A 57671-nucleotide genomic window follows, 5' to 3' on the forward strand; every position below is an offset into this window, starting at 1 on the left:
GCATCCCGCCAGCCGCAGCAGGCTCAGCAGCCGGGCCATCAGCAGGCACCGGCACAACGTGCTCCACAGCCAGCACCAGCATCCCGCCAGCCAGAACAGTCCCAGTATCAGGACTACCAGCAGGATCCGGCCCAGAGCACTACGTACCAGGACCAGTGGCAGGATCCTCATCAGTTCCAGCCTGAACCGCAGAGCCAACCGCAACCGCAACCGCAACCGCCGTCAGCCACTGGCGGGGATTATTCAGTGAAACGGGCTGGTGATCTGGTATTAGTCCAGTTGCCCAATATTGACTTGGATCTTGAAACCTCTTCGGTTCAAACGATACAGCGGGCGCTTCCAGATGTTGAAATTCAGCTAAGGGACGACGTTTTTGCTTGTCCAGTGAACCGCGCTGCCGAAGTACTCAACATGCTGGAGGATGCAGTCAGTACCTTGCGCCAGGCAATCCCAGAACAATACGGCAACGCCAACATGGTGTTGGATCATCACGTCCAAAAATTACTTGCCAATCATGGTAGTGCGACCAACAACGATATCGATTCTTGGAATCTCGAAAGCCTCGCGGCTGACTTGAGCCAAAGCCACGGAAACGCACCAAACCTGAACCGATAACGCTCAGCCATGGAGGTCGCTTTCTCCTTAGAGGAGAAAGCGACTTAAGCGACTTCTGATAAGGATTGCAGTATGAATAGCAAGGTAACCCCATCTCGTCTGTGGCTGGACTTCAGCAAGCATCAAGACGTAACAAACTCTAAGATCTCCGCCAAGCTGGTTCTAACCAATCAAGCTCCTACAATCCACCTGGATGGCGATATTGGTTCGCATGAAGCCTCGGTATTGGTCTCGCTGGGTTTTCAAAGAGATACGTCCGGACACTCGCGTGTAGTATCTGGGCTCGACTTAGGCCACCTAAGGCTAGCATTTCCTTTAGTAAACATAACTGAGCAATCAGTAGATTCGTTTCTGGTAGACCGAAGAGAAGCTGCCAAGCCAGCTCCTCCGACCTCTTCTGCCACCGAACGCACCAAGTCAGTCGATGAATTTATGCATGGTGCGCTGAACTATTTGTATGAACAGGCAACAGAAGCAAATATCGATGGCCACCGAGTGTTTCACGGCATAGTCCCGCCTGCTTATAGGATGTTGCCCTCTTGGCTGGAAGAAAACGCGCCCCCTTTTGGTGGTGCAAGCGCTAGCAACCCGGAGAGGTTGTACTTTCATGACAACCAATGGGTAAAAGTGGTTGTCGGTGCCAATAACATTGTAACGATGGACTTCTTTACCAACGCTTTCATGGAATCACGCCAGGAGGCACTGAATAACGAAATCGAAGGCTTTACCGACAAAGAATTCGACGTTCCGTTTGAGTATGAATCGCTGGTGGTCGTTCGCCTGCAGAACGGAAAGTTTGCTGCGTGCCAAAAGGGCTCCACCCCTGAGCAGATCATTAACAACCTATCCAGCATTGCTGATTCCCCTGCAGGTGTGCTGCGCGCGACTATTCGACACCCTGATCTATCGCCATTACTGCTAACTCCCGCTGAATGGGCTGATGCGATCGCTTTGCATGAAAAAATACAGATCGAATCAGAGACAGACGCTGAAGCGGTCGTTGAAAAGGCTCCGGTACCAAGCTCAAGCAAGCCAGTAAAAGAAGATGATGTAAGCAAGGCAGCTCCATCCACCGACGATATAACCGAGAGCAAGGCGGATACTCAAGATATTGCCCCCGCTTCTCCGACCGAGAATGACCTGGTCCCAATCACAGAAATCGTTGGTGACATCTACAGCTGGCGTGCAGCGGTTGGCCAAGCCCTGGATATTATTAGGGACTTAGCTGACGACCCTCGTGTTTCGCTGATGAAAGTTCAGCCTCATACGTCAGACGCTAGCCTTGCAGATTATCTGGCAGCTAATTATCAACTGACTATCGAAGAAGCACAGCGCTACATCGAGCCTTCCAAATCTGTTCCACCACCAGCATCCCCTGAAAAAACATACGAACGCTTTGTCGGCCAACCATGGGCCGATGAGGCAATGCGTCTGCAGGCGGAGCTGATCGAGCAGGAAATCGAAGCTGACTCGGATATATCGAATGGTGCAGATGAGCCTCTACCAGCGGAGCCTGCAACGACAGACACAGCAATCAGTACCGCCCCAGAGCACCGCTCCAACCAAAGAAAGCCCTTAGATGAGACCCGAACGTTTGACTATACCGCCGCTAATGTAAATGACGCCAAGGGATTTGATCCGGTTGATGAAAGCCTGGTGCCGATCACCATGGACGTTGACGCGTTCAGGGAAATCACTGATGAGTGGGCCAGCTTGTTTCAGGATCCCCCTGAAAGGGTAAGCCTTGAAAAGAGCGCCAAGGCGGAAGGGTTTCTCTCTGAGTCCGAAGCGCAAGCCCGAGTTGATAGCTGGAAAGAAAACGTAAGAAAACAGTTTCGAGAGAACAGATCCGAGAACTCTAACCGTACCATTCTCAGTTTCTTCGACCTTTCTGGCGAATGGAGCCGTCCATACGAAGAAGCCGGCTATAACGTTATCCGGTTCGACATTCAGTCCGGCCAGGATGTAATGGAATTCAGTGCCGACTACTTTATCGAGAACTGGGATTTTGGCGAAGTATGGGGAATTCTGGCTGCATGTCCTTGCACTGACTTTGCATCGTCCGGAGCCCGCTGGTTTGCTGAAAAAGATGCCGATGGACGCACTGAAGCAAGTAAAGAGCTGGTCTTTCAGACCCTCAGAACCATCGAGTATTTTCGTCCAAAGGGCTTCTGGGCCTTGGAAAACCCGGTTGGCCGTATTGAACGACTAACAGGGCTTCCGAAAGCAAGATTGATCTTCCAGCCCCATCATTTTGGAGAAGACTACACCAAAAAAACCATACTGTGGGGACAGTTCAACGAAGACTTACCGATAGCGAACACTGAACCCACTGCGGGTAGTAAAATGCACTCGCAATATGGTGGAAAAAGCCTGGCAACAAAAAATGCCCGCTCGGCCACTCCTGAAGGGTTTGCATACAGCTTTTTTCAGGCAAACAACTATGTCGATATGTCGCCAGAGCGTCGACTGCTGTCCAACTATCCGGAAGCGTCTGGCGCTATAAAGGTAGCCTTGTCAGAAGGCATTTCTGAAGCGCGTATTGCAGAGTTGATGTATGAGACATACGAATACTACGAGTATGAAGCCGCTCGCAATGCGCTCATTCAGGAAATAGCCGCGATCACCAATAACAGTGACGCTTCAGAAGACATTGAAACTGCAGAGTTTGAAGAGATAGTTGAAGAGCCTAAAACCGAGAAGTTAGACCTGGCATCCTCCCCGTTACCTGCAGAACCGAAAGCTACCACTATGGATACTGCAGTTGATGAGAGAAAATCGGCTGAAGCACCGAACGTTATTGAAGTAGCTAACACCACAGCCTCAGAGCCTGAACACAGCAGCGCACCAAGCAAATCGAATAATGTCCTGAGCTTCACAGACAGTAAACGCCTGAGAACCGCTCAGGATACCTTTGAAGCCGATCAAACCTCCAAGTCAATCGAAGAGACCCTGAAAGACATTGGCACTGACTACCCGTCTCTTATCGGCTTGATTACTGAATATGTGGAACTATCACAGGATAAGGAAGTTCCCTCCCTGCAGGATGCGCGACGAATCGCTCAGCTAGATACCGAGATATCAGAACTGATCTCTCAGGCTCGTCAGGCTGGTTATGAAGTGGATCTGGCCAATCTGATCAGCTTTACCCAGTCATCCTTGGACGCTGACAATCACACAAAGCAGGTTATCGAAGAGACTGGCTACAACTTCCTCAAGATCGAGACATCGACTCTCAAGGGGCTTCATGAGCATCGTATAGCTGAACTGGTTGCAACCATACTTCACCAGAACGGAACATCCAGCAATCTACCGCTGCATAGCCAGCTGCAGGCGTACACCACCATCGCGCGGTACTGGGGATCCGCGAAGGATGCCAGCTTTGCAGAGACGTTCATGGGAGAACAGATCTCATCCATTCAGGGTCTCAAAGACTATCTCGCCAATGAGATGGATCAGAGTTACAAAAAAGTACTCCTCCGCTATCAGATTGCGCAATTGCAGGTCTTCATTGACGGTTACAACCAACTGTCTCCGATCCCCCGAACCAACGCCCAAAACGAACAGCGCGAGCTACGCAAGGAACTCGCTAATGTGTCATACGCTCCGGATCTTATAGAGATCACAGATGAGCATATAGAGAGCTATCGATTAACCGGCTCATACTCGGAGTTTGTCGAGATACTGGAGGATCAGCACAAGCTATCATTTGAGGCTGCACAGATTCTCGCAGAGAGAATCCAGAACGAATTTTACAATCGAAACAACAACGCATATCGAGCGCGCCCAGCGTACCAAGCCCTTCGCAGTCTGGATTCAAAGTTACAAGACTGGAAGCTGACTGATGACCCCCAACAGCCTCGGCAAAGCCAGCTTGTCTGTTCTTCAGGTCCGATGGAGCTTACGATCTCAGTAGTCGAAAACGAGAACTCAGAGCAGTCAGGCTTCACCTGGCATTTCAGCGCAGACTACTACAAGCCATACTCAAAAGAGCTATCTGCAGAGGCGAAGCACTTTAATGTCGATGGCGACCGTAGCGAAAGCATCGATGACATTATCGACATGGCTAACGAGTTTCGGAAGCTATACAAGACTCAGGTCGATTGCTCTAACCTCCCGAGTTATGGCGAGGAATACGCCAAAGAAAGCATTTATGATCTGACGGCCATCAATAAGCATTTGCGAGAGCGTGTGAAGCAGGATAAGGCTGCTGGAATCCTGCCCAAAGATGTGAAGGCAACCTTTAAGAAACATGGATACGGTTCACTAAAGATTACCATCAAGGATGCGCCAAGGTCTCTCTATCCGCTGATCAATCCTGACTGGAATAGCTTCAAGGCTGCAAATCCACATACGTCCTATAGTGAATACCCATCGAAGTATACCGCTGAGGGCGCGGCGCTCATTCGCTACTTTGAAGCCATTGCCAATGCATACAATTACCACGATTCGGATCCTTACGCCGACTACAGGAACTTCAACTTTGTTCTCGACGTGAATCTCTCCGAAGAGCTTCTTGAAAATGATAAGGCGGCTAGTGCTGCCAAAGAGATATCAGCCAATACTCTATCGAAAGCCAAATTCAGTTACATCGCGCCAGACCATCAGCAGGATTCCCCGATCATGGGACAGCTCGCGAAGCTAATGGATGACACTGCTCTAAGCAAACTGTTGGCCAGCGAGGGACCGTACTTTGAAGAGCTGTTAATTCACTATCCTGGCGTTATGGAATTGGCCGTCCGGGCACTCCCATCAAACATATCAAACCGGCTCGAACTGGTGTTCAACCACCGCCTGGATCCCAGCTATTCAAGTGAACAGCTCGATAGTGAGTTGACGGTGACCCTCGATGCTAGGGGCCAGCTAGAACTCTACTCTGTCGTACTTACCAATCCCGATAATGGTGACGTAGTGCATGGCATAGGCGAAGAGGCTCTTGAGATAACTGATGGGCTTATTTCGCACTACACTAAGTTTGCACATAGCTATAATATATTAACCGACCATGCACAGGAGACTCTTAGTGATGAACAACTTGGGACAGATAGCCCAGCGCCTGCAGGCGAGCTTGACAAACCAGCATCCGGAAATCGTGGCGCAGATGAAACAGGAATCGCTGCTGGAAAACTGGTTGATCCAAACAGAGCAACAGATCGAGAACCAGGAGCACGAAATGACGGAGCCATTGATCCGATCCGCACAGCAGATCCGGGATCACGCGCAACGGGAACAGGCACTCCTCAACGTGCGCCGGAAAAAGCTGGATCTGGAAAACGACTTGATTCACGTGGCGATCGCAACCCTGTTGAGCTCGACCATGACAATCAACTAGTCATTGAACGAGACGAGTCACTATTCTTTTCGCCCGAGAAGCAACTTAATGCTATCTACAAAGCGGAACGTGCCGACTATGAGTTGATCGCCAATACCGCCGCATGTATCGAGCTTTACTGCGACATAGTGAAAGCTGGTGGGCATAAAACTCTTTCGCAAGATCAAATGACTATGCTGGCCGAATATACCGGTGCAGGTCATAAAGCTATCCGCAAAGAACTGGAACGTTACCAGGCCTATTCTCAGGATCTCCGGCGCGCGCTAGCACGACTAAAAGAGGTAGACTCCTCTGCCTATCGAGCGCTAAAAGCCAGCACCCTTACAGCATATTTCACACCCAAACCTGTAGTCGATTTCATGTGGTCAGCGCTTGACCGCCTGGGGATTTCAAACGCTACACATTCACTATCAATCACTGAACCTGCTTGCGGTACCGGCCACTTTATCGGATTGGCCCCAAACAGTGTGCGACGTAGCGCTGAGATCACAGCTGTAGATCTCGACGCAATGAGCGCCACAATCACCGGCCACCTCTATCCGGAAGCCAAGGTAATCAATAAAGGCTTTGAAAAGATCCTTATGCCAGAAGGCTCGCAGGATATCGTCACCGGAAACGTACCTTTCGGTGACTTCGTTATATACGACCGCAAAACTGGTAAAAGCCCCTTAGTACACGACTACTTTTTGCTGCAATCAGTACGGCTAGCCAAGCCTGGTGGCTTGGTATCGTTCGTCACCAGTACAGGCACCCTCGATAAAGCGAACCCGGCTATCCGTAAGGCGCTGTATAGAGACGCGGATCTGGTCCATGCCATTCGCTTGCCCTCCGATACATTCCAATCGTCTGGAACAGAAGTCGTATCCGATATGGTCTTCTTCCGTAAGCGAAAACCAGGAGAGGCGCGCGGGGACGACCGCTGGGTGAACTCTGTCGAAGCGCCCAAAGCGCTACAACCAAGCCAAGAGGATCCGGAATCAAAACCGGCATTCATCAACCAGTACTTTCTTGATCACCCTGGCCATGTGCATGGCACGCTTACCGGAAAGATTGGCCAGTACGGTGCTGAAATCGGTGTTGAGTGGACGGACTCGGCGGTTAATAGCCTTGATGCTCTATCAGAGCGCTTAGCTGACATCAAAGAAAACGTATTCGATGCGGAACCGGTACAACACCGCAAAGCCCCTAAGGTATTCGAAAGCTCAGAACATCAATCCGCTGCGATTAAACGCGGTTCCTACGCACTTGTAGACGGTGCGATCAGCATCTACCTGGGAGACAGTGTTTATCAGGAGGTGAAGCTGAATAAACGGGAACGATCAGGCATTGCTGACTATATTCCGCTGCGAGATGCCGCGACAACCCTATATGAAGCTGAACGTTCCTATCAGCCAGATGATGTAACAGAGCCTCTTAGAGAGAGCCTGAATCGCATCTACGACAATTTTGTGACCAGCCATGGTCCTTTGTCTGAATGCAAGTTCCTAAAGAAACTGAAACGGGATCCGGATTGTTTCTCTGTACTGGCCCTTGAGCTGTATGACCTAGCCTCCCGGACTTACATAAAGTCATCCATCTTCGAAGAGCGTGCGGTCGCGCTTTCATCAAAGCCTGAAATTACCGACATCCGGGATGCGATCGCCGTAGCGATGGATGAGTCAGCAATGATTAACGCTGATCGAGTGGCGAACTTGCTGCAGATAGAGTTGGATGATGCAATCGAACAACTTAAGGCGACTTGCTTCCTGGATCCCGACATCGGAGCCTGGATTCCAGCCCCTCTTTACCTGGCTGGCGATATGTACCGTAAGCTGGAAGATGCAGAAGCCGCGGCTGAAGTGAATCCCGCCTTTAAGGCAAATGTCGAAGCACTTAAAGAGAACTTACCCAAGCCCGTTCCAATCGAAGATATCAGCGTAAAACTGGGTTCATTCTGGATCCCAGACCACATGATCTCTCAGTTTATAAGAGAGACGTTGGATCTGAACAAAGCCGGGTATTCTGATCGCGTTGACGTTAAGTACAACTCCACCACAGCTGAATGGAAGGTCAAAGTAACAGGGGCTGCGCTTGCTGCATGCGATAAGCTAAATACAACAGTGCACGGCATCCCAGAATGCAGTTTCGTTGAGCTTGTAAAATGCGCCCTTGAACTGAAACAGCCAACTGTTAAAAAGCGGTTTAACGATGAACTGATCGTTGATCATGAGAACACAAGCTTAGCCCGCGCCAAGCTAAAAGAAATTCAGGCAAATTTCGAATCCTTTATCAAATACAGCACTTCGTATCCGGAACGTGCCGATGAAGTTGAGGCGTTATACAACCAGACATTCAACCGCTTTAAGGAAGCAGGATACGACGGAAGCTATCTCTCATTCCCTGGGCAGGCCAAGACCCTCAAAGGCTCGCCGCTGCAGTTTAGATCGCACCAGTATCAAGGTGTCGAGCGGGCACTGACAACACCTCACGGAGATCTGCTCGCCCATGAAGCAGGCGCTGGCAAGACGATTGAGCAGATCACGATTGCCTACGAACATAAGCGGTTAGGGTTCGCGAAAAAGCCTGTGTTGGTGGTACCGAACCATATGCTGGAGCAATTCACCTTCGAAGCGTATGAGCTGTACCCATCAGCAAAGATATACACGGCCAATAAGGAACTTCTAGCTTCTGCAGACGGCCGATCGCAGACAGCTGCACGTATTGCCGCTGAAGACTGGGATCTGGTAATCATCACTCATGGCATGTGGGACGCAATCGCTCTGCCTGAGGAGTACATCCGCTCCTCGATGGAAAGTGAATTAGATGGATACGAGAGCCTATTGAGGGAAGCCCAATTTGAAGGCGATAAGTGGTCAGAGAGACGCATACAGCGCTCCATCAAGAACCTCGAAGCCAAGATTGATCGTATGGTCGACAGGGTTACCAGAAAGAAAGATGCCATTCAGTTCGATCAGCTGGGCATTGATTTTGTATCATACGATGAAGCCCACTACCTGAAGAACATCGCATTCCCAACTAAGTTGGGGCAGATCGCCGGGGTTAATACCACAACCTCCATTCGCGGTCTCGATAGCATGATGAAGTTCGACTATATCAGGGAGCAACGGGGGGATGAAAAAGGCGTACTGCTGGCCACCGCCACTCCAATCACCAACTCCCTATCAGAACTCTATGTAATGGCTCGGTTGGCTGCGCCCCAGCTACTTAGGGATATGGATCTGCAACACTTCGACCACTTCCTCAGTAACTTCGCAGAAGTCGTCGAGCATGTAGAAATTAAACCGGAAGGCGGTGGTTACCAGGTAAAGCAGCGACTTTCGAAGTTCAACAATGTGCCTGAGCTAATTCGGCTGTTCAGAACCTTCGCAGACATCAAGACAGCCGAAGACCTTGACCTCCCTACACCAAATTGCGAAGAGATCCGGCATGTCGCAGCGGCCAGTGACCAAATAAAGCTGTTCATGAATTGGCTTGGCCATCGGGCTCAATCCGTACGGAATGGATCCGTGGACGCTTCTGAAGATAATCTATTGAGGATATCTACCCACGGCAGGTTAGCAGCGATCGATATGCGGTTGCTTAATCCAAAGTTACCCGACGACCCTCAATCCAAGCTAAACCTATGTGTCAAAGAAGTTTTCGAAAAGTGGGCAGAGCATAAAACCGATGCCCGTACACAACTTGTATTCTGCGACTCCGGAACACCAGGCCCCAATAAAACGTTCGACCTGTACAACGACATGAAGGCCAAATGGATCGCTATGGGGATTCCAGCCGAAGAAATCGCCTTCATTCATGATGCCAAGACTGATGCTGATAAAGAGCGCCTATTCTCAAAAGTTCGGTCCGGTGAAATCCGTATATTGCTTGGCAGCTCTGACAAAATGGGGGTTGGAACCAACGTACAAACACGCGGCAGTGACCTGCACATGCTGGATGTTCCTTGGCGCCCTATCGACGTCCACCAGCGGCGAAAGCGTTTCGATCGCCAGGGCAACCTGTTCGATGGCGTGAACATCCACTTTTACTCAACCGAAGACAGTTTTGATCTGTTCATGTTCGAGGCACTGATCAGAAAGCTGAAGTTCATCACCCAAGGTATGGCTTCCCCTGAGAAATGCGCACGTTCGATGGAAGAAGACTGCGATCCTGGGTTTGCCGAAATCATGGCAATCACAACCGGCAATACACTCATCCGCGACAAGATTGAAGTGGATTCGCGGTTGGATGAGTTGTACATGTTGAGTCTCGGTCACGATCGATCAAAAAGACTGGCCATTCGCGATATCTACCAGACAGAAACTAGTTTAATACCAGATGTAGAGCGCCGGCTTGCAGAGCTGACTTCACTAAGAGATACCATCGAACAGAATCGTAACCCGGACTTCGCTGGTGGCCTGGATATCGTCGTGGAAGGACAACGTTTCGATAAACATGGCCTTGCGGGTGCTGCAATCATTGCGGCCCTAAAGCGCAATCCAGTGTTTGGGAAAGGGTTTCAGTGCGGCCACATTATGGGTATCCCATTCAGCTGCTTTAACAAGGGCAACAGCTATGCTGTGAAGCTGGATACGGCACTCCCAATTGAAGTAGATATCACTAAGCGGCCTGAACAGTTTGTTTCAATGCTGGAGCGCGCGCTGCAAAACATCCCAACTCGCATTGCATACACTGAAAGTCAGATTGAAAACTATCGTAGTCAGCTCGTTGAGCTTACCAGTCAAGCCGAAAGCGAGTTTCCTCACGCAGCAGAACTACAGGATCTGGATAAACGCAGCAGAGAACTGGATGTTGAGCTGCGGGAAATGGCTGAGCAGGAAGATCCAAGCCAATTCATAACAACTGAAGGTCTGCACGAATTCGAGTTACTACTGGAGTCTGTTGGTGGCCTAGTCGGCACCAAAAAGCAGGCGGCTAAGCCCTCTCTCACTGATGATGAGCTAATCACTGTGGCTGATATTGTCGCAGCTCAATCGGTCCCAAGCCAGGCACCCACTCCCCTCCATTAATCATCCACACGTCAGCCGGGTAGTCGATACCCGGCTCCTCTATGGAGCACAATACATTGAAACTTTTTCTTTGCGAAAAACCTTCTGCTGCAGCCACATACGTTGAGGCCCTGGGTGGCGATACCAAAAGAGATAAGAAGAAAGGCTATTACCAAGGCGACAACTGGATCGTCTGCTACTTGGCCGGCCACGTATACGAGCTGCTGGAGCCAGGCCAGTACAAAGATGAGTGGAAGCGCTGGAATCTTGAAAGCCTACCCATTCGGCCTGAGCAATTTCGGTATCAAAAAATGAAAGACAAGGAAGACCTGATTCAAACCATTTGTGGACTGTTGAAAAAGGCTGACGAGGTTGTGATCGCTACTGATGCAGGCCAGGAAGGTCAGTTGATGGGGGAGATCTTCCTTAAAGAAACCGGTTGGAAAGGCAGAACGTGGCGTGTCTGGTCGTCTGAAATGGAAATCAACGGGCTCCGCAAGGCCATTCGGGAAATGCGGCCTAACTCCGAGTACGCAGGAATCGCAGCTTCTGGAGATTCACGTGAAAAGGGAGACTGGTTACTCGGAATCAACTTTTCACGCTGCTTCACGCTACTCGCTCAGGAACGCGGATATGATTTTCTGGTGCCCGCCGGTCGCGTGCAATCACCCATCCTTCACATCGTCGCCAACAGAAAACGTGAAATCGATCAGTTCAAGGCGGGAAAGTACTATGAGCTTTCTGCGAATTTAGTGATGCCTGATGGCACGAAAGTCGAAGGCAAGGTCAATCTTCCAGACCATCTGCTAAAGAATGGTCACTGTACTGATAAAGACGCCATTAATCAGATTATGCGGGGCATACAGAACGCAGAATGCTTGGTGTCAGCGATATCGAAGAACCACAGTAGAAAAGCCGCTCCCCTCCCCTTCACCCAAACCGATCTTCAGATCCATGCGGACAAACAATGGCAATTCCCACCCGCAAAAACACTGGAAACATGCCAGAGCCTTTACGAGACCTACAAGCTTCTTTCATATCCCCGAACGGGCTCAGACCACTATGAAACAGACGAGCTTGCCAAAGCGCCAAAAACCATTGCAATGCTGGGCAAAGTACCTGGAATTGAGTCAGCTGCTGCAGGAGCTGATATTTCCAACCCCTCATCAGCGTTCGACACCTCCAAAGTAGTTGAGCACGCGGCCCTGGGACCGACCGGAAAGTTGCCTGACTGGGGGCGGCTAAGCGAGGCGGAACGCAGTATTTTTAAGATAGTTTGCTTGCGTTATCTCGCTCAGTTTTACCCTGATGTTTCAGTTGAAACGACCAGCGCCACCCTGTCGGTAGGCTCCTACACAATTTCTCTCAGAGGACAGACGGTGCTTGAGCTTGGCTGGAGTGCGATTATTTCTGAGGAAAAAGAAGATGTGCCTTACATTCCAGAGCTACAGCAAGGGCAAACTATTTCGATCGATTCTTTTTCGGTATCAGAAAAAAGTACACGCCCACCGAAAAGGTACTCGCGTGGTGATCTACTGGCCATCATGAAAAACGCGAAACGGTTCTGTAGTCCTCAGCTACAAACACGCATTAAGACAGCCAGCCTTGGCACTGATGCAACTCGGGCCAGCATACTGGAAGGGCTTGAGCTCCGGGACCTTCTGGTAGCCAAAGGAAATATTATCGACATCTCCAAACGCGGTCTAATGGCCGACGAAATCATCTCGCAGTTGGCTTCATCGCTTACCACACCAGACCTCACCGCGATGTGGGAAATCGCATTCCGAAACATCAAGTCCGACCCGACAAAGGCGGTTCAGTTTAAGCAGAATGTGAACGACTACATAGGAAGACAGCTTGCCACTTCCAATACGGTAACAATTCGAAACAACCCGTTGGCCTTCACTCATGACTGCGGAGGTGTATTGACACGACGCACTCCTGATAAGGGTAATCCGTATTGGCAGTGCCGCTCCTGCAGGGAATATGTCGATGACGATAAAGGACGTCCAGTGAAGCCAATTGAGGGGCACGGAAGCAAATGTCCGAAATGCGCCTCAAAAATGATTACCAAGATGCAGAGAAATACTAAATCATCTAAGCCAGCTTCACCCTACCTTTCCTGCAGCAACAGAAACTGCCCAGGGCGAAATTCAAACAAGGGTTTGCAAGGTTAGTTTTTAGATATTTGTTCCTAAACTGTTTGGAATATGTAGAATACGATCGCCACTAATTAGTTAAACATTGTCATATTGGCTGACAATACGATAATATAGCTAATATATATGGCGACTAGTTCCAACGCAGCATACGGAGTACGGATAGATATGCTAATTCAGGAAGTCCCCTGCGCGCACTGTGGCACGTGGTTAGAGGAAATACGGACCGGTGGTAAACATACATGCCCGAACTGCGGTAACTCTGCGTCCGCAGTTCAAGTTCAGGAAATTACACTGCTCTCAGAAAGCTTGATCGAGCTTGCCCGCCAGGAGGGTGTAACAATGATTGAGTTTGAAGGGATCCCCATGGCGGTTGAGGATGCACTAAGCCCTGCTGGGCTTCTGCCACAAATCGTGGTGGGTATGATCTCTTCCCATGCAGAGACAGGCTCAACGGATAAATTCCGATTTTCAATCAATGAATCAGGCGCAGAGGCGACCGACAATCTGAGCCATATGATCATCGTTGCACCGGAGCCTGATGAAAACACTATGCCTTTTGGTACGGCGCTGGTGCATGCAACGCACACACTTCGACAGGTTCTTAATCAATATAGGGCGTATAACGGTACCGACATCTCTGTCATACCCGATACAGCCCTCTTTTCGATCCTTCCTGAGCTTCCTGAACAAACAGTAGCCTAGCCCTACCCGGATTAGACATGTCATTGCTGCAACAGTTTGAACAGCCAGCGGCTTCACCAACTCGAAGCGCGCTGCACCAGCTAAAGGTGTTTAACCAACTGCAAGTTGCAGCAGCCAGGTCAAGTTATCAGTGCGACCTGAATCAAGTGAGTGAAGATTTTTACAATGCTGCGCATTCGGTTGCTGTATCTCTCGGAGTAGATACAGCATTTGAACCCAACATGGCGTGGATCAGAAACGCGATTCTTCCGCTGGCCTGCTCCTCGCTTGAACGGACGGGGCGTATTGAAGTAGATGTATGTGATGAAGCTATTCAATTCATGCAGGCCGGGCCTATTTCGCCTCCGACATACTCCGATAACCTCGTTGTAGCCAGCGTAATCACCTTACAGAAACTAAGTTCACTACACGCGAACTTCAGCTATCTGAGGCCTCAAAGCAAGCTGACAAATAAGGCATTTTCAGTGATCGACAATTACGCTTCGGCGGCTGCTGAGCGGGTTGGTGATGACAATGAAGTCAGATCCGCACTGATCACTCAGCTCACCGAACTTTACGTGGCGATATTTGATCAAGACGCGGAGAAGTACCGCCTAATGCTGGAGTCCGAATCACCGGCAAACATTGTTCGCCAGTATGGGCTGGGATTTCCGACTGATGATCTGTTTAACAAGTTTGATGATGCTGCAAGTAACCTCATTGAGCAATTGGGACTAAGACATAGCATGGAGATGCAACGATGAGTGCCGAAAGAGATTCAAAACCCAGTAAGGGTAAAAAGGTACTTAAGACCTCCGGTTTCATAGCTAAAGAAGCATTTGGATTTAATGTCTTGGGCTCTTCATTCAGAAGAAACCATCGAAACCTAGCGGAGACAAAAGGTGTACTCGAAACTTTATTTAAGGGTTTGTTTACGCCAGCGAGTTCGAATGAATCTGCTGCCACTAGCTACCAGCTAGAAGAAGTTGATCATCGTGATAGAGAGTTCTGGATGATCAATGCCATAAGAGCAACCGGATCAAATATTACTTGGTTCATTGTCTTAATCTATGCATTTACGTTCTATATTTATCAGAGCTTTATTTTTAAAGGTTCGTTTATTGACCTTCTGATATCAGGGTCGTCGATAGTCGTAGCGATATCCCTATCTATATACCTGATTTTTCGCGCCTATATATCCTGGACAGATGTACTCAAATTAAGATCGTGTACTAGCAATAGCTCTGTAACTCTTCATATATCGAATAAGTATTGGAGATCTTATTTCTCCACACTTGCGATTGTTGCTCTCACTTGTTTATTCAAGTACGCACCTATAACTGAGATAGTGACATTAGTAATTGTATCGGTCTCCTTTATGGTGGCTGTGTCCTATATAGCGTTTCTACAGGTGGTATTGGCTGGGGTAAAAAACTGGACTATTCCCGAATCGGATCTCGATACTAAACCGGTCATAGCATCAGTCCTATGGAGCGTTCTTCCATTACTAGCGCTAACAGCCTGGACACTCGTATGGGACCGTTTATCTCTCTCTGCCCTGGTATCCAGTATTGCCCTAAGCATCGCTGTTTCTAGCACCTTATCACTGGCCATCCTACGCGAGTTTCACAAGAGGTAAGCTTTGGATCTTCCAGCCCCACCCGATTACGTTACACACCTGACACCGACCTGTATGGAGGTTGTCAGTGAAAAAACAGGGGTCAGCATGATGGACCTCTTTTTGATTTACAAAGTCGAAGGTGGCAGCAACGGCATCCACGTTCGCAACAAGTCAAATGGCACTTACGATTACGGCTTCTTTCAGATTAACACTGTCAATCTAAAGTATCTTAAGGACACGTTTAATTTATCTCACGATGAGATTAGGTATAACGCTTGCTTAAATACATTGGCAGCGGCGCTGTTGATAGATCGCAGAAAGCGTGAGTACAAAAACAGTGATCTCGACTACTTCGGTGTTCTTGCAACCTATCACTCAAAAACTCCAAAGTATCGCAATAGATACAGAAACAAGCTAATACAGAAATACAAGACTTACTTCGGGGATAAAAAAAATGGCGCAGGAAAGAAATGAAGAGCCTATAGAAAACTTGTGGACTGTCGTAATTCTGTTATGCCTAACCTCCTTTCTGCTTTATCTTGGCTGGCTAAAATGGAAGTATGAGCTCACGGTGTATGCGGCCTGGTTGGGTCAATACACAAGAATTCCACAAATTCCCCTCGCATATATTCCAATATTTCCTCTTTCATATCGAGATTCAATCTTTAACTATGATGCATACCTAAACCACATTACGCCGGACAAAGTTACTTTCTCGGTATTTATCGCTTTTGCCTCAGTAACTTTCAAGTCCATCATATTGTTTCTGGCACCGATCCTATTGTTTCGCGGGCGTTACTTAATAAAGCATGCGGCCAAGCTTGATTTCACCCGTAAGTTCACTAAAGAGTCGCTGCTAAGAGACCATTTCATGCATCTCTATCCGCGGGTCAAACCTGCAGCTCGAAAGGTACTTGAGAACGAAGATCCGAGATTCGGCCCCTGGGCGACTCAACACAATCCGGTAGCGTATTGCCTGAATTTGAACCTATTTACGACCGAAGTTGATAGCGCCCATATTCAGGATCTGAAACTTGCCCCTATTGAATCGCTGTCGCTTAAAGAACGCCACGATATGCACGATCACTATCACGGGCATCTTCGACTCAACACCACCAAGTTAAGGGATGCCATTAGCTCTCAGCTGGGGGATAAGTGTGCCTACACGGATGATGGAATGATTGACCACAATCAGCTCCCCGACCTTGAGCGCGCATTATGGATTCTCTTCTTAGGTTGCATTTCCCAACGAGATGACGCCCGAACGTTGATAAATGAACTGCTTGACCAAATTGCAGATACCTTCATCGAAGGGGACGACACCAGCTCGGGAGAACATCAGGCCGACCTGGATGGTATTGACGCTCTGTACGACCTTATCAAGAGCGACCTTAAGGTTATAAAGGCGTTGAACACAGCAAGGCGGACACATGCTTATTGGAGCACAGCATTTACATCGCTCTATAGCACGGCAAAGGACAACTACAAAACGATCCAGAGCCGTGACTTCATCTGGTTGAAGCCCGTAAACCGTACTTTGTACTTCGCAATCAATCAAATCGGGCTGGAAAGAGCTAGGACTGAAACCTGTGGTATTAGGACGCACTACAGGGCTGAGATCCGGCACAAGCGCCCACTAGTCAAGCCACATGTTAGAAGTGCTTGGATCGATCTCATGCTGCAACTACAGCAGTCAGACTGGCTATATGAAGACGTACTAGTCGAACATGAAGACGGGAGCCGACCAACGCTGATTTCCGAAGCTAAACAACGAATCGAGGCAATCTCATGAAAAAGCAAACTCTGCGAATCATCTGCAAACGACACACGGTTTACTTGCAGAATACTGACATTTCGACATCGGCCCCAATTAGTAGCCGCTTTGTATTTAGCGAAGGGAAAATCAGTTGGAGTTATGTCGAGGCTGACTCTATTCCAGCCACACCTGAAGACTTTAAGGTACTTCAAAAAGTCATCCGAAAGCATAACCCAAACACTGCGAAGCGGGGAATCCTTTGGCCTTTGAGCCTTATCGCGTCTGTCGTGATCTGCTGCGCAACCGCAGTGACCTTAGTGGTGCCACCACCCACATCCCAGAACCAGGCTTCAGCGGTGACAGAGCAAGCCGAAGAGACAAACTACCCTTTCTCTAGCCAGGGCTAATTTACGGAACGAGTAGCGATGACATATACGCTTAAGCGACAAGAGGTCATTATTGACCCAAGATCTCCATTAACGAAGTACATCGACTGGTCAGAAAGTTCCTCAGCAAGAGGGGCCATTTACATTCTCTCGTCGACACTGATGCTGATCGGCTTCTTCTTGCCAGATAGCATTTCATTATCTTTGTTCGCTTTTGCGTCTCTAATTGTATTACCCACCGTATTCAGAAGTCGTCAGCCAGATCTGCCTGGACGACTCCCCGAGAATTCTGGCCTAGCGGACCCGACTGAAGGGAAAGATGACAAAGGAAGGACCAAGCCAGCCAAAGGCTCGATGCTATTGGGCAACGACTCCAAAACAGGTAAGGAGTTTTGGCTAAGCTGGGGAGACAGTAAAGTTCATGCCTATATCATGGGAGCGACCGGAGCGGGTAAATCCGAAGCGCTGTTAACCTGGTCGATGAACTTCATTTTTTCCGGATCCGGCATTCTCGCAGGGGATGGCAAGGGAACACAGATGTTTCCCAAGCAATACTACACGTTGACCCGCATGGTAGGGGCTGAAGATGACTTCTTCGGTATTAACTACATTACTGGCGATAAAACCAGAATAGGCAGACGAAAAACCAAGGGATCAAATAGTATAAATCCGTTTGCCAGCTCTTCAGCCGCAACCAGTAAGGAAACGATGGCGTCACTCATGTCCGCCAGTAACGAGGGCGGTGGAGACAACCAGGTCTTTGTCGACCAAGCTGTAACGTTGCTTGAGTACCTGATGCCCATCCTTCACGAACTCAAAGTGATGGGGCTACTAGAGCTGGATATACGCGAGATCGGTCGGCATATGCCGCTCGATGAGCTTTACAAGCTCACCAAACACCCTGAACTATCAAGAGAAACTCGCGCCTATGCCAAGTCCTATCTTTCTGGTCTTAGTTACAATTTCGAGAAGCCGGCAAATCAACAACCAGATAACGTAACAAAGATGCATGGTTACGCCCTGAACTACTTTCAGAAAATTATCGCTTCCTTCACCACCAACTACAGCTCTATTTATCTGACCGATCAGGGCGAAGTGAATATCAACGATACCGTCGATAACAGACGATTTCTGGTGTTTACGATCCCGGCTCTTGAAAAGTCTGGTAACGAGTTAACGGGGCTGGGTAAAGTGCTTCTCACCTTGGCACGTGCGGCCTCAGCACGAGGCTTGGGGGACGAATACGAAGGCACAAGGGAGGAGACCACCAGCAACCTGCCAAAGGCCTGGAAAACACCCTACTCCTACCAGTTTGACGAATTTGCGTTCTATATCATCGAAGATTTCAGTCTGCTGCCCGCTCAGATTCGCGGCATCAATATTTCTGGGCTCATGGGCGCACAGGACTATATCGGTACTGAGCGTGGCGGTCAGATCGATGCAGAATCCATATTTTCCAACGCACGATTAAAGTTAATAGGTGCTATGGAGGACTCAGGTAAGACCTGGGACAAAGTTTCCGGTTTGCTAGGTGAGGTCGACGTGATTGTGCGTTCAGGATACGAACATGTTAGTGGTTGGGTAGGACGCTATATGCCCAATAGCACTCCGTCTGTAGTAAGACGGAAACCGGTCGATATCCAAGACCTTCAGGAATTGGATGCCGGTAGATTTGCTACTATATGGCGTGGCAAATACTCCATGATTGATTTCGTGTACACCGATATCAATGAACACGCCATCACAGAGAACATCAGATATCACCGCCTGGTTCGTAGTTACTTCCCGACTGATGCCGAATACGCAGCCACTGAGACAGAACTTAATCTGCTGGATTTTCTTTGCCAAGACAGAAAAAGAGTCTCCAAATTGCCTGCCTCATTGAAAAAGATTGCCAGGCTTGCAGGCACCGCTTCCGGCAGCGGTAAAGATATCGGTTGCGAGATCCTGGCTGGGTTCCATAAAGAACTCTCTCTGACGGTTACCCCAACCCGACGATCAAATTCTCCTCTAGCGGACCCACAACACCAGCCTGATATCACCTCGACTGGTCACCTCGAAGCTGCTCCGTCGGATATAGATAGCAGCGAGGGCCTGGCTGAATTTGGAGATTCGTCGCTATATGCTGATTTCGATGAAGGCGAGGAAACAAGAGATGAAACAGATGATGACTCGACAGAACACTGCTTACATCACACCCTGGATAGTGCAGTCGCTCAACAGGTCGAAGTCCCGGATCCTGAAAAAACACTGAATTCAGAAGATCTCCTACCAGAAACTAGCAAACAAGCCGAGTGTCTGACACAGCACTCAGAAGGCAATGAATACGTATCACTTGATGCTGAAACCCAAGACAGACTTCTTAGGGAATTTGCCTCAATAAACGAAATACTAGGTATGTCTAGTGAAGACGCCGTTCAAACAGCCAAGGGCAGTGTTAGCTCTCTCGCAGCCGGTGTATCTTACATGATACCGCCTAAACCCGTACGAAATGCCGAATCACTTGCTGAAAATGTACGCAAGATCATGGAAGGTGGTAAACCGCATTAGTGGTCACAAAAATAAAATCACTATACAATTCACGGATTTACAGCATTAATAGTACTATATTGGCTTTATGTGATTTATGTGGCCAACTTACTGAGACTGGATGAAAGGCAAGGGTGTATAACGTGCGAGCTGCGAAACGAGTAACAGGTCATGATTATATCGAGCTTAAGGATTCCTACTTCGATACCCTGGAGCTCCAGTATTTACTAGGATTGTTCGCGCCTAAGCTGTCCAAAATTTCGTCTAAGAAAAACGTCGACAACGTTATCTCAGACACTAACACCTGCTTGTTGATACGCTACTTCAGTAAAATATCACGTCGGCCTTTGCTAGCAGATGATATTTCTTTTTCAGACATCGTCAGTTTGGTGCAAAGAAAGGCTCGCTACATCCCTTTTCCTGCCAGCTATGAGTACTTCGGAATCCTGCTTGGCAAGCAGGAAAGTAGTATTCGGCGCTATGAGCAGGGAGCAACGCTCATCCCTGCAGTTCGGCGCGCTCAAACGATTATTGCAGCGCTGCTGACCGAGAAAGGCACCATTGAAACCTGGATCACGTGCCTGGAGCAGGAAGCGGCTTGTCGTGGACTAAAGATGGATGACCTTATCGATAAGAGAGGGTGGCCGACGCCCGTTTCAGACCATAACCGTATTACTGGCCAGCACATACTGAATCTTAGAGACTCAGAACTCTATGATTACCTGGACCTGCAGTTCCTTCTGGGCCTATACATGCCCAAGATCAGACAATTTACTTCCGTTCCAACAGAACCGATCAATGATGTCCTGACATGTCTGTTGATTCGCTACCTGCTAATCACCATGGATGAAGAACAACGATCGGTCCCACCAGCGGAAAGAAGAACAATCTCCCAGTTGCCAGACCCGCTGGAATACCGTGACTTCGAAGCCTCTTATGTGAGCAGAGCAGCTACATTGCCTCGTTACCTTCACGAAGGAGTCCTGCTGGGCCGGGCCTATACGACCGTTATTCGCCTTCGCAGGGGCAAGAAGATAGTTCCAGCGATCCAGCGTACGATTCAGTTGCTCAATACAATGAGCAAAAAAGAATTCAGTATTTGGATAAGCTGTATTGAGGAAGAGGCAGCATCCAGAAACATCTCATTGGAGAAGCTTGCTGAAGCCAAAGGCTGGCCAGATACAGAGTGAGGCTTTCTAGTAAGCCTCACCCATCAGTAACCGAAAGCCCGTAATGATCTCCATATACTCACTATGGTTTGGGTAATAGTGACGCTTTAACTGGCGTCTGTTGCTCGCTGCAAATGCGACACTATTACCTTCGATGCCAAGCTGTGAAAGTATCCACCCTGTAGCGCCCTCAAAGCTTCTTGTAAACAGCGCTTCATTTCGATATCCCGCCCACTCATTAGACGCCTCACACGCCTTGGCGGTGTCCACCAGCCAGTCATTCAAGCGGTAATGCGAAGCTGAGGTAAACTCGACTAGTTTCCGTGCTTCAAGAAGTAGCGGTAGCGTCTCATCTGAGTAGCTTAAACTCTCAACAGTAGCTAGATCCCCTCCAAGCTCCTGTAACGCATCCGTAATCGCTCTGGACCAACTGCAGTAGTTACGCGGATAAAACGGCACAGGCAGGCACCGCAGCCGTTGAAAAGCCGGTTTCAGAGCATCGTTATCGGTATTCAAACCAAATCGGTCAGATCCTGCATCAATCCACCGAAATAGTAACCTTGCCCACACATAAGCAATCTCACCACGGGAAAACTTAACCGGCTCACCGATTAACCAGGAGGCGCTGACATAATCCACGCTGCCACTTGCTTCGACAGTTAATGAGCGGTTGAAGGTCAGCTGATCAGCATCGAGTCCCCATGCATGGCCAAGGATGGCCATCATATACAGAAACGAATCAGAGGCCCTTTCTAAACCCGGGTAATCACGTTCCATCGGCAAAATACCGATTGCAGTATGGTCATTTGCTACTTGGCCCTGAGGAGTGGGCTTTCGTCGTGGGCTGGAACTAGAAAGTAGATGGGTAAGCGCTGTATCCGCGCTTGGACTGTTCATCCAATCTAAGGCCTTCTCCCTCGATTCAAATCCAGTTTCCAGCAGATAAAAGTAGTCAGTTCCATCACCGACGTTAAGCCGAACCTCCCAGTCGGCTTGATCCCGTGATTGCCGGACAGCCCTAAGGTTTTTACGACAGACAGCCTCCCATACCTTCAATGATAGCTGGGGCTTGTTGCTGGCTGAAACTGAGCCATTGCCGGAGACCAACGTCCATGAACAGGATCCGGCAGCATCATTTTGAAAAACACCACCAAGAAACCACCAGGAACCATGCTCATGGATTGTTGAGTTAAACCCTGGAAACGTCAGGAACCGAAGTAACTTGGCTACCTTGCGATTCGAATCATCCGGCACAGCAAACAGGTTGGACAGCCACGCCTGGCCTTCAGCAGTTAAACTATCCGCGGTAGCGGGCATCTGAGAGAAAAAGCCTGATTCTTCAATATTCTCCAATGGCTTGTCCTGCGAAAGCGGTGCCAGCTGGAGCAACTGCTTTAACGCGATCCAATAATCGAGTGTGGGGTTGGCTGGACCTGGCACCAAGCCTAGCAATTCCTCGCGAAAAGCTTGTTGGTACTCAGCGCCATCCACATCTTCGAGAAGTGCCAAGAGCTTTCGTCGTACCAGGAGTTGGTCATATCCTTTTGTTAGATTTTCCAAATCCTGATCCAAAGCATTTTTTAGCTGCTCCCCCGATTGATCAAAAGTGCTACCACTATCGTCCCAATTCAACAGAGTAAGATCATCAGGAGGATCAACTTCACCACCCTCAGCATTGAGGGCCGGCTCTTCTGTAGAAGCTACAAGTGATCCAGCTTGAGCCTGAATGTCTTGAGACACACTTTGGAAGTATGAATGCCGCTTCAGGTGGGCACACAAGGCTTCAGCATCGATAAACGACTCTGAATAGCTTGCTCCCGCCCCTACATCAATGTGCATCACGCTAAGACCAAATGGATCAATGGAGACAACATGACGACCACTGCTATTTTTCGACAGGTATTTAGGCAGTAGCTGCAATAGCTTAGGATCCCTCCCCTCATCCAATATACCACCCACTACTTTTTCTGGAGATACGGGTAACGAGTTCTCTATGCCTGCCGCAAGGCAGATCTCATGAAGATAGCGAACGAGATCACCATCATCAGGGGCTTCCAGCAAGAAGCATTCAGTCAGGGCTAAAACAATCTCCGCCAAACCATCTGCGAGAATCCCCCTTGAAAGTAGCGTCCTTAGCCTGCGAGGATGGATACCGTTTAGCGCGAGGATTTCGTTAGCTTGGGCGGTCAGGAGGTCATCAGAGATCAGCTGGAGTCGTTCGGTAAACTCAGCTGGTGGAGCAATCGTTTTTCCGATTGCACTGGTTTCAACCTGTTTTTCAGACTGCTTCAACACAACTTCACAGTCATCAATCAACTGGAGCCAATCATCCAATAGAAGTGTCTTTCGCGAATAAAATGTACCAGAGGCCTCGGAAAAATGACCTGACTCACGCAGCTTTAGCGCAATGCCTTCAGATAGTTCACTGAGTATGACTGTTATCTGCTGATTGATTGTGAAGACTTGGCAATGCCCCTGGCTATCAGCCCTGATCAGCGGAGCAATGGCATATTCGTCTACAGCGTTCACTACAGTTAAATCAGATGTCGGGAGCACTGAGAGCCAGTCATCCATGCTCAATTGGCTAGTGGCTAGCAGGCATTCACCAACGGCAAGAAACAACCCTGTATCCAGTAAAAGATGCTTCTTTTCTCGATCAACGTTATCTATAGCTACGGTGGCTACGCGATCAGGCAGCTCAATGAAGATCGCCCGGGCTTCAATCCCTTGGTCAGCCGGACAGATGACGAATTCGCCTTGAGGATCTACTACGTCGAAAGCAATACCTGGAAATATGCTTTTCCAAGCGTCCGTTGTTAGAAACGTAGTTGGATAGAAATTATCGCCAATACCGACGAAACAGCCGCTGCCAATAAGCAATGATCTGGCTTTGTCAGAACACTGACTAACCTCAACGGAAACCTGACCATTAAGAACGATAACCTTTGTATCTGCACCATATCCTGAGAGATTTGGGCACAGACCGAATCTAAACGTACTATCCATAGTTCTGTACTGCAGAGTAGGTCAAAGAAATACTGAAGAAATATGAGCCCTGTGGCGGGCTCACAGATTGATAGGTAGCGTCTTCCGACACTACATACCCGGGGAAAGTGATGTTGTGGGTGATCTATTAGTGAATTTCAAAATCAGATCATTAATGAGCGATTTTATATTGTCTATTACGTTCGCCAGGCCAGAGACTGCCTCTTTGAGGCTCAGCCCAGCATCTGATCCTGGTTCAGCGTCGTCCAGTACATTGCTGATTTCCTTCAACTCAGGGGCAACCTGCTCAAGCTGCTCTGCAACGGCTTCAAACGGATCAATGATACGTTCTTCTATCTGTTCATCGCTCCACCCCATAATTCTAGCTTGTGCTGTGACTCGATCAACGACCATATCCAGTGCAGTGAAACTGTGCGAACTCTCATTGACGAGATCAACTAACGTATTGTAAGCCTCGGATGCTGCCCACTTTTTCACCTGTTTCTTAGCCAGAATCGCTGCCGGATCGTTGTTGGAAGCCATTTTGGCCAACTCTGAAATAGAAATTCCCAGATCACCGCTATCTTGCAGAAACTCATTAATCTCAGACACCTGGGCGAAAGTACTGCCAATCAAGTTCAGCTTTGACTGCAGCTTCTTCTCCTGGAAGGATGCTACCTGTTCGCGAACAGCTTCGCTGGACATCCCTTTACGTTGATCACGCCAACGACTAAAGCTTTCACGCGCATTCTGGGCAGAGTTATATATCTCGGTGCCGAAGTTAGTGCCGAAATGTGTAAGCGAGGTAGTCATCCCTACAACAGCTCGCCCTAACATCTGCCCAAGCATCCCACCAGCTCTGCCCTCATAGTGAGGCATATGAGGAGCATCTGTAGTTTGTGACACTACGCGGCCATGGGACTTGGAGCGGTCAGTACCACCCGTTTCTGCAGACGCAGTTTCAGGCTGCTTTGCACTATGCTGTGCGGAACGATGAACATCGCCATCGTCGCCTGATAGATCCTCGGCACGCTCTGGCTCGCTGGGATAATCAATGTCTCCCCAGTCCAAAGCCTGGCTGGTAGTCGTTTTAGGCTCGGTAGAGGGCTCAACCAACGATTGGCTAGCGTCATGGTCAACGGTGTTCCGCTGTTCCGTGTCGTCACTGTAGATATCCTGAACGCCTACATGCTCAAGCTCTTCGGCTAAGTTAAACGCTGTATAGGTACTGCTTGAAGCGTCTGTACCGATATCATTTTCTAACGGCTCGGGCTCGACATCACTCCAGTCGAGATCCGGGATCTGATCGCCAGCGGTCGCAGGATCGCTAAAAGAAGCGGTAGCTGCTTCACTTACATCACGTTCGAAGTACTCAGAGTCATTACTGTAGCCAACCTGCTCTAACTCTTCGGCCAAATTAAATGCAGCACCAGTAGTATCGGCAACTACTTCGTAGCCTACGTCATCCTCGATAGGACTATAAACAGTTTCTGGTTGCGAGTCTCCAAAGCTATCGATGAACTCTTGCTTGGAAACTGGAACACTCTCATCTACGAAAGTCTCTGACGGTTCGACTTCTGCGTGGTCTGGAGCGGGTATTTCCCCAGTGTTTATTTCCAGATCCGAACTAACCAGCTGAACCCCTATATATCGTTCGAACTGTTCACGAATAATCAGGTCAGCCAGCCCTTTATCTAGTGACTGCTGTATATAGTCAACGAGTTCCTGATCAGAAATGTCCGAAAGGCCATCGGTAATAAAACGATCCCAAGAACTCGCTATATCCGGATGGCTTTCTATGTACTTCTCTAAATGATTAGCACTCATTTGTCGCCTCCTGAACAAATTCGACCTCGTCGTGGTGAGCTGATGAAGGTGTAACCGGAACAGCTTGACCCAAAGGGTATATCACTTCTATATGGCCACCTGCTTCAACTTCCGCCAAAAATGAAATCTCATCCGCTAAAGAGATTCCTTTCTCATTTTCTGTATTCATCATTTTGACCTCGATATAACCACAAAATGTACTTTTTGACTTAGAACTATCGCCACATATTTGTGGTTTAATTCGCTGAATTCATGTTTACAACTGCTATCTTGGCTTGATTGGCACTCGCCGCTGCTCCAGCTAAAACCCGGTTAATATTTTCATCAATTTGAAAATGAAGGAAATCGATTAGCTGGCTTTTTCTTCTCTCTATTTCTAGCAGCTTTAGAAGTTCAGGCTCTCCACCTGATATATCCAAAACACCATCTTTTGTGTGAGGGTTTTCAACCTGATTACGCAGATACTCCATCAAAGATGTCTGACTTTCCCCAATAGTAATTTCAGACTCCCAAGCCAACTTACGGGCAAAAATTTCCATAGGGTCTTTCATTAGTTCGTAACTCACGTTGGAATGCGATACTGGGTTTTGGTCAACCCCAAAAAACAAGGCGACATACTTTTCTCTACCGGCAGATAGCTTATCCGCGTGTGAGCTTTCTTCGTCATCGTCTGTCAGGGCTACTATCAAGTCTTTTTCTGCCGTGACCCTATTCTCCGGATCTAGCCACCACTGAATGCTTTCATTCACCTGAGCTTCCACTAAATAAAAAATCTCTGACGCCTCAGGAGCTGCATAGGCATACTTCAGACCTTCTGGGATCTCCGCATCTTCATCAGCTTGTAACTTGCCCTTCACAACATAAAGCTGTTGTTCTCGGCTCTCCCGGCTTAGCGCCTGGGCTTCCATCAGTCGTTGAGTCGCGGAGGTGCTTCGCTTTATTTCAGACTGAACTTGTCCTCCCAGCGCAGCCACCGCATTTTCTAGTGTGACCTGCTGTCGGTTAAGGGCTTGGTCAGTAGAGTTAAATCCGGCATCAATCTCTTGGCCCAGCCCCTCAAATGCAGCTTGATAGGTAGCCCACAAACTCGCCAATTGAGCTTTGGCACTTGCCACAGTGGGCAGCACACACGCAGTATCACATCCGCAGTCAGGGCAAACGGCGTAGCTATTTGATGCATAAAGTGAGACAGCGAATATGGTCGCTCGAAGGGATTTTCGCATATCAGCCCTCGAAGCCTTGGTTCCGGACAAACGCAGCCTGGTGCTGAATCATCGGCAGCGCCAGTAGCATAGCGCTGTTTAACTTAACCTTGAGTGATTCGAACTTGGTCCAGTTCTCCATTTGCTGCCCCCTCACAAGGGATCGCAAAGTCGCTGCCGGAGAGCTTGCCGCAAGCTCTTCGAGGCGCTCTTTATCGAAAGCATCGGCAGCAGAGCCTGCCATAAACGACAGCACCGAATACTCGCCATCCGGTGTTGATATAGCAGGGGCTTTCAAGGCAATGCTATTGTCGAAAGCTTCATTCACTGGTTTCATGTGCTCTTCATAGAGCAATACTTCGGTTGTAGTCCTAACCTGCTGAGGTGTGGCAACACCTGAGAGTACTTTTAGATCGCCATTTTCATCACGGATTGACACCGGCGGTTCTGGCTCAGTTACCAATGATGCCCATTCAATAGCCTTCTGCGTTTCCTCAGTTGTTAGCGACAGCTTTGACAGGTCACTTTCGGCAGAAACTTCTTGCAACCTGGTTACCAGATACTTTTCTCTCAGAACTGAGGTATGGCCCTCCCGGGCCGCATCAAACAGAACACGTTTAGCCTCGCGGTTCTCTTGTATCAGCTGTTTTAGAGGCTTGATTTGATTCAATGCTTCAATCAATTCATCCGAGTGAGCAAAGGCCTCGCAAGCTTCAGCAGGCATGTTTTCCGCCCCATAGGTACGATCAGCCTTCTGCTTATGCTCTTGCACAAACGCCGCCTGCATTCGTGCATTTTCACTCGCATCCATAGCTTCCATTAAGCGGCTGTTTGCTTCGGTAGATCTTTTAACCTCCTGGCTTATAGTCGCTGAACTAGCCTGAACTGTGTTCGCCAGCATTTCCGTTCCCAAAACAACGGAACTAACGATCGACGTAAACCCCTGGGCAACTTGAGACGCCAAGTTACCAATCGCTTGAGTGGAACTCTGGACTTCAGCCGCTTCTTCTTGGCCAAATATTCTGGTTTGCTGGCAGCCACTGCAGGCATGACTAATTGATGGGGTCACAAACACGGCACTAAGCGCGATTCTATAAACCAACTTACTTCGCTTGAATTTGATACACATTTACTCGACCCCCAATACAGCTTTCCAATTGTCACGAATACCCTGCTCTAACGTGTTGAAACTACCGGAAGTGCCTTTAGAACTCGTTGATTGAACTTGAGCCCCAGTACTAACAGTTGCTCCACTCGATACAGTCCGGACATCAGAAGATGATGATCCGACCTGGCCGGAATAGTTGAAATCGAACGCATTCCCGGCCCCCAAGCAGTTCTGCAGTTCCGGTGAATTAGGGTTTGGCAACCCAGCGCTTACATCCACATCCACACTGGCAGTACAAGTCAGGAAGCTATTGACCTGACTTTGCAGATCATCGGAGTAATCGCAAACTGTGTTGCTAATTTCATCCTGTACTTGAGAGGCCAACGAACTTACAAGACTCGATATAGACGGAATACCTTGGAAAAAATTGAAATTCACGCCCATCAGGTTGTCCATACATGACATTGTGCCTAAGTCTTCACCACCTCCCTGAATCGCGCTCGCCTCGGCAACGGCCTTGGCCTTTTCGTGTTGGCGCTTTTTCTCTGCAGCTTCCACAAGACCAACACACCGTTCAGGATCGGCTATCGCCGACAGTGCAGGAGCAGAGGCAAACAAAGCACTCACTACCGATAGGGCTACCAGACATTTTTTCACGCTGCCCCCCCCACTCTTTGCATTCTTTTTGTCGCAACAGCCAACGCCATTTTTGCGGCTGCGAAGTTCTCCGGACTGAAGACCTCGCTCAGCACTCGGTGACGATGCAACGTGATAAGCCGGCCCTGCATCACTTTCGCGTATGCCAGCAGAGGCGGATTATCGTTGACTATTCGCAACATTGAGTCGAAGAGATTTATATCCTTCTCATATAAATTCATCATATGAATCAGCGCCCTGTCCGCAGGCAAGAACGCTAATAGCGCCATCGCCGTTATCATCTGATCATCATCGAGCGTATCAAGCATACCGTTGCTGGAAGCTAAGAATACTCTGATAGCCTCAGCAATCTGCTCTGTATCATCGCCCTTTGTCCAGTCTTCGAACTCTGTCATGCGGCGAACCAGCGCTGATGTCTCAGCCCCAAATTGTTGCCAGTAATCGTCTGTATGACCGCGAGGGTTTTGCATAAAGAACCTCGTTCTTGTGGATATTGAGCCACAGTATTTTTAATATAATAATACTTTTTTAACCCAACAAGCAGCATTTAGGACATGAATATATACAGAATAAGTCGTCTAGCGGCCGTTATTTTCCTACTCTGCTCTAGCTTTGCGTACGCAAATCCGATTGAAGAGATGAACCAAGTGTGGAAAGACGGAGCTTTGGAAGAAAGCCGAAGCATCCAGATTCTTAGAGCGGTTCTCGGAGGTATCGTCCATGATGCTGCTGGGCAAACCGCTTCAGCAGATGGTGCTTCCGGGATGCTGGGTGCGATGATGGCGGTCTACAACATCGGCGTTATGACCATTCTCGGTGCGATGCTGTTTATCCTATTCGTCTCACGAGGCATTGATGCCGGCACAGAAGGATCACTACTCAGTAAACGTTACAACAGCACTTGGGTACCAATCCGAACGGGTGGATCGATCATTGGACTCATGCCCGCCGTAGGTGGCTGGTCACTCGCGCAAAAGCTGGTAATGACATTTGTCGTTTACACAACCCATATAGCAGATATGACCGCCATGGCGGGTAACGCCTATACGATCGCAAACGGAGGGATTCAAGAATTCACGCCAAACAGAAATAGCCTTATCCCCCTCGCCCGACAGCTCTACAAAATGGAGATCTGCAGATATGTCCAGAACCAGGAGCATACTGGAGGGCCGATCGATACGAGCAACGAGCTAATTGACGGGGTAACCAGCACAAGTTCCGACTACTTCTTCGAGGTTCGCTATGACAGAAGGGTGCCTTATTCTACTGGCCAACCCGCGTGCGGAAGCGTACGACTTGATCTCTCAGGTATTGCGAATGACGCTCACGACTACTCAAGCGACTCTGCTACATCTTGGATCACTGAATCACACGATCAAATGAATGCGGTAAAAAGAGAGTCCGCTAAGAAAGCCGTTATTGCCTATCACTCTGCAGTAGTTGAAGTGCTTCGAAGCTTGGAGGCAAATAGCTCCCCAAGCCTTAAAATCTCCCCCTCATCTCACAAGTTCAAAAGCCCTGTAATCAGCTACGACAAAGTACTATTGCAGGAAATTGTGTACACCTTAGAAAACGCCATTCGCAGCACATACAACAGCGAGGTTACCAAACATCTCAACAAAATTATCTCAGGTGAAGCTCCCTTAGATTCAGAGCAATACCGCCCTGGCTGGATCATGCAAGGGTTCTACCTACCGGCTCAGATTCGCGCCATGCAGTTCATGGCAAGCCTGTCGAAAATCGCGCCAACCTACCACGAACCTCAGGCTATTCGAGTAGTTGAAGAAGAGAACAACTCAACTGAGAATCCATCCCAAGAACTTAAGGAAGGATTGATCGACTTAGGTGCGTTCTTTATTGAAGAACCGGCCGACAGTTTGTCGATTATAGGCATTAAAGCAAGAGAACAGTTGCTTGTACTGCATAACGAGGACCAGGATGCACTGACCAATATACAAAACCTTGGTCATAACCTGATCATCTTCTCCAGCACAGCCTTGCTATCCATACAAACAGCTTTGGCCATGGAGAGAGCCACCGACGAAGCTGCCGAAGCTGCTGCCGATGCTGCAGCAAGAGCTGCTTCAGGCATTCCACTTTTTGGAGGCGCTGCGGCTGCAGTTATTAAAGGCGCTCAAACCGCTGCTGATGTGATTTCAGGCGCTCTACTCAATGATCAGATGATCGGCCTACTATATAAGTGGATTGCAGGCTCTCTTATCGCTTTGCTGATCCTGGGGCTGCTGATGGCATACTGGATACCTTTGCAGCCAGCCATCATTTGGCTTCTATCGATTATCACCTGGATCGGTCAAGTGGTAATGATCATGTTCGGAACGGCGCTTTGGGCGGCTGCACACGCCATGCCGGAGGGTGACGGTATTTCAGGCACTACAGGTCGGGCGGGCTATGCCGTGCTGATTTCGGTTGTTACCAGACCTATCATTCTGATCCTGACCTACCCAACGGCACTGCTCATACTAAATGGCATGACTCCGATCATAGGAATGATCTGGATGTATTTTGATGGCATGAACCAAGGCTATGTTGCTTTGCTGGGCAATCTATTTGCCGTCGGGATGCTATATGTCGTTCTGCAGGTGATTGTATCGCGGGTATTCAATCTGCTGCATGAAATCCCTGACGAAATCCCTAAGCTCATCCAAGCTCCTATCAGCGGCGGTGGCGAAGGCATCTACCAAGCTGGTGATAGCAAGATGGGTGGTGTTACTCAACATATTAAAGAAGTCAGCAGATCAACACCTGGGCCAAGCGGACAGGCGACTGATGGCATTAGCGCCTCTTCAGGTATGCCGGATATCAGCGATGATCAACGGATGGATCGCCATTTCTAAAAGAAGGAGAAATTCTGGACATGAAAAAGCCGCCCGAAGGCGGCTTTTTTGATTTGAGATATGATTCAGAGGTCCAGCGACACCACCTTACTTTTCGGTGCTTTTGTACCGACTATTGATTCATAAACACCATTTTTAAAACTCTCAAAGTCTTCATTCTTTTTTCGAGCTTCCAAGTAAACAGTATACAAATCCCGCATAGTGTCTGAGTAATTTTTATACTCTCCCTCCTCCTCCTTGAATCTGCGAATTCCGTTTACATAACTCCCAACTACAATATCCCGCTTCAGGTATTCAGGAACAGTCACAACGGGCTTTACACCAGCCATCGCGCTACCATCAAGCTTCAGCTCGATACCAGCCTGGCTAAACCCCATATAGAGGCCACACAGCCAAACAGATAATGCTACGGCTGTAACTGATTTTTTATTGAGCAAAGCACGAACAACAGATAACGCTATATATAGATAGGCCGAACCCAAAGCCCCGTTCAAGATCCAATACCACACGATCTCGTGCGCACCAACTATTTCCATCGGTGCATGTGAGGCTGGCCTATTATCTGAAAAAAGAATCATCCAGAAGAAACTGGCAAACAGGTACCCAATAACAGCCCAGACCCGCCAAGCAGCTTTCAAGCCAAATAAATTAAAGCACTTCTTTTCTGAAACACTCATTTCAACCTCCTTAAGGCATAAAACTCCCTTTTTATAATATTCGCACAAGCGCTATTTTATAGCAAGCTTTTAACCACTAGTTGCCATATTTAATACAAATACCTTCCACCTATTTGGCAAATAGATGCCAAACACTGTCACGACCTTAACTGCGTGATGCCACTGCATGGTTAATAACAGGCAAAAAAAAGCCTAGTTATTACTAGGCCAAAATGTTTAATAAAAATAAACCGCTTTATCGTGATGAGAACCCACCGTCGCCATCCCAGTTGGATTTAATATCCTTCCTTATTTTCATTGCCTTGCCGTTGATAATCAGGATACCTTCAGCACCCTCAGGTATCTCCATCCCATTCTCTAATGTAACGTTGACCAGCTCCTGCTTAACATCAGGCTTAAAGTTATCGACCAATACCTCTCGCTGGTGGATGGCTACCAGGCGCTTCTTCCAATCGACTTCTGCATAAAGCTCATGGGAAACCGCAATGCTATACAGAGCCTCAATCCAAGTCTGATCACGAATATTCCACTCTGTTCTCTTACGAATATTAACCTTGGTCTTGTCCGCAAAAACTTGCCAGCCTTCCGGGACAATCATCTCCAACGCGGACCAAAGTGGCAGATCGACACCAAATAATGTCACCGGCGGTAAGATCGGGGGAATCTCCCCATAGTGCTGGATAATCCGGTCCTTATTGTTAGCAACCATGGCCATGTGATCTCCCAACTCAATTGTAGGTTGAGGCTCAGGCGGTGGGACTTGCAGGCCTGGCATCTCAACCATAACTGGCTCGGGCATAACGACCCCCAATCGCTCGGATTTGGGAACAGGTGCAGAATTCTCGCCATAGATAATCTGAACCCCTGCCTGTGTCTCCATCGCAGCAATTGTTGCAACTACTAGTAAACATCTCTGAAAAATAAGTCGCATACATCACCCCATCGTGACGCTAAAGCCAGCAAGTGGCTTAAACTGTTTCACTGTCTCAGGCGGAACCGCTTGATCTTCATGTTGCGCTTGGATGGGATCCGCTTCGCGCTCCAGTTCAGCACTATCTAAAGTAGTTCCCGCTGCAGGTAATCGAACGTCTTCAGCAATGCTTGGAGGGGCCGGCACCTGAGCTGGTGAAGCCGTCTGCGGAGCGCGTGCTTCAACCTGTCTTGGTACTGATGGAGACACCATCTCTGGTTCAGCGACTTCATCTGACAAGCTGCGTAGCAGCCGTACAACATCATCGCGAGATGCTGCGCGGCCTTTTACCGCATTCTCATTTGCCAAAAATAGGAAAAGATCCAGCAACCCAGCCTCTTTGACAACCAACCCTGCCATCGCCATTTCAGTGAATACGCGCGGTTTATCACGACTGTTCTGTGCAAAGCCTCCAGCGTAATCCATCAGCCGTGTGCTACCTGGCTTCCCCTCTAGCTCAGAAAGCGTGAGCCGTGTGGTTTTCTTACCGGAATTCATGCCTCCTACCTCTCAGCTTTCACGACTGCGTAAACCTTATCCAATTGGGTAAAGATCAACAGCTTCAAGAAGCCATCAGCATTGCCGTACTCCGGCTTTTCTACACAGCTCACACTCTGATAGTTTTTCTCCACTTCCTCTTTGAGCAACGCAAATCCCCCACCGATACCAATATATTTACGTAACGATGGAAAACTCTTCTTAAAGTCATTCGCCGTTTCAATGATTTCACGAAGAATTATGTTGCATGCGGTGGACACCTCATCACTTACATCCTCCGGAGCACCACCAAAAGCTGATACTTGCCGGTGTTTAAGCGCATCATCCAGAATCGTATAATCAGGTCTCACACGAAGTCTCGGCTCCAAGAGATCGGCCAATAGATCACGGATGTGGCTGACCCCTTTCATAATGGTCTTTTTAGCTGCAATGCTAAAATCAGGGTTCACGATGGCCATATCTGTGGTGTTGCCACCAATATCAATCGCCATGCAAACGCCACCCTCAGGCACAACGGGGTTGTTGAGATCGACTAAATAATCAAAAGCCCCCCCCCATTGCTTCGGCAAAACAGCCGTGAAAAACAATATCAGCGGACGGCTCGCCTCTGATGCCGATATTTACAGGATGCTTGATATTGGCTGTCTTTCTATCAATGTATACCTGGTTAATACCATCGCTGCCTTTCAGAAACTGCTCCAACGGAAGACCGGTAACAATGCCAACTTTCTGACCATTGGTGATACCAATCTTGTTCAACAGCGCATGTACCAGCATCCGATTGATCGGCCTTACCCCATAGTCATCATGGCGCGTATCTTCGACCTTTGAAGCGTCCAGATAGGCGCTCACCGTATACTCAGCATCGTCGCTACAATATAAAGATGGTACACCGCTTCCTATGGAATTGAGGCAACGGCCTCTGCCAGCCATAGACACAATCGAGTCGTTCATTAGCGTTAGCTTTCCATCCTCAACTGCCAACCAGGACGCTTTAATTCCTGCATACCCATCATCGATCGCAATCAGCGGGAAGCCAATTTCCATAAAAAGCGATTGCCCAGAAACTTCAGCCAATGAAGCCAGGTACTGGTGAATATCCAACCCTGAGAAAAAACCAACCTCTTGTGTCGATTGAATTTGTAGCATGTTGATCTCCTATTAAAACTACAGATATCCATTGATGCGGCGGATAGCAGCACGGGCAAACCCGATGGGACGACGATTTCCAAAAATCCAACGCCTGAAACGCGGGATAATAGTGGTGAAGCTGACACCAAGAAGTTTCATCAGGATCGCAACTCCCCACAGCTTGAGTACCGTCATAGCCATGCCAAAGGTTGGCCATACCATCCATAGGATGCCGCAAAACATCAACTCCCCTTGCAAACCAAATACCGTCAGCGGTAGGGCCGTTCGATGCCACTGCATCGGTTGTTCTTTATTAACTTCTGGATTCATTGATGATCTCTCCACTCTCCGAATTCCAGTTGCTGTTCAGCAAACTGTTGCTCACTGATAAATCCTTGATCAAATCGCTGCTTAGCGGCCTGGGTGAAGCTCATTGCACGTATTCCCTGGCCGACTCGTTCCCTTATTGCCCCTTCAGCTGCGATCAAACCGCCCTTCATGAAAGCTACTTTCAGCTGCTCTCTATCTTCAGGCGCGAAGAGCACATATTCAGTGATAGCGCATCGCCCACCACCCAGCTTTGGCAACAGACGTTGGCAGGTAATGACGCGCAGCGAGCTGATGAGGCTTGCTGCCATATTTGTTTGTTCAGACTCGGGAAAATTCATTGTTACTCGCGCCAGCGCCGAAGAGGCATCTGTCACATGCACCGTTGAGTAGACAGCATGGCCAGTCAGTGAAGCTTCCAGAGATAAGCGAATAGTTTCCGGATCGCGCATTTCACCCACGAGAATGACGTCTGGGTTGTCGCGTAATAGGCCTTTTAGCGCAACCGAGAAACCAGCCACGTTTGTTATGTACTCTTCTTGACCGATCACCCCCGTCCGTATCGATTCAAGGTCTTCTGGCAAGTTGTTCAGATCAAATTCAATTGGATCTTCAATAGTCGCCAGATGCTCGCCTGGACCATATACCAGACGATGCAAGATTACTGAAAACAGGCACGTTGTTTTACCGCTTCCGGTCGGACCGGTAACCAAGGCGATTCCGTTTTCATGAACAAGCGCGGATTTCAACTCTTCGGGTAAGTCGAGTTCATTGAAGTTTGGAGGGAGCGCCGAAATCGGACGACAAACTAATCTGAAGCCGGTGCTGGTCGATGAATCGGCGATTGACGCTGCTGATAGCCTAAAACGCCCCGTCCGCTCAGCAGATTCACGGACTCGATATGCCCAAGAACTTGGGGTACCAGTTGCTATTGAGTTGGCATAGCCCTCGCCTTTGTCTCGCGCAATATGCTCGCGAATGATTTTTGCATCGATTTCATCTTCAGTGACACGGGTCATACGGCCATCCAGCCTGGCCCAAATGCAGTCATCGGATTTGAAGAAGATGTCGGAACATCCCCGATCCCGAAGGCGAACAAGTAGCTGATTAAACTCACTGACCCCGAATTGTGCGGTAATCGGTTCTGGGTGGCCGAATACATATTTAGTCATTGCGGAACCACCAGCCAATCTTCGCTCTTTGTAAATGCAGGATTGACATCCAGTTTTAGCACCACGTCTCCGATATAGAGCGTCTTGCCGTCTTTGGACCGGGTCACCCCAAGATCCTCAGTAGATGTTCTGGGTAAAGAAAGTACGTTCTTATCTGCAAGCTCCAGATAACGCTGCATACCCACAAAATCTCGCTGCAGCCGATTAGCATTAGCGTCAAACTGCATGTTTGCCTGGCGAACACCAATTGCCCATCCCTCGCGCACCCACTGATTCCATAGCTCTTGCTCCTCTGGGTTTCCGGGGCGAGGCAAAGCAGCTCTCTGGGGTGTTTCAGGTTTCTGGAACTCTCGATAGAGATAGTTCAGGTAGGTTGGAGGACTGGTCACCACCACTGGATCCGTCTCAAGCTGGTACGTGCGCTGGATACGCCGTGCCATTCGACCGCCGTCTGCGACCTCTTTGATTTCGTCGGTCTCAGTGACTACCGGAGGCAGAATATTTCCCGGCAGCAGCAGATTGCTGAAATCAAAAATCACTGAGAATCGATCGTGGTATGCCTTTAACCAACGATTGATCTCGCGTGATCGATCATAAAGACCAGCCTGCACACCAGTGGAGATAGCAACGTCACGCATACCCGAGTACCGGGAGCCTTCTGTAATTGGCTGTGCCAACGCATTCGAATCAACATCGATCCATTCATCTAATACGCTGGTGTTTGCTTTATTACTATTAGTTGCACAGCCACTGGCACTAATGAGGATGACCGTCATTGTCAGAGCTTTGTACACAATAGCCCCCTATTTATATACCAGCTGAATCGTCTTCAGCTGGTCATCCAGAATGACGTCGGCACGGTGGCCTGCCATATAACCAGCATGAGTGATGTACTCGCCTAGCGTCATGATCTTGTCGGGGAAGTTAACAATGATGGGCGTGATCGGCTTGACGCCCATGGTCTCTAGGAAGTCATAGCCAGTTAGTTCTGACATTTTGAGTATGAATGGCTCAATCTCAATTTCTATGCCGCCTGGGAAGCTCATGACGCGACGTAAGGACGGAGATAGCTTGGATACTTCGAGACGAGGAGCATCTTTTACACCGTACCGGGCTGAGGCCAATCGGTCATTGGCAGCATACTGGGCCATGATGGTTTCGCTAATCGAGACCAGCCTTTTAACTGCTGGGTCATGGTGCCCCAACCCCTCACCTTGTTGCGGGGAATTTGATGAACAGCCAGTACCGGCCAGCACCCCACAGCACAGAGCAATGATTCCAAACGTCTTCATTTATCTCCCCTAGATTCACGGCATTATTTCAATATCGCTTAATTATATTACAGAGAATATCAATTGACACCCCTCTAGCAGCCTACTGCCACCGATGTGGCATATAGATGCCAGCAGCAGCACATCGCCATTACATAAATACCGAACAATCCACTAGCAGCCTCTAACTGGCATACAGATGGCATGGAGATGCCATATAAGCCCCTCGCTCAGGCATTTTCTCTCAGCTTTGTGTCAAAGTGACATCAAGTGGCAGCCAAAATCACTAAAACCCATGGGTAAAAGGCAGCTGGATGCCAGTGATACGCCCTGGACCGGCAACTGCCGGGCGCAATACCACCAGTCACGCCACCTTGGCAGGGCTGCGTTCGTATAGCACAGAGCCCATGCGGCAGCATCAAGCCGTATAACGGCGTATATATGGCAGGCGTAGGCCAAACCGACACCATATAATGCAATCTAGCTACCCTAACCATTTCCATTTCACTTATTTATAATGAAACATATTACAAACACCCCCAGTAGCACGCAGAATGAAACGCTCTCCATACGCTTGTAGCAACACCGCCAAAACAGTTGCTGAAACATGGGGAGCTATATCAAAAGGGGAAGCCGATAAATTGTCAGCATTGCAACGGAATTCGACATGACGAGAGAAAACCACAGTAAAAATGAACCCCAAAAAAAATGGGACACTGTTTTTACAAGGGAAAGCGCTACAGAAATGGATTACCAAGAGCGCGTCTCTAAGCTTCTTGAGAACTACAGTCAAAAATCCGCGGTGGATTGGGACCTGGATAAGGACGGCCTTATTAAATGGCTAACCACATATAGGGACACCCTTAGTAAGGCATCCTGGAGACGCCAGAGAGCGGCTCTGGTTTGGTTTATGAGGGAGATTGAGATGGATCCTGCCCTGTCTGAACGTATCAAGGAAATCAGTACAGAGGGATGCCTTGAAAAAGGCACTCGTACATCAGCTTCTAAGGCGAAAAACATCTCGGAAAAAGACTTTAATGTCCTGGCCAATGAACTATTGGAGCAGGCCGAAAAAGACAGCATTAAAAATCAGGCCCCCATTTATGAAAGTCTTGCCATGAAAACACTGGCCTTCCTTTGGGCGGGAGTGATTACCGGACTCAGACCATCAGAGTGGGAGAGCCACGAGCTGAATATTGACGAAAGAAAGCTGATCGTACAGAATGGAAAAGCTTCTAATGGTCGATCGAATGGAGAATCTCGAACGATATTTCTCACGGAAGCGACCGAAGAAGAATGGGAGGTGGTAAAACTCCATTCAGGGTTTGTTAAAAACGTAGCATCAGAACTTCCCCAAGGCATTCCTTCAGACAAGGCTCCCAATCGATACAGGGATATCCTTGAAGAAGAATCCCCTTTCTCTCGATATCAAAAATCTTGCAAAAACCGGATCTACGCCGCTACAAAAAAACTGTGGCCACGGCGTAAAAAGCGGCCTTCTCTCTATACGGGACGCCATCAATTCTCAGCTAACCTTAAATCGTCTAGGGCAGATCTTAGAGCCATTGCAGCCCTTATGGGGCATGGCACGGATCGAACCGCCACGGAGCACTACGGAAAGGGGCGCTACGGATCCGGGCGATCACCGGCACGGGCCGATGATGCGGAGGCCTCCCGAGTGAGGCAGGTCTTTAGCTCTAGGCCATCTGGCACCCAACACACCGGTCCATCTCGATAGTACGTCCAAACGAAAAAGTGGTGCAGCCTGCACCACTTTTACGATCCACCAGCACCATCGTAGTCTGTATCTAAGGAAAGCCTTGTTGCAGGATTGCCTTAAATTTCAAGGGCCTTCCTTAACCTGGCTCCATCGAGTATCTGGCATAAAAAAGCCGCACTAGAGTGCGGCTTTTTTATTGATCACAGATGCTTAGGTCGGGATCTTCATACGATTTTTCATGAACTCAGCCCACTCCGGGCTCCCGGCCCTGTACTGATGCTGGCAGGACGAACAGATAATCACCTCCCGAGAGTCAGCCGTGCCCGGTGGAAAGTAGGCTAGCGTCATCTTCTGGCATGCGGGGCAAACCTGATTAACGTGTTAAAAAGCCTGGCTGTTACTCATAAAGAAATCCTATTTAATGATCGCCTTTGCTGGTGGACGTCCCGCCAGACGGTTGCAGTTTAACAAGCACTGTATAAATATACAGATCATGTTGCTTTTTATAATCCGTAGGAACTATCGAAAAATACGGCTCGATGAGTCGGTCATGGAGACCGTTGGCGTTCGTCGGCGTGACGGGAGCACCCGGTATATTAGGTTCAGGGGATATGTCGACTATGATGACTTTCAACGCCTGCGAGCCTCAGGGGAAGCCACCGCGATATTAATGGATATCTGGGAATACCAAGAAAATGGCGATATCGTCATGCCCCGTATACGGGTACCAGCGGGATCCTGGGTGGCCGGCTGTCTGATCAATCGATCGGCCTACGGGATCAGTGATAATGGCCGACCTATTTTGATTGAAAGGCCGACCTAAATATCAAAGGTCGTCGGTGCTCCAGACATCTTCGTAACCTGTGTTTTTACAGAATTGAGCATATGTCGGGAGGCTGTTTACAACAACATGCCTCCAAATGTCTCCCGTAGCTGCAATGACCTCGCTTAGCGCACTGGCCTTAGCTTCCTCGCTCAACTCACGGCCAAGCTGATCCACCAGCGTGGCCCCATGCAGCTCACAAATACAGAAGCCCTCTTCCGTATCCATTGTCAGCCCATCGATATTCTCTTCACTGTACCCATGTGCGGCTCGCATAGAGTCACCACAGGCTACCGCTATCCAGCTGAAGTCCACTATCAGGCCGCACGTAGTCTTCAGCTCTATATCACCGGCAGTCTGTCCAATATAGATTGTCTGATCTTCTCCAAGGGAATCATTCGACGTACCGCGCACAGTGAGGTTACCAGCGGTCATTACATCCACCAGCTCTAATAGCTGAAGACCTGTGATTGTTCTTTCTGTCGATTCAACCATGATCAGGCTCCTGTGGATCAGCGGTAAAGCTTGTGAAAACCTCGTTGAAGAGTTTTCCCCTCGCATGGCACCGTCTTGATATAGCGGCATGAATAATCAGGAGGCGTACCTTTTTCAAAGCAGGCCGGTAAACAGCTACATTAGATACGGCGTCATCAAGCAGCGTCTTAGGCTCGGCCGCAATTCTCAGTGGCGTATTAGTAGCATCCTTTTTCATGCCAGGTAGCTGCTGGAACGGAAGCAACGCACTGATAAATAGATCAGCGTCTTCGTCGTTGGCACTACTCCAGTCAGCATCCAGATAGCTTGCAGATGACAGGAAATCAACGATGGCTTCAACGATCCATTCACTGCGGCGATCCGAATCGTGGTAGACCATTCTCTTCTCAAGGTCGTCCAGCAACCTTACGTTAATCTGCGTAGTGCGGCTGGTGGATCGCTTTGCAGCTACAGCAACATCCTTTTTGGGCGAGATCAGTGCCACATTATTCCCCTACAACATTCTCTATCTGTGAGAGAACTTCGATCAGCTCCCTCACTGCTTCCTTCGCATTACCCGGTTGGCCAGGCAGCAGTTCAATTCCGTTCGAGCCCAGTATATTTGAGAGCTGATCGATACACTGATTGCTAACCATTTCGATTTCGGCCTGGTCCTCGGCAGGAAGCAGGTTATATACGATAGGATCCTGTAACCCTGCTTCACCTGCACCTGCAGGGGCTGTATTAGTAACAGCTTCATGCTGGCGTAGGGTGGGTACCTCAACCCCCTGAGCTGCTCCATTCAGTTCTGCAGGGGCTGGGGTTTCATAGCCGTTTGATCCAGCTCCAGTATCTGACCCAGCTCCTGTATCCACTGACGCGGCAACCGACTGCTGGACGCCACTCACGTACGTATCTTTCGACGGCTGTTCCTGCGTCAACTGAATGTTGCCAACTCCAGAATCACTCGATGCAGCCAGTTGCGGTTGCGGCGGGGCTGGTGGCTGGTCAAGCGTGGTTTCAGGCTTGATACCAGCGATGATATCCGCCTGCGCGGAAGGATGCTTCGCTAAGAAGTCATAGAGCCAGCGCGGGTGCTTGATCCCCTTCTCTTCAATGTGATCAAGCACAGCCTTGTAGGGCTTCTTCTTGTATATAGAGAGGTAAAGCTTAGCGTTGGTCCGATCCAACCCTGTCAACGCGCGTAACGCTGCGTTTGTTGGTTCTTTGCCATTCTCCTCTTTATACAGCTCAATCAAGCGCGCCAGGCTTTCGAACTTCTCTTTCAGTGTGAGCCCATCGTGATTATTGTTCTCACGAAAGCTGAATGCACAGCTGGTTAGATCCATTCCTTCAGCGCTGGTACGCAGGGCTTTGGAAATCTGGGCGGGGTAACTCTCCAGCCCAATCAAGTGCGATGCCAACGTCCGTCGGTTGCCAGCATGGATAGTATGCATCTGACCATCATCAGCCGGGCTCACTTGAATAACAGGCAACGGCAGTTCTTTCAGAGATTGGATATTCAGGCTGATAGCCAAACTGATTAGCGCCTCATACCAGGACTCGTTTTGCTCTTTGCTGGCCCAAGAGATCTCGGCAGGAAGCTCACCAAAAGCGGGAGCAATAACATCTCCTTCCTTTACTCTGACTAAAGGCTTCACATCCGCCAGAATCTGATCAGGGCTCACACCACCAAACTTACGATCGTTATCAGGGTTAAAGAGCAAACGATCCAGCGGGATCGACTGAATCCGGGCCTGGTTACCCTGGGCAATCATGTCTTGGATACCAGTACTCACCCGGCTGGTCACAGCAGGCTTTTGATCCTTCGATCCTGAACTCTTCGAAATTAGCGGCATAAGCCTACCCTTTGCAGCACATTGACCGACATCTTTTCCCATTCCTTCCGGCAATCGTGAGAAGGCTTCAGGCCATACGGGGTTTCTGGAGCAGCATCAAGCAAATCCATGGTCTTAATGCTTGGTCGTTCTTTGATGAGATCCTCGACCAGCAGGTCATCGCCCACCAGCTCACGGGATTCAGCGATAATCTTGCGGTGAACAGCCAGTCGCGTATCAACCTTGGTAGGCAACACTCCGATCAGGCTGCCTTGGTTTTCTTGATTCACCATATCCAGCATCCCGTATAGACCCTCTAACGATTTCTGCTCTGGGATAATCGGAATCAGCACATCAGTTGCTGCACGGACTGCCGCGCGTGAACAGATGCCCTTGGCTGGTGGCGTATCGATGATAATGAGGTCAAAGAGTTCAGCGAGTTCGGGGTGCTGGAGGTATTCAGCGAACTGTTCGATTGCGCTCGCTGGCAGGCCCTCTAAATACGTGTTTTCCGCCTTGCACGGTAACAGGCTCACGTTCTCAAGCTTTGTTGGATACACGTCAATGTCGCCATTCTCGAACAAAGCAGACGAGTCATAGCGAACACCATCAAGTTCAGGCGGGATCGCTGCGGCTCCTCCGTCCATCGTGATCAGCATTGATGACAAGTTGCACTGCGGATCCAGATCAATCAACAGCACCCGCAATCCTTGAAGGCCAGCAAATGCGCCAAGAAACACAGCCTCCGTGGTCTTGCCTACACCGCCTTTGTTGTTGGCGATTGCAAGCTTTACTAGTCCGTTAGGACTCCTAGACATCTCCATACTGCTCACTCCCTATATCCCTTTTGCTCTTGCAGCAAAAAACAAATCAGACAAAAACATATCAAACAATAAGCTAAAAACATAGCAAAAAATTATAAAAAACCAATCAAAACCATAGACGAAAAAACAAAGCACAAAGGCTTGATAAAAAACATAACAATTACTAGGATAAAAACAAATCAGGACAACATAGATAAACTATCTTAAGGATTTAGGCTATGATCAGATCCCGCGTATCGGTACAGACTCCAAATGGCGTAGTGCGTGCAGTTATCGTCGTGGCTCCAAGGACCAAGCGAATAGATGTTTTTGATTCGAATGGCAATATTATTACGTCAATTTCTCACTGGGATCAGTATGACTACCTTTTAGCGAGCACTAACGGCGAATAGGAGCTAATCCGCTATGAACGCGATACCTCTCTTCTACGTCGGTGCTGGAGGCTCTGTAAGACCGCTGAGCACATTGCCTGGCCAAGTCCGCCAGGCGCTTATACGGGTAGTTCGGGACTGGTTGAAGGATGCCACGACGGAACATCAAGTACTTATCTCAGCTTCCGGGGCTATTACCGAACGCAAAGGGGCTGTTTGTTTTGGTGCTGAACAGCGAGGGGAGTTCTCATTCACCCTAATATTCAGCAATAACGTTCCGACAATTTGCCAACGGCATTGCCAGCACGTCCAAAGCGCAGTTATGCATGAGTTGCTTAAACGAAAAGGCATTTCGCATGATCAGATTGTCACACGCTTCTCCGGTGTACCGGATAGCGACTGATGACGGCAACAGTTACATCACCGCATGCAATTTGTGGCATGCAGAGCAAGAGTGTGAGAAACGCGGCGCAGCAGAACTGTGCTATCTGATGCGGGTGGATGGCCAGCCAACATGGGTACCGGCCACATCACAATCGAACTACGACACTGAGCGATTCAGTGAACTCAAACGATTATTCCACCGCCTTGGTTGTGACTTTGATCGGCACGGACGTTCTCTCTTTGCACATGTGACATCCACCAGCTTCGATGTTGTTGTGAACATCACCCGGCTGCCGGACTCACGCAATTACAAATCGGTCTCTGATGCGAATCTGGATTGGTTCGAGAATCGGATTAACTCTTACATTGAAAACAGGAACTAGTCGTGAACAAAACCAGGACTCTCATTACCGCAGCCGTCATTGCTGCTTTGGCTCCAATGACAGCTGCAGCCCAGTCGATGACTCTCGATTACTCAGCTGGCGGAGGGCTTTACATGATACAGATGGACTGTGAACGTCATGCAGCGAATTTCTTTGTCGTGCGGGTAACCGCGGATCGGGGCAACCATCCTCGCCTGAACCGCTTTTTTAAGGACTCTAAAGCTTCGTGGTGCCAGCAGAAATCCACCGCATCCTATAAGTCAAAGCATTCAGTCGCTGCCGGCGTAAAGTATCATCGCGGGCACCTTATCGCTGCAAATACAGTAGACAACAGTCCTGAGCGCGTGGCCAACAGCTTCTTCATGACAAATGTGTTGCCTATGACCGTTCAGCTCAACACTGGAGCCTGGAAGCGTGCTGAACAGATGGTGGAATGCCTTCGGGAAAATGAACCCGTTACCGTAATGGGAGGGCCATTGTGGGGAGGGCCGCATAAGAACGACTATTTCGTAAAAAGCCACGGTATAGAGACTCCCTCTTACTTCTGGCGCGTCACTCTAACAAATCGGTATGCGATCGGCTGGATCATGCCTAACTCTGTTGAAGCGAAAGCCCGCATGCTGCCCCAGTATCGAGTAGACCTTGAGGAGATCTCTAAGCGTATCCGCTCTGCTCCCTGGGCTCCCTACACGATCGGAGGCACTCCACCAGCGAAGTGGTTGAGTCTGCCGGACTCGAACTGCAAGAAACGTCATCTCTCGTAGATCACGGTCGAATGAGTTTCTTTGAGCCCTCCCCTGGGAACAGCACTCCAGCTTGTCCAGCGTGTGGATCCGACGCCATGGCTCATCAATGTAAAAGCCCCATCCCCTCTGAAGCCCTCTACCAAAAGAATGGTTGGTATTGCGGTAACTGTGGCGCGGGGCCTTATCGCCTTGGCAACGCATCTGAAGCTGAAGCAGCACGGGTTGCGATACAGCTACTCAACTCTCACCAGAAGCAACAAGCGTAATCAACATCAAAAACTGACGGTGACGCATGAAACGATATCAAAAGGATTACAGCATCGACGGATGGCCTATCACAGATAACGGCCGGCCCATGGATAAGGATGCCGTCATAGCACGGCTGAATGAGCTGCAAGCGGCTTGTGATGCAATCGATTGGAAACCTAAAGCAGTTGTCCCTTCCGACGATCTCCTCGATGAGCGTGGGCATGGAGTATTCAGGGCATACAGACCTGGCATTGCCCTTGAGTTTGCCAGGCAAGGGTATGTGACATACGACAAGTACTTCGGATGGAATGATCCCGCGTTTACTTATTGGGCTGTGCTGTTACCCGGACCCGGCCCTCATCAGGATCCGCAGACGGGAGATCAGCAGCCATGAGTATTGAGCATTGTTATGTTTGCGGCGAGCGTCACGATAGCAATGAGAAATGCGCGCCCGAAGCCTTTAGCTACTACCAATGCAAACATTGCCAGTCACTTCACTACTTACCTTGGGATGTCGAAATCTACTGTGGCCTGGAAGGAATGACCTGCAACTGTCACGCGAGTGCCAGCCAGGCATGGCAGGGAATTACATATGCACAGTATCGACAGCTGGAAGCAAAAGCTGAGGAAGATCAGTCTGACAATAGCCTGCTTAGGAATGCTGATCCGTCCCTCCTAGAGCTTGCTGCCACAGGGCTTACAGCCTTAAATATTGAGGCTTCAGAGAATGCCGTCACAGGCGAGACAGGGCTAGACATAACCACGATCAATCGCCCCGGTACCACGATCTGGAAAGACCCAAAGACCGGCGAGGAAAGATATACGCCTCCTGGCGATCGTATGTACTCAACAGCACTGATGTTTGCCGTGGGCCAAATAGGTGAAAACGGATCACCAGAGTACTTCGATAGCTAATCCCCTATTCGGGAAACCTGCACCAGATAAGGATCATCAGATGAAACCCTGCAAGCAACCGAAGCACATCAAGATCGGCTTAGTATTCTATTCGGTGGACGCATACTTTGACCCGGAAAAGAACAGCACTACCACTGAAGTAAGCGAGTGGTACGTCAGATCAATCAGGGCCCTTCGAGGGACTATCAGCAGGCACGGGATAAAGTTTAGAGGCGGTTTTCAGCCCAGAAAGTACGTAAACCTCACACGAAAGAACGCATACACCTGGGTTAAGAAAAGTCGACAGCATGGTGATTTCGGCTGGGCTTCGAGCATATCAAAGTACGACCGTCAGCAATTCAGGTTGGGGGACGAGCACCTACCCTTCGGCCTCTATACCACCAAACTGCAAGCCGCTAAACATGAAAGAAGTGCCCTTAAGAACTTGCTACAAGACTCAGAGAAGTGGATTGCCAACAACCCTGACGCAGACCAGGTGCTTATCGCTGAAGAGAAACGAGAGGTACATGGCCTCCAAAAATCACTGGCAGCGATAGAGCGAAGAATCAAGAAGCTTTCTCACTAATGAATACCGGATTATAAGGACCGCTTACATGACTATTGAAATCCCTAAATACGTTGCTACCCCTGAATACGGTGAAGAGTGCATCAGTTTCTTCGGTGCTGGTGATACTCCTGATGAGGCACTGGCAAACTTCATTGCTCAACCGATCAGAGACTATGCCAAGGAAGTTGGTGTAGCTGCAGGCGAAGATATTGAAGTTCAAATCTGGACTGCAGGGACTGCGGCAGAGGCAGGCTGGAGTGAGAGCGAAGCACCTGACTTCAGTTGGTTCCTATTGAAGAAACTGGACACCAAGAACGTAGTGCTACAGAAAAACTTTGATAACCAGATCGCTTTAGCGATGCAATCCTGCTCAGAAAACTACATTGCTGAAGTCATAGACTCTATCGAGTTTGAGATCCACCGTAAGCTGAGCGATGAAGAACATGATTTCGTAGAAAAAGAAGTTAGGAGGATCATAAGCAATGATACCAAGAGCCTGGAGGAGGCGTTGGACAACGCCCACAACGCCCTGCAGTGCGTGCTAGTTTCCGGCGCAGCTGACCCTGAAGTAGAAGATATGATTCAGCGAGGTTTGAACAATCGCCCCCAGAAAAGTACTGCCCGCCGATCCTAATCAGCCCACGTCAGGAAAAGTACACCAGTTAACTAGGAGACCGATGGCACATGAGTAAAGCATCCGACACTGAATCAAAGATCAAGGAAATGGATGACTTCATTAAGTCACAGGGAGCCGCAGAAACGATTCAGCGACTGATTGCCGAGGGCGCATTATTCGTTTCCAATCACTCAGGCGGCAAGGACTCCCAAGCCATGCTTATCAAGCTCCTCGATCTAGTTCCAGCCTCACAGCTAATAGTTGCTCATGCCTCCTTGGGGGAAATGGAATGGCCCGGAGCCCTGGAGCTGGCAGAAGATCAAGCGGAAGTTGCAGGGCTTCCCTTTATCGTCGCAAAAGCAAACAAGACCCTATTCGAAATGGTTAAAAGACGCTTCCAGAGCCGTCCCGAAGTCCCCAGCTGGCCATCGGCATCAACCAGGCAATGCACAAGCGACCTGAAGCGCGACCCGATCCGACGAGAAGTAAGGCGATATGCAAAAGCCCACGGCTTTACCAAGATCGTCAACTGCCTGGGGCTGCGTGCCCAGGAATCACCAGGCCGCGCCAAGCGCCAACTTTTTAAGATCGATAGGCGCGGCTTCAACAGTGTAGCCCACTGGTATGAATGGCTTCCAATCCACGAACTGAGCACGCCGGAGGTTTTCGCAACCATCACCCAGGACGGCCAGAAACCGCACTATGCCTATAGCCTGGGTAATCAGCGACTAAGCTGCGTCTTTTGCATGATGGCCAGTGAAAACGACCTACGTAACGGAGCGAAGCACCACCCGGCTCTGCTCGATCAGTACGACAAACTAGAAAAGCAGACAGGCTACACCATGCACATGAGCCAGATCCCCATTATCACCCTGGCTCAGGCAAGCTAACCCGTCATGAAATACCTGACCTAAGTCGTCACCGGCCAGGAACGCTAATAAACCACAGAGGCTTTTATGGAAAACAACGATTTCGAAGAACTGCTATGCGTGGTAGCAAAAGAGGTTACGGATAACGCCAAACCAATTGAATGCGAGGAAGGCTCCGGCGCTTTCGTATCTGTAGGAGCTGTAAACAGCGCTGTTTCAAAGATGCGCCGAGCTATTCATGACCCTGAATACAGAGCCTCTCTAATAAGCGGCGCTTAATCAAACCCACCATGATTTAACAGAAAGTACACCAGCTCCCAAATAAGAAAGGATCTGCAATGAACATAACGGACGACTTCATTAACAGCCTCTTTGAGGGCACCAACTTTGGTGAAGCCATAAACAACAGCGTTACGAAAAAGCGCAACCTGATCGCAAAGACCTTGCGCAACCAGCTAGACGGCTTCTGGTCAGGACACACAGCCTACAGCATTGTTGTAACTGGCGGCCTTCTTCTAGACACCAAGAGCGGGCAGCCAAAGCACCTCACAGCCATTGGAGAGGCATTTATGAAAGAGTACGAATCTAAAGACTCCGGTAAATCCGTGAACGAATGGACGGCTATTAACATCCCTGAAGATATCGACATCAAAGGCAAGGAAGTACTGATCTGGGACGGCTGCGACCATCATATTGATTACGTCGATATATGCCCTGAATCAGGAACGTTTTACATGGCCAACGGCACCGAGCCAACCCATTGGAAGCCTCTAGATAGACCACAGGATCCGCGCCCTATAAAGCACGATGTATGACAGCACTCCCTAAAAAGCAAAAGAGCCCTAGCGGGCTCTATTTATGCCTGTACGGAATACATGCAACCAGGACCCAGCTGAACCACTATTTCGGCGTGCTTAATCGTTATAACTACATCAAGCGTCCTATCTGATACATTCTGATAGATCCGCTTGTTTTCCGCTTGATCTTCCTCAAAAACCTCCTTGAGGCGACCTTCATAATTAGGGTATTCGAAATAAGGTGTGGGGACAGGCGTAGCTTGCCCCCATTTCAATCGCCCTAGTGTATGTGGATTATGGCGCCGTAATTCAAACTGGGACTTCCCTTAAGACACCCTCCAGGAAGTCGAGACCTATACGGTACTGAGCGAACCTTATGCTTGGCTTCAGTAAACAGCATCCGCGCTCTTAATGCTTCAAAGCTGTATCCGCTTCCTTGTCTATACATCGCCTTAATCTGAGCGTTGATAGACTCTGTATAGGCGTTGGTATATGGGTGGTCGAAGTAGCTGAATACTTGATCGTGCCAATTATCGACGACACGGACCAGATCCCCGTACTTCCCTCTCAGTCCAGCAGGCACTGATTGCTTCCATTCAGTGTAGAGCTGCTCAGATTCATGTCTGGAGTTTGCTTCATATATCTCATAAAACTTCTCTTTGGCGTCATATGCCGCTGCCAATAGCGGATAGTTGAGAGTCCATCCTTCAAGAAGGAATTTCTGCTGATCAGTTAACTGGCATCGGCGCTTCAGCAACAGAAAGCGGTCATTTTTTAGCCCTATTCTCTGTTTCGGGCTAAGCTCCAGCCTTACTTCTTTCCGGGCCTTTTCAACTGCGTCATTGGCCATCCTCACCACGTGGAACTTATCAATAACCACAACCGCCTTTGGCAGCATCTGCGCTACAGCTTCACGGTAGGGTCTCCACATGTCCATTGTCACAACCTGAACCTTTTCAGCGGCATCGAGCTTGCCCAGCGCTTCGATAACAGTTGCCTTTGTTCGGCTATGCGCCATATCAAGTAGCGTCCTCTGCTCAATGTTGGTTAAGACCAGGCGCATTTTCTTGTTGAGATGAACTTCATCAACCCCCAGAACCCGAGGTGTCTCAAACTGATAACTGCGATCCAGTTCAGTAATGTGATCTCTGAATATATTGCGAACGGTCCCTTCACTGATGCCAACCTCTTCAGCAAGGGTGGTATTTGTCCTCACCAGGCATCGACTCTTAATGTAGTCGACAAGCCTTTCAGTGGTTCTATGCTTGTCGCTGATATCCGAACAGCTCTCAATGAATGTTCTATTGCACCCATCACATTTGAACCTTTGTCGATACAGCTGAATACCAACGCGCTTCCCGTGCATTGGCGTATCCATTATCTGCTGACTTTTAACACCATGCTTGCGCGGGCTTGGTTTATAGCAGTGAACACAACGACTTTCCTGCTGATTTTTAATAGAGGCTTTAATCCAGTAGTCGATATTATCTCCGTCGATTTCTTCCACGAAGATGGAAGGTAAGTTAAGCATGAGACTTCCTAATTCAATACTCATTTGTCCATTGGAAAGCATATGCTACACTTTCTGGGATATGTAGCATATGCTTATTTCGAGGTAATGAATGGAAAATCAAGAATATGAACCAATACCGGCACCGGTGACTTGGTTCGGCTCGAAGTCTCGATTGGTAAAGCAAATCACGTCACACTTCCCAGAACATAAGACCTTCGTGGATGTATTCGGTGGATCTGGAGTCGTGTTGCTAGGAAGGCGGCCAAGTAAGGTTGAAGTTTATAACGACATCAATTCAAAAATGGCGGCTTTATATCACGTTTTATCATGCCCCCAAAAAACAGCAGAGCTACAACGTAGGCTGAATTTCACTCCCTATTCCAGGTCCGAATTTGACGCATGCAAGCACGGTGTCGATAGCATTGATGACGAAATTGAAATAGCGCGCCAAATGATCGTAATCCAGAGGCAAAGCCACGGAGGCCTGGGTAAGCAGTGGTCATATTGTGTTGATGCACCTGCTGCAGGCTATAGCGCCAGCGTTCGCAAATTTCACGCAGGCATTGAGAGGCTGAGTGAGGTGTCGCGCCGGATCAGGAAGGTACAAGTTGACAATCTGCCCTGGGAAAGCGTGTTAACACGATACGACCGAGAACAGACACTTTTCTACCTTGATCCGCCTTATATCCCAGAGACCAGGGTCAATGGAAATTACGAACATGAGATGTCGCCTCAAGATCACGAACGCCTGGTTGACCATCTCCTGAAAATAAAGGGGCTTGCTGTACTGTCTGGATATCAACATCCCATTTACTCTCCATTAGAAAATGCCGGATGGCAGCGTGTTGAAATCGACACAATCGCGAGTACAAGTAAGAATCGATCCAAGCGAATAGAGACTCTGTGGATTTCGCCAAACTGCAAAAAGCCAGTTGCAAAAGGCGTAATGCCGCCGACGGATGAGCCAAGCGATCTAAGCAGACAACAACAGGCGGCATACAGAACTCACGAAGTTCGAGTAAGCCAAAGTGAGCAAAAGATCACCGAGGCTATTCGTACGCTGAAGCGACTCAAAAAGAGAGTTTCAAAAGCAGAAGTTTCTCGAATGACTGGTATTAACCGGGTACAGATATCACGTCGATACGCTCATCTGTTTTAAGATGAGCCACACGTTATTACGATTTAGAACCCAGGTGTGAACTGGGGCTCAAGACCCTCAATCCACACCTTATTTCGAATACCCCATAATTATTCATATTCACTAGCTCCTTTGTGACCTTATCCAAATACATCAACACCGGTCATCGATGGTAACACGGGCCTACCAAATACTCATCTGGTCATCTTTTAGCAATAGCTACATAACCTGGCAGCCCTTTTATTCGGCCTGAATCTCGCGCTACTACTGCTGGTGGGCTGATCCTAGTACACCAGCATCCGTCTAAGCTGGACAACTATTGAAAAATGGAGTCGATAGTTTGCTAGTTTACATCCCCACGGATACCTAAATCCGATGGTAACAGACCAGCAGACTGGCCATAAAAAAACCGCGACATTCATCGCGGTTTTTTTATTGTGAAACAAGCACCCAGGTTAGCGCTGTAGTCTACGCTGTGGTCTGGCTTGCCTTGTCTCTAGAAAGCATTGGTTTAACAGAGCAACGATTGAAGGCGTGCTGTCTACATATTCTCTCACTACTTCTTCGCTGGACTCTGGGGCAAGATAGGCATCAGCAACCAGCTCATAGCGATCAGTACGATGCGGAATTGGCTTGCAAACAACTACTTGCCGATAGTCGTTTCTGCGGTAGATTCGCATACCATCCAAGTTCTCGATATCCAATCTCGTATACTCACGTAGCAAAGTACGCCCGCTGTATGAAGAGCGGCGGTACTCCACTTCCATTACTTGTACCGTCTGTAGCGCCATCTCAGTCTCAATCTCAATAAATATGTGTATAAATTACAATAGAATTATGGGCGATTGTATGAAAAGCAGCCAGTAATAGCAAACAGAGCCCCTTTAAGAGGTAGGTGGCTCTGCAACCAAAAGGACTGACTCTTTGTTAAAACCCCAGATGATATCTTCCGGGACGTTTTCGCCATCGTACTCCACAGGAGTACCGGTATCGAACTGAAAGCCCTTCACGCTGCACTCTTTGAGTACTGTTTTCAGTCTGGCGTGGTAGATCCGAACTGTTAGAGCATCTGGGACGTCGCACTCTGCGCCGATAGCTTGCCAAAGGAATTTGCCGGGATCGTGTTGGTAGTTATCGGACACTATGAGTGATTGCGACAACCGTGCAGTACAACGGTAGAGGGTTTTTGCATAGCCGCGATTACTAAATCCTTGGCTTTGCGCGCGCGTACCATCCACGCCTGTTACCTGGTAGGCAGTCTTACCAGCGTAGTCACCGTCTAGCCGAATGGGTATCAGCTTGAGATCAATAAGCAATTCATAAAGTTGCTTATTTTTGTTTTGGAGTAAGACAACAGCGTGTTCACCGTCATTTCGTACAGCGAATTCTACACTGTAGTGCCTCAGTTCATTGCCGACTTTCTCTGAGAAAGATTCCGAAGGACCACTATCTAAGTGATAGGCAATTAAGTCATCGGCAGTCCAAACTACTTGGGGTTCCGGATCGTTTCCATCATATTCGCCATTATCAACAATCGGTGCCACAAGCAATCCCTCTTAATAAATCTCCTAGTCAAAGCCTATTAGAACACTTTTGCTGAGCAGATACAAAAAAAGAGGCCACGAAAGCCTCTTTTTTTCTTTAAAAACAACAACTTAAATTTATGCGTCTTTTTCTTTGCTATTTATTAGTGCTATGCCGTGCTCATCTTGTAGAAGGGCTAGTGACAACTGTAGGTGCTCAGATCGCTGGGTAATAATGCGATCGATGTTCTGAACCCCAGCACTTGCCAGCCTAACGCTGATATCTAACCGTTCCTGCATCTGACGGCGTAGTGTGTTACTACGTCTCATCTGGCGAACAAATGTGTCGGATGGCTGCAGAGAAATACGGCGATCAGTGTGAACTGTGCGACCTGTTTCAAAGTTCATTTTTTTGTCAGAAAGCTGAACATCATAGTCATCAAGTACATCTCCATCCTGAAGGTTCTTGAAAACAGTACGTAACTTCTTAACGTTATCTTTTGTGATGGCGCGTGAGGCTCCCAGTCGCGCTAGCAGCTCAGATCCCTTGCTCGTATAGGGTGCCCTACCCGCTTGAATGTAAACGGCTGACAGATACTTATAGAGCCGCTTTGCGGTATCGGTCTTCAGTACATTCATCGTTTTGTAATCATAGAGGAATAGATCTAGATCTCTTAGAGCTACAGTGATCAGGGGGTGAAGCAACGTGCTGAAGTAATATTCCTGATCATCGCTATCTGGTTGGTTACGTCGAGACCCCTGCACCGTGTTTGATATCAGTGTGTCACCGAGAAATTCGAGCTTTCGGGTGTCGTTCTGCAGGATGATTCGGTAGCGAGCGTTATTGAGTACTTCCAGCCCTTCGAGGATCTGATTGTTGTTATACGGTAGCTTTCCGGAGTTGCGTTCGCTAAGGACCCTTCGTAGATGTGACAACGTAAAGCGAACACGCAAACACTCCTGCTCGCGCTTATCCATCACCTTTATCGGCGTAGATTGCATCGCGATCTGTTTTATCGCATCAAGAATAGATTCTTCCCGGGGGCCACAGTGTCGCCAGATCTTGCCACTGACGGTTTTGCTGCCGGACTCACGTTGCTGAATTTCAGCAGCGGTTCGCTCGATAGTAACGTCATAGTCTCTGACGCGCATGTGGATCGGATCTAGCCGAATCGCATCAGATGTTACATCCAGAGCGTTGATGTGATTCTGACTGTCGCGGATGATTTTTGCTGCTTTCCTCTCCGGATTCAGAGACTGCAAGTTGTATGAAAACAAAGGCAGACCGTCAAAGAGAACGAAGCCATATGAGTGTCCTGATTTCTGTAGCGTAGGGCTAGAAAACAGCGCCAATTGAGATTTCAAATCATCCGTCATAGTTGAAGCCAGGTAGTTGTGAGCCTGAGTGGTTTGTTCACAAGTCCTAATGATAAGTAGATATTGAATATAGTGTAAAGATATAAAATTAAGATCTCAAAGGAGATAAAAGGAGATAAGAGGATATAAAGAGAGGGGTGTATCTCGTATATGACTCTAACTCGCTGATATATAACAATAAACCTTACCAGCTATTACCTGAAAGGAGGTGTGATTTCCCTATTCAGCAGAAGATTGTTTACCCAAGGCAAGAGAGGATTGATTACTCCGATAAGAGGAGGAGCGCTTACCAAGCCGGATTCAGTTAATAACTGGATAGCAACAGGTTATGCACAGGTTGTATTCAGGGCGACAACAGGATCATTGCCTGAGTGGCTATTTCGACGAATCGACTAGCCGACGATGGATCTGTGTCTTGGGCTAGACTGGATTACAAATCTGGCTGACTGATCCCTGTTCCCTCCTCTATGCCCATCGGTGCTCAGCAGTAAAGCGAACCCTTACCAGAGGAGGGACGTTTACCTTAGCTGTTTCCTCTTTAGTTTACCAGTCTACGTCGACTCCCCTACCCCACCAGCAAGACCACCAGCAAGAAATCTAAGTTGGTCTCTGATGGTGCAACCAGCATCAATAGCTTGATAATTGGCATTGGTGTGATTCGGCAAGATCTGTCTGAAGGGCCTGTAGTAAAAGGGCCTGTGAAAATAGAGGAAAGTTTGTCCTATTCTGAACTCCCCTACTAAAGGGGATCGATTGCCCGCCAGATTGGTATTCCTAGATGGCGCTTCTTCATTCCTGCTTCTTTACCTCCATAACCGCTTCGGGCTTTCTCAAATGCAAATGGTGCAGGATGCACCATTAAGAGAGGACTGATTACCGCCTAAATGGCTGACCCATTATCTAATTCCAACCTGTTCCCAAGCCTACCTATCCGGGCAGTGGCTCAAACCAATGGTGTAGCGTGCTCTATAAAAGGAGGATTGATTACCGCTATCGGAGCCAGTACATATCAGCATGTTGCCTGCCACTTCACTATCACCGGCCTGCCAGGTGGTGCAGCCTGCACCACCAGAGGGGAATGATTACCGTAGTAGAACCCGGTATCTATCTGCGGTGTTACCAGTATTAAGTAGCAGCAAGCTGATGGGACACAGACAGCCAGTAAAAGGGGGAGTGATTACCCGCCAGGTTGATATTCCTCGATGGGGCTTCTTTATTTCCGCTTCTCTATCTCCATAACCGCTTAGGGCTTTCACAAATGGAAATGGTGCATCCTGCACCACTAAAGGAGGACTGATTACCGCTATTGGAGCCAGTACATATCAGCACGTTGCCTGCCACAATGGTCCAACATGGCTATGCAATGCCCTATCGCGCCAATCGGGGTGTGCCTGATTATTGATACGACATCCTAATGGGCCAGCCTGGTGGTGCAGGCTGCACCATGGAAGGGGGAGTGATTACCGAAATTGGTTGTCGGCACACATCTGTACTGTACCAGTTCCCGCACTACCAAGGGCCAGCCTGGTGCTGGTGGTGCAGGCTGCAGCACAGAAGGGGGAGTGATTACCGAAGTTGGTTGTCGGCACACATCTGCACCGTACCAGTCCCGCACTACTAAGGGCCTGTTTGGTGATGGTGGTGCAGGCTGCACCACTAAAGGAGGACTGATTACCGCTATTGGAGCCAGTACATATCAGCACGTTGCCTGCCACAATGGTCCAACATGGCTATGCAATGCCCTGTCGCGCCAATCGGGGTGTGCCTGATTATTGATACGACATCCTAATGGGCCAGCCTGGTGGTGCAGGCTGCACCATGGAAGGGGGAGTGATTACCGAAATTGGTTGTCGGCACACATCTGTACTGTACCAGTTCCCGCACTACCAAGGGCCAGCCTGGTGCTGGTGGTGCAGGCTGCACCACGGAAGGGGGAGTGATTACCGAAGTTGGTTGTCGGCACACATCTGCACTGTACCAGTCCCGCACTACTAGGGGCCTGTTTGGTGATGGTGGTGCAGGCTGTACCACTAAAGGGGGAACGATTACCTACCTGCCAGTTTCGGGTCTTACGTCTGCCTATATGTGGAGATTAGCTGTACTGAGATGGCAGCTATTTGCCACTAAGAAGTCACAGCTAATCGAGTGCACATGATGTGTCACTTTGATATGAGCTAGCAGGTAATCAGTTGCCAGTAATATGCCAGCAGAAAACGAGAAAGGTCAGATAGAGAAGAAGTCACTGAAAGAAGTGGGCTCAATGCTGATCGCATACAAGAGCCCGAGGGGAAAGCGGAGGCTTATAGCTGAGGTGCGATGTTAGCTTTGTTAGTGTGGACGATTGCTCTCAGTGAGTCGATCTGAGCCAGTTGCTCATCAATAGCATTGATTGCTTCATAGCATGCATTACGTGTTCCTGGATCTGTGATATACGGTGCAATACTCTGCCAGTGCAAGCAGCCGTCTGAGACCAACGACTGCCAATGTTGGAGGTGCTCCAGTGAGGCTGTAGCCCATTGAGAATGAGTGTCGGTCTGAACATCATCGTCTGCGAGAAGATATTCAAACCCTTTGATGACTTCAGCCACGTCGGTCTCTAAGCCTTGCATCGTTGTTAGTAGGGATCCGTAGGTATTCGCGAAATC

General features: G+C 48.8%; 44 protein-coding genes and 1 pseudogene (1 of these 45 only partly in view). 21 read left to right on the plus strand and 24 right to left on the minus strand.

Annotated features, from left to right (window positions below; genetic code table 11):
* From Q354_RS28500 to Q354_RS0123330, 9 genes and pseudogenes are all read left to right on the plus strand, one after another.
* Positions 1-615 (plus strand): annotated as a pseudogene (locus Q354_RS28500) (hypothetical protein); the annotation flags it as partial.
* Positions 616-687: 72 nt separating this feature from the next.
* The gene (locus Q354_RS27005; protein WP_036231348.1) at positions 688-10956 is read left to right on the plus strand and encodes a DEAD/DEAH box helicase family protein; all 10269 of its coding nucleotides are present in this window, start codon (positions 688-690) and stop codon (positions 10954-10956) included.
* Between the two features lie 41 nt (positions 10957-10997).
* The gene (locus Q354_RS0123290; RefSeq protein ID WP_027859721.1) at positions 10998-13112 is read left to right on the plus strand and encodes a DNA topoisomerase; all 2115 of its coding nucleotides are present in this window, start codon (positions 10998-11000) and stop codon (positions 13110-13112) included.
* A gap of 324 nt (positions 13113-13436) precedes the next feature.
* Positions 13437-13799, plus strand: coding sequence for a hypothetical protein (locus Q354_RS0123295; RefSeq protein ID WP_156948476.1), 363 nt, complete (start codon positions 13437-13439; stop codon positions 13797-13799).
* A 17-nt stretch (positions 13800-13816) separates the two neighbouring features.
* Complete coding sequence (locus Q354_RS0123300; RefSeq protein WP_027859723.1) at positions 13817-14542, plus strand: hypothetical protein; 726 nt, start codon at positions 13817-13819, stop codon at positions 14540-14542.
* An 878-nt stretch (positions 14543-15420) separates the two neighbouring features.
* Positions 15421-15873, plus strand: a complete 453-nt coding sequence (locus Q354_RS0123310) for a lytic transglycosylase domain-containing protein (RefSeq protein WP_156948477.1) — start codon at positions 15421-15423, stop codon at positions 15871-15873.
* Positions 15854-17191 (plus strand): secretion/conjugation apparatus DotM-related subunit, encoded by a 1338-nt coding sequence (locus Q354_RS0123315; RefSeq protein WP_027859726.1) that lies wholly within the window; start codon positions 15854-15856, stop codon positions 17189-17191. The genes Q354_RS0123310 and Q354_RS0123315 overlap by 20 nt, the downstream gene beginning before the upstream one ends.
* 389 nt (positions 17192-17580) lie before the next feature.
* On the plus strand, positions 17581-20091 hold the full coding sequence (locus Q354_RS0123325) for a type IV secretory system conjugative DNA transfer family protein (RefSeq protein WP_027859728.1): 2511 nt from the start codon (positions 17581-17583) through the stop codon (positions 20089-20091).
* A gap of 122 nt (positions 20092-20213) precedes the next feature.
* A complete protein-coding gene (locus tag Q354_RS0123330) occupies positions 20214-21260 on the plus strand; it encodes a hypothetical protein (protein WP_156948478.1) in 1047 nt (348 codons plus the stop codon).
* A gap of 6 nt (positions 21261-21266) precedes the next feature.
* Here Q354_RS0123330 and Q354_RS0123335 read toward each other — a convergent pair whose 3' ends face one another.
* The 7 genes from Q354_RS0123335 to Q354_RS0123360 form a co-directional block, all read right to left on the minus strand.
* Entirely contained in the window at positions 21267-24245 is a 2979-nt protein-coding gene (locus Q354_RS0123335; protein WP_027859730.1) for a hypothetical protein, read from the minus strand.
* A gap of 90 nt (positions 24246-24335) precedes the next feature.
* Positions 24336-26051: a hypothetical protein gene (locus Q354_RS0123340; RefSeq protein ID WP_027859731.1), complete on the minus strand. Its 1716-nt coding sequence runs from the start codon at positions 26049-26051 to the stop codon at positions 24336-24338.
* A complete protein-coding gene (locus tag Q354_RS28395; RefSeq protein WP_156948479.1) occupies positions 26041-26223 on the minus strand; it encodes a hypothetical protein in 183 nt (60 codons plus the stop codon). Before Q354_RS28395 ends, Q354_RS0123340 begins: the two co-directional genes overlap by 11 nt.
* Before the next feature lie 64 nt (positions 26224-26287).
* A complete protein-coding gene (locus Q354_RS0123345) occupies positions 26288-27166 on the minus strand; it encodes a hypothetical protein (RefSeq protein WP_156948480.1) in 879 nt (292 codons plus the stop codon).
* A gap of 109 nt (positions 27167-27275) precedes the next feature.
* The gene (locus Q354_RS0123350; RefSeq protein ID WP_027859733.1) at positions 27276-28382 is read right to left on the minus strand and encodes a hypothetical protein; all 1107 of its coding nucleotides are present in this window, start codon (positions 28380-28382) and stop codon (positions 27276-27278) included.
* A complete protein-coding gene (locus Q354_RS0123355; protein WP_027859734.1) occupies positions 28383-29018 on the minus strand; it encodes a hypothetical protein in 636 nt (211 codons plus the stop codon).
* The gene (locus Q354_RS0123360) at positions 29015-29488 is read right to left on the minus strand and encodes a type IVB secretion system protein IcmW (RefSeq protein ID WP_027859735.1); all 474 of its coding nucleotides are present in this window, start codon (positions 29486-29488) and stop codon (positions 29015-29017) included. Before Q354_RS0123360 ends, Q354_RS0123355 begins: the two co-directional genes overlap by 4 nt.
* A gap of 84 nt (positions 29489-29572) precedes the next feature.
* Here Q354_RS0123360 and Q354_RS0123365 point away from each other — a divergent pair, with 84 nt between their 5' ends.
* Positions 29573-31873 carry a DotA/TraY family protein gene (locus tag Q354_RS0123365; RefSeq protein ID WP_027859736.1) on the plus strand — a complete coding sequence of 767 codons (2301 nt, stop codon included), beginning with the start codon at positions 29573-29575 and terminating at the stop codon, positions 31871-31873.
* Between the two features lie 65 nt (positions 31874-31938).
* On the opposite strand, the gene Q354_RS0123370 is transcribed toward Q354_RS0123365, so the two are convergent.
* The 9 genes from Q354_RS0123370 to Q354_RS0123410 all read right to left on the minus strand — a co-directional run bounded on the left by Q354_RS0123370 (position 31939) and on the right by Q354_RS0123410 (position 37940).
* Positions 31939-32550: a hypothetical protein gene (locus Q354_RS0123370; protein ID WP_027859737.1), complete on the minus strand. Its 612-nt coding sequence runs from the start codon at positions 32548-32550 to the stop codon at positions 31939-31941.
* Between the two features lie 235 nt (positions 32551-32785).
* On the minus strand, positions 32786-33481 hold the full coding sequence (locus tag Q354_RS0123375) for a hypothetical protein (protein ID WP_156948481.1): 696 nt from the start codon (positions 33479-33481) through the stop codon (positions 32786-32788).
* A 3-nt stretch (positions 33482-33484) separates the two neighbouring features.
* Complete coding sequence (locus Q354_RS0123380) at positions 33485-34018, minus strand: hypothetical protein (protein ID WP_027859739.1); 534 nt, start codon at positions 34016-34018, stop codon at positions 33485-33487.
* 5 nt (positions 34019-34023) lie between these two features.
* A complete protein-coding gene (locus Q354_RS28910) occupies positions 34024-34509 on the minus strand; it encodes an acetate and sugar kinases/Hsc70/actin family protein (RefSeq protein WP_027859740.1) in 486 nt (161 codons plus the stop codon).
* Between the two features lie 49 nt (positions 34510-34558).
* Complete coding sequence (gene parM, locus Q354_RS28915; RefSeq protein WP_027859741.1) at positions 34559-35167, minus strand: plasmid segregation protein ParM domain-containing protein; 609 nt, start codon at positions 35165-35167, stop codon at positions 34559-34561.
* A gap of 18 nt (positions 35168-35185) precedes the next feature.
* Complete coding sequence (locus Q354_RS0123395; RefSeq protein ID WP_027859742.1) at positions 35186-35479, minus strand: hypothetical protein; 294 nt, start codon at positions 35477-35479, stop codon at positions 35186-35188.
* On the minus strand, positions 35476-36648 hold the full coding sequence (locus Q354_RS27740; protein WP_051560583.1) for a type IV pilus twitching motility protein PilT: 1173 nt from the start codon (positions 36646-36648) through the stop codon (positions 35476-35478). The genes Q354_RS0123395 and Q354_RS27740 overlap by 4 nt, the downstream gene beginning before the upstream one ends.
* Positions 36645-37442: a type IV secretory system conjugative DNA transfer family protein gene (locus Q354_RS0123405; protein ID WP_156948482.1), complete on the minus strand. Its 798-nt coding sequence runs from the start codon at positions 37440-37442 to the stop codon at positions 36645-36647. The genes Q354_RS27740 and Q354_RS0123405 overlap by 4 nt, the downstream gene beginning before the upstream one ends.
* A 9-nt stretch (positions 37443-37451) precedes the next feature.
* Positions 37452-37940 (minus strand): DotD/TraH family lipoprotein, encoded by a 489-nt coding sequence (locus tag Q354_RS0123410; RefSeq protein WP_084332736.1) that lies wholly within the window; start codon positions 37938-37940, stop codon positions 37452-37454.
* Between the two features lie 646 nt (positions 37941-38586).
* Here Q354_RS0123410 and Q354_RS0123415 point away from each other — a divergent pair.
* Positions 38587-39657, plus strand: coding sequence for a site-specific integrase (locus Q354_RS0123415; protein WP_027859745.1), 1071 nt, complete (start codon positions 38587-38589; stop codon positions 39655-39657).
* A gap of 808 nt (positions 39658-40465) precedes the next feature.
* On the opposite strand, the gene Q354_RS0123425 is transcribed toward Q354_RS0123415, so the two are convergent.
* Genes Q354_RS0123425 through Q354_RS0123440 form a run of 4 tightly spaced genes read right to left on the minus strand, consistent with a single transcriptional unit; the run spans position 40466 to position 43598 of the window.
* The gene (locus Q354_RS0123425; RefSeq protein ID WP_027859747.1) at positions 40466-40957 is read right to left on the minus strand and encodes a hypothetical protein; all 492 of its coding nucleotides are present in this window, start codon (positions 40955-40957) and stop codon (positions 40466-40468) included.
* Positions 40950-41441: a hypothetical protein gene (locus Q354_RS0123430; protein WP_027859748.1), complete on the minus strand. Its 492-nt coding sequence runs from the start codon at positions 41439-41441 to the stop codon at positions 40950-40952. Before Q354_RS0123430 ends, Q354_RS0123425 begins: the two co-directional genes overlap by 8 nt.
* A 1-nt stretch (position 41442) precedes the next feature.
* Entirely contained in the window at positions 41443-42795 is a 1353-nt protein-coding gene (locus tag Q354_RS0123435) for a hypothetical protein (RefSeq protein WP_156948483.1), read from the minus strand.
* The gene (locus tag Q354_RS0123440; RefSeq protein WP_027859750.1) at positions 42786-43598 is read right to left on the minus strand and encodes a ParA family protein; all 813 of its coding nucleotides are present in this window, start codon (positions 43596-43598) and stop codon (positions 42786-42788) included. The genes Q354_RS0123435 and Q354_RS0123440 overlap by 10 nt, the downstream gene beginning before the upstream one ends.
* A gap of 727 nt (positions 43599-44325) precedes the next feature.
* Here Q354_RS0123440 and Q354_RS0123445 point away from each other — a divergent pair.
* From Q354_RS0123445 to Q354_RS27745, 9 genes are all read left to right on the plus strand, one after another.
* A complete protein-coding gene (locus Q354_RS0123445; protein WP_027859751.1) occupies positions 44326-44736 on the plus strand; it encodes a hypothetical protein in 411 nt (136 codons plus the stop codon).
* A gap of 2 nt (positions 44737-44738) precedes the next feature.
* Positions 44739-45500, plus strand: coding sequence for a DNA/RNA non-specific endonuclease (locus tag Q354_RS0123450; RefSeq protein WP_027859752.1), 762 nt, complete (start codon positions 44739-44741; stop codon positions 45498-45500).
* 274 nt (positions 45501-45774) lie between these two features.
* On the plus strand, positions 45775-46125 hold the full coding sequence (locus tag Q354_RS0123455; protein ID WP_027859753.1) for a hypothetical protein: 351 nt from the start codon (positions 45775-45777) through the stop codon (positions 46123-46125).
* Entirely contained in the window at positions 46122-46646 is a 525-nt protein-coding gene (locus Q354_RS0123460) for a hypothetical protein (RefSeq protein WP_027859754.1), read from the plus strand. Before Q354_RS0123455 ends, Q354_RS0123460 begins: the two co-directional genes overlap by 4 nt.
* A gap of 40 nt (positions 46647-46686) precedes the next feature.
* Positions 46687-47211 (plus strand): hypothetical protein, encoded by a 525-nt coding sequence (locus tag Q354_RS0123465; RefSeq protein ID WP_027859755.1) that lies wholly within the window; start codon positions 46687-46689, stop codon positions 47209-47211.
* Positions 47212-47239: 28 nt separating this feature from the next.
* Positions 47240-47827, plus strand: coding sequence for a hypothetical protein (locus Q354_RS0123470; RefSeq protein ID WP_027859756.1), 588 nt, complete (start codon positions 47240-47242; stop codon positions 47825-47827).
* A gap of 50 nt (positions 47828-47877) precedes the next feature.
* Positions 47878-48699: a phosphoadenosine phosphosulfate reductase domain-containing protein gene (locus Q354_RS0123475; protein WP_084332738.1), complete on the plus strand. Its 822-nt coding sequence runs from the start codon at positions 47878-47880 to the stop codon at positions 48697-48699.
* A 66-nt stretch (positions 48700-48765) separates the two neighbouring features.
* A complete protein-coding gene (locus tag Q354_RS0123480; RefSeq protein WP_027859758.1) occupies positions 48766-48957 on the plus strand; it encodes a hypothetical protein in 192 nt (63 codons plus the stop codon).
* Positions 48958-49016: 59 nt separating this feature from the next.
* Entirely contained in the window at positions 49017-49493 is a 477-nt protein-coding gene (locus tag Q354_RS27745) for a hypothetical protein (protein WP_051560584.1), read from the plus strand.
* A gap of 262 nt (positions 49494-49755) precedes the next feature.
* Here the strand turns inward: Q354_RS27745 and Q354_RS27025 are convergent, their stop codons facing one another.
* Positions 49756-51048, minus strand: coding sequence for an ISL3 family transposase (locus tag Q354_RS27025; RefSeq protein WP_051560585.1), 1293 nt, complete (start codon positions 51046-51048; stop codon positions 49756-49758).
* Positions 51049-51097: 49 nt separating this feature from the next.
* Here Q354_RS27025 and Q354_RS0123500 point away from each other — a divergent pair, with 49 nt between their 5' ends.
* Positions 51098-52147, plus strand: a complete 1050-nt coding sequence (locus tag Q354_RS0123500; protein ID WP_027859759.1) for a DNA adenine methylase — start codon at positions 51098-51100, stop codon at positions 52145-52147.
* A gap of 863 nt (positions 52148-53010) precedes the next feature.
* On the opposite strand, the gene Q354_RS0123505 is transcribed toward Q354_RS0123500, so the two are convergent.
* The 3 genes from Q354_RS0123505 to dnaG form a co-directional block, all read right to left on the minus strand.
* Complete coding sequence (locus tag Q354_RS0123505) at positions 53011-53670, minus strand: hypothetical protein (protein ID WP_027859760.1); 660 nt, start codon at positions 53668-53670, stop codon at positions 53011-53013.
* Between the two features lie 117 nt (positions 53671-53787).
* On the minus strand, positions 53788-55026 hold the full coding sequence (locus Q354_RS0123510; protein ID WP_027859761.1) for a hypothetical protein: 1239 nt from the start codon (positions 55024-55026) through the stop codon (positions 53788-53790).
* Between the two features lie 2300 nt (positions 55027-57326).
* On the minus strand, positions 57327-57671 hold the 3' portion of the coding sequence (gene dnaG / locus Q354_RS27030) for a DNA primase (protein WP_036231360.1). It continues 1680 nt past the right edge of the window; the window shows 345 of its 2025 coding nt (coding positions 1681-2025); the start codon falls outside the window, past its right edge; its stop codon occupies positions 57327-57329.

The organism is Marinobacterium jannaschii DSM 6295, assembly GCF_000620085.1.
Classification (GTDB): Bacteria; Pseudomonadota; Gammaproteobacteria; order Pseudomonadales; family Balneatricaceae; genus Pontibacterium; species Pontibacterium jannaschii.

Coding starts and splice junctions, on each gene's coding strand:
- Q354_RS27005 (WP_036231348.1), top strand. CDS start 688: ATGAATAGCAAGGTAACCCCATCTCGTCTGTGGCTGGACTTCAGCAAG.
- Q354_RS0123290 (WP_027859721.1), top strand. CDS start 10,998: ATGGAGCACAATACATTGAAACTTTTTCTTTGCGAAAAACCTTCTGCT.
- Q354_RS0123295 (WP_156948476.1), top strand. CDS start 13,437: ATGATTGAGTTTGAAGGGATCCCCATGGCGGTTGAGGATGCACTAAGC.
- Q354_RS0123300 (WP_027859723.1), top strand. CDS start 13,817: ATGTCATTGCTGCAACAGTTTGAACAGCCAGCGGCTTCACCAACTCGA.
- Q354_RS0123315 (WP_027859726.1), top strand. CDS start 15,854: ATGGCGCAGGAAAGAAATGAAGAGCCTATAGAAAACTTGTGGACTGTC.
- Q354_RS0123325 (WP_027859728.1), top strand. CDS start 17,581: ATGACATATACGCTTAAGCGACAAGAGGTCATTATTGACCCAAGATCT.
- Q354_RS0123335 (WP_027859730.1), bottom strand. CDS start 24,245: ATGGATAGTACGTTTAGATTCGGTCTGTGCCCAAATCTCTCAGGATAT.
- Q354_RS0123340 (WP_027859731.1), bottom strand. CDS start 26,051: ATGAGTGCTAATCATTTAGAGAAGTACATAGAAAGCCATCCGGATATA.
- Q354_RS28395 (WP_156948479.1), bottom strand. CDS start 26,223: ATGATGAATACAGAAAATGAGAAAGGAATCTCTTTAGCGGATGAGATT.
- Q354_RS0123350 (WP_027859733.1), bottom strand. CDS start 28,382: ATGTGTATCAAATTCAAGCGAAGTAAGTTGGTTTATAGAATCGCGCTT.
- Q354_RS0123360 (WP_027859735.1), bottom strand. CDS start 29,488: ATGCAAAACCCTCGCGGTCATACAGACGATTACTGGCAACAATTTGGG.
- Q354_RS0123365 (WP_027859736.1), top strand. CDS start 29,573: ATGAATATATACAGAATAAGTCGTCTAGCGGCCGTTATTTTCCTACTC.
- Q354_RS0123370 (WP_027859737.1), bottom strand. CDS start 32,550: ATGAGTGTTTCAGAAAAGAAGTGCTTTAATTTATTTGGCTTGAAAGCT.
- Q354_RS0123375 (WP_156948481.1), bottom strand. CDS start 33,481: ATGCGACTTATTTTTCAGAGATGTTTACTAGTAGTTGCAACAATTGCT.
- Q354_RS0123380 (WP_027859739.1), bottom strand. CDS start 34,018: ATGAATTCCGGTAAGAAAACCACACGGCTCACGCTTTCTGAGCTAGAG.
- Q354_RS28910 (WP_027859740.1), bottom strand. CDS start 34,509: ATGGCGATTGATATTGGTGGCAACACCACAGATATGGCCATCGTGAAC.
- parM (WP_027859741.1), bottom strand. CDS start 35,167: ATGCTACAAATTCAATCGACACAAGAGGTTGGTTTTTTCTCAGGGTTG.
- Q354_RS0123395 (WP_027859742.1), bottom strand. CDS start 35,479: ATGAATCCAGAAGTTAATAAAGAACAACCGATGCAGTGGCATCGAACG.
- Q354_RS27740 (WP_051560583.1), bottom strand. CDS start 36,648: ATGACTAAATATGTATTCGGCCACCCAGAACCGATTACCGCACAATTC.
- Q354_RS0123410 (WP_084332736.1), bottom strand. CDS start 37,940: ATGAAGACGTTTGGAATCATTGCTCTGTGCTGTGGGGTGCTGGCCGGT.
- Q354_RS0123415 (WP_027859745.1), top strand. CDS start 38,587: ATGACGAGAGAAAACCACAGTAAAAATGAACCCCAAAAAAAATGGGAC.
- Q354_RS0123425 (WP_027859747.1), bottom strand. CDS start 40,957: ATGGTTGAATCGACAGAAAGAACAATCACAGGTCTTCAGCTATTAGAG.
- Q354_RS0123435 (WP_156948483.1), bottom strand. CDS start 42,795: ATGCCGCTAATTTCGAAGAGTTCAGGATCGAAGGATCAAAAGCCTGCT.
- Q354_RS0123440 (WP_027859750.1), bottom strand. CDS start 43,598: ATGGAGATGTCTAGGAGTCCTAACGGACTAGTAAAGCTTGCAATCGCC.
- Q354_RS0123445 (WP_027859751.1), top strand. CDS start 44,326: ATGATCAGATTGTCACACGCTTCTCCGGTGTACCGGATAGCGACTGAT.
- Q354_RS0123455 (WP_027859753.1), top strand. CDS start 45,775: ATGAAACGATATCAAAAGGATTACAGCATCGACGGATGGCCTATCACA.
- Q354_RS0123460 (WP_027859754.1), top strand. CDS start 46,122: ATGAGTATTGAGCATTGTTATGTTTGCGGCGAGCGTCACGATAGCAAT.
- Q354_RS0123465 (WP_027859755.1), top strand. CDS start 46,687: ATGAAACCCTGCAAGCAACCGAAGCACATCAAGATCGGCTTAGTATTC.
- Q354_RS0123470 (WP_027859756.1), top strand. CDS start 47,240: ATGACTATTGAAATCCCTAAATACGTTGCTACCCCTGAATACGGTGAA.
- Q354_RS0123475 (WP_084332738.1), top strand. CDS start 47,878: ATGAGTAAAGCATCCGACACTGAATCAAAGATCAAGGAAATGGATGAC.
- Q354_RS0123480 (WP_027859758.1), top strand. CDS start 48,766: ATGGAAAACAACGATTTCGAAGAACTGCTATGCGTGGTAGCAAAAGAG.
- Q354_RS27745 (WP_051560584.1), top strand. CDS start 49,017: ATGAACATAACGGACGACTTCATTAACAGCCTCTTTGAGGGCACCAAC.
- Q354_RS27025 (WP_051560585.1), bottom strand. CDS start 51,048: ATGCTTTCCAATGGACAAATGAGTATTGAATTAGGAAGTCTCATGCTT.
- Q354_RS0123500 (WP_027859759.1), top strand. CDS start 51,098: ATGGAAAATCAAGAATATGAACCAATACCGGCACCGGTGACTTGGTTC.
- Q354_RS0123510 (WP_027859761.1), bottom strand. CDS start 55,026: ATGACGGATGATTTGAAATCTCAATTGGCGCTGTTTTCTAGCCCTACG.